Raw genomic sequence first — 55,373 nt, forward strand, 5'->3', positions numbered from 1 at the left:
TCCCCCCCCACCCCACAGAAGACCCCAACCCCCCCCCCCCCCCCCCCCCCCCCCCCCCCCCCCCCCCCCCCCCCCACGGCGTCGTCGTAGCCCGCCGGGCCGAGCGCGGCGCGCAACGCCGCGGACTGCGCGACGAGGTCCGCGTTGGACAGGTCGTCGCCGCCGGCCAGCCGGCGGGCCACGCCGAGCAGCGAGGCCGCGGCCACCGGCTCGCCGAGCGCGGCGGCGAGCGCCGCCGCGCCGACCGCGATCTGCGCCACGACCGGCATGTCCCGCACCGGCAGCGCGACCCGCAGCGCCACCGCGAGGCGGTCGCCGGCCGACGCCGGGTCGTCGTGCCGCAGGTCCAGCTGCGCCATGGCGACCATGATGATCGCCCGGTACTGCGGCGCGACCAGCGGCGAGCGGGCCTGCCCCCGCCACGCCTCCGCGTAGCAGCGCGACGCCTCCGTGAGGTCGCCGTCGTGGCGGGCCAGGTGGCCGAGCTCCAGCATCGCGTGCGACACGTCGCGGGGCAGCGCCGCCGGGTCCTCGGCGAAGCGGCGCAGCTCGGCGCGGGCGGCCGCGACGCCGTCCGTGTGCCGGCGCACCGAGGCGAGCCGGATCCGCTGGTACGCCTCGCTGGTGTGCACGCCGAGCTGGTGGTGCAGCTCGATCGACTCGTCGAACAGCGCGACGGCGGTGGCGAAGTCGCCGCGGCGGGCCCGCGCGTCGGCGATCGAGGCGAGCGTCATCGACAGCCCCCACCGCTCCCCCACCTCGCGGAACGCGACCGCGGCGGCCTCCTGCGCGGCGAGCGTGCCGGCCAGGTCGCCGTCGTTCTCCCGCAGGTAGCCGAGGATCGCCAGCAGCATCCCCCGCGACCAGGCGTCGAGGGGGCCGGCGAGGCGGCGCTCGATCGCGGGCGCGCCGTGGGCGCTGTCGTCGCGGAACATCATCACGACCGGCTCGACCAGCGCGACGAACGGGTGCGCGCCGGCCGCCGGGACCCGCCGGGCCAGGTCCAGGACCTCGTCGAGCAGGCCGTCGGCGAACTGGAAGTCCCCGGCGAAGCCGCAGTTGATGACGTACACCGCCATGACCACGGTGCGCAGCCCCAGCGGCACGTCGCCGGGGACGGCGAGGATCCGCCCGAGCAGCCCGGCGGCCTCCGCGTGGTTGTCCTCGAACGTCCAGAACCAGGCGCAGGCGGCGCCGAGCCGGAACGCGGTGACGGTGTCGCCGCTGTCGCAGGCGTGCGTGACGGCGGCGTGCAGGTTGGCCCGCTCCGGGCGCAGGCGGGCCAGCCAGTCGATCTGCGCGCCGGTGCGCAGGTGCGGCTCGGCCCGCTCGGCGAGGGCCAGGAAGTGCGCGGTGTGCGCGGACCTGACCCCCTCGGCCCGGCCGGCCCGGATGAGCTCCTCCAGGGCGAACTCGCGGATCGTCTCCAGCATCCGGTACCTGACCGTGTCACCGGCGACCGTCTGCAGCAGCGACCGGTCCACGAGCTGGTCAAGGAGCGGCTGCGCGTCCGGTACACCCGCGACCGCCGCGGCCGCGTCGGCGTCGAACGCGCCGGGGAACACCGCGATCGCGGCGCCGAAGTCGCGCTCCGGCTCCTCGAGCAGGTCCCAGCTCCAGGCGACCACCGCGTGCAGCGTCCGGTGGCGGGGCAGCGCGGTGCGGCTGCCGCCGGTCAGCAGCCGGAAGCGGTCGTCGAGGCGGGCCACGAGCTGCTCGGCGGTGAACGAGCGCAGCCGGGCCGCGGCCAGCTCGATCGCCAGGGGCAGCCCGTCGAGCCGGCGGCAGATCTCGGCCGCGGCGGGGGTCACCACGAAGCCGGGCCGGACCGCCTCGGCCCGGTCCGCCAGCAGCCGCACCGCGGGCTCCGGCGCGAGCGGGCCGACGGGGAAGAGCGTCTCGCCGAGGATGCCGAGCGGCTCCCGGCTGGTCGCCAGGACGCGCAGCTTCGGGCAGCGGCCCAGCAGGTCCTCGCTGAGCGCCGCGGCGGCCGCCACGACGTGCTCGCAGTTGTCGAGCACGAGCAGCGCGTCGGCGGGGGCGAGCAGCTCCGCGATCCGGCCGGTGACGTCGGTGCGGCGGGTCCGCGGCGGCGACTCCAGCTGCCCACCGGCGTCGAGGGCGCGCAGGACGGCGGCCGGCACGTCGGCGGCCTCGGTGACGGGCGCGAGCTCGACCAGCCAGGCGGCGTGCGGGTCGGTGGCGGCCACCGTCGTGGCGAGGCGGGTCTTGCCGGCGCCGCCGGGACCGACGAGGGTGACCAGGCGCCGGTCGAGGATCTGCGTGCCGAGCCGCTCGACGTCGTCGTCGCGGCCGACGAAGCTGGTCAGCGGGGTCCGCAGGTTACCGCCGGGACGGTCGGTGAGGGCCCGCAGGTGCGCCCGGCGCAGCTCCGGCGACGGGTCGACGCCGAGCTCCTCGGCGAGGCGGTGCCGGCACTCCTCGAACGCCGCGAGGGCCTCGGCGCGGCGGCCCTCGGCGTGCAGGGCCTCGATGAGGTGCGCGGCGAGCCGCTCCCGCAGCGGGTAGGCGGCGGTGAGCTCCAGCAGCCGCGCCACCAGGCCGGGTGCGCGCGGCCCGGCGGCCTCGACGTGGTCCTCGATCGCGGCCAGCCGCAGCTCCTGCCAGCGGGCGGCGAGCGCGCCGTCGACGGCCGGCGGGCCGCGCCACAGGTCCAGGGCCTCGGCGAGCAGGGTCGCGGCGCGGGCCCGGTCGCCGTCGCGCAGCGCCCCGCGCCCGGCGGTGGCGAGCCGCTCGAAGCGGTACGCGTCGACGTCGTCGGCCGGGATGTCGAGGCGGTAGCCACCGGCGCCGGACACCAGCGCCGGGTCCCCGTCGAGGGTCTTGCGCAGCCGCGACACCAGGGACTGCACGGCGTTCGCCGGGTCGGTCGGGGGCGCGTCCTGCCACAGCGTGGCGGCGATGCGCTCCACGGAGACGAGGCGGCCGGGCTCGCAGGCGAGCCGGACCAGCAGCGTCCTGAGCCGGGCGCCGCCGACGTCGACCGGCCGCCCGGCGACGTCGACCGTCAACGGCCCGAGAATGCCCACCCGCATGCGCACCACTGTGCCACCCCTCCGCTGTCGCCGAGGGGTGGCACAGATGCGGCTTGATCTAGTAGACGCTGACCCCGTAGACGCTGAGCGCCTCGGTGACCGGCTGGAAGTACGTGACGCCGCCGCTGCTGCAGTTGCCGCTGCCGCCGGAGGTCAGGCCCAGCGCGGTCGAGCCGGCGAAGAGCGAGCCGCCGCTGTCGCCGGGCTCGGCGCAGACGGTGGTGCGGATCAGGCCGGAGACCTGGCCCTGCGAGTACGTGACGGTCGCGCCGGTCTGGGTGACCGAGCCGCTGCGCACGCCGGTGGTGGAGCCGCTGCGGCGGACCGACTGGCCGACGGTCGCGTTGGCCGCGCCGGTGATGTCCTGGAACGTGCCGTTGTACAGCGACACGTTGCCGGGGTGCGCGACACCGGCGGCGTAACGCACGATGCCGTAGTCGTTACCGGGGAAGCTCGTGCCGGTCCGGGTGCCGAGCACCGAGCCGCTGCTGGTCGTCCAGGTGGAGCCGATGTTCGTGCAGTGCCCCGCGGTCAGGAAGTAGTACGTGCTGCCGCTGACCACGTTGAAACCGAGCGAGCACCGCGAGCCACCGGCGTAGATCGCCTGGCCGCCGGAGATCGTCGGCTGCAGCGCACCGGGGAGCCGCTCGATCGTCGCGCCGCTGCCGAACGCCGCGACGGTCGCCTCGATCGTCTTGACGAGCTCGGGCGTGACGGTCGGGTCGATCGAGACGACGACCTGGTTGAGGACCGGGTCGACGGCCCAGGCGGTGCCCGGGATGGAGACCTTGGTGGTGAGCGTCGAGGTGATGCGGGCCAGCTCGGCGCCGCTGTGCTTGACCTTACGGGCCACGGCACCGGTCGACTCGACGCTCTTGGCGGTGTTCGCGTCGGTGACGGTGACGACCATCTTGCCGAGCTGGGCGTCCCAGTAGGACCCCGCCGAGTTGAGTCCGAGCCGCTCGACGAGCGCGTCGGTGCTGCCGATCGGCGCGGCCTGGGCCGGCGACGGCGTGAGGAACGAACCTGCAACGAGAGCGGTGCCGGCGGCGATGACCACGGCGCGACGGAGTGTGGACCTTGTGAGCCTCACGTGAGCCTCCCCTATATCGGAGCCGATAAATATCGGCCGCGACCGATGCTGTCATCGGACGGGGAGGCTCACAAGGCTAGAGGTCCAAATTGCCCCATAGCACCCGTGTCATATCACTAAGCGGCTATCCCTTCGAGAAGGTATGCGCTGATCGGCCCGTACAGGTGCGGCTGGACGTTGTCGTCGATCGGCACCGTCACCGAGACCCGCCCCTCCGCCTCACCGACGAAGAGCGCCGGGTCGTTGCTGTCGGCGAACGACACCACGTCCAGACCCGCGGCGGCCGCGGCGCCGGCGAACCCGTGGTCGGCGAAGACCAGGTCAGGCATCGGCGCCCCGGCGGACTCGAGCTCGTCGAGCATCGCCCGCATCCCGTCCGGCGAGTGCGTGTGCCACATCGCGATGCCCCGCTCGGCGCCCATCGCGACCCCACCCAGGTAGCGCACGGCGAGCGGGAACTCACGCCCGTCGTAGCGGCCCGGCCTGGCGAACGGCACCCCGGCCGCCGGGGTCAGGATCTCGCACCCGGCCGCGCGCAGGGCGGCGACGACCGCGAAGTGGACCTCGACGACGCCCGCCGGGTGGCCGGACGCCACCAGCACCCGCTCCTTGCGACGCGCCGCGACCCGCAGCCGATCGCGCATCCGGTCCAGGGCCGCCACGGTCTTGTACGGGTCGATGACGTCCGTCCCCGCCGACCGCTCCGGGTCGGGGTCGATGCCGACCCGCTCCGCCATCACACCCAGCACCTGAGCGAGGGTCCAGGTCTTCAGCGGTGCCAGGCCGAACAGGTATCCCTCGTCACCGGCGGCGAACGCCGCGGCGTTGCCGTGGTTGGAGGCCCGGGTGGTCTCGACATCGCCGGCGAGGAGTGCTTCCCGAAGATAACTCACAAGCTCAGGCATGTGACCCATGGTATGCAAGCACCTCTGCGGCGCCGAGGAAAGCGGCTTAAGGTCACAGACATGGCCGACGTGTATCTCGAAGTGACGGACAAGAAGGTGTTCGCGGCGAGCCTGGACTGGCCGGGCTGGGGACGCTTCGCGAAGACCGAGGACGACGCCCTGCAGGCCCTGGCGGAGTACGGCGAGCGGTACGCGCCGATCGCCGGGGCCGCCGGCTACAGCTTCCCGGCCTCACCCACGCTCAAGGTCGTCGAGCGGGTGCCGGGCACCTCCGCCACCCAGTTCGGCGTCCCCGACGCGCACCCCGAGGTGGACGACCGGGCCGTGACGAAGGCCGTCGCCGACCGGCAGAAGAAGCTCCTCGTGGCCGCGTGGGAGGCGTTCGCCGCGTTCGCCGCGACCGCGCCGGCGTCGCTGCGCAAGGGACCCCGCGGCGGCGGCCGGGACCGCGACAAGATGATCGACCACGTCTACGGCGCCGAGGCCGGCTACGGCCGCAAGATCGGCTTCAAGCTGCCGCAGCCGGCGATCGACGACACCGCGGCGATCGCCGCCGTCCACGACGAGGTCCTGGCCATCCTCGGCCGGCCGCACGACGGCGGACCCCTGGTCGACAACGGCTGGACGTCCCGCTACGCCGCCCGCCGCTACGCCTGGCACGTCCTGGACCATCTGTGGGAGATGCAGGACAGAGCGGAATGAGCGGCCTGCTCCGGTCCGTCGTGGCCGGCCTCCGTTGCTCCCGTCAGCGGCCGGTCAGGCCCCGGGGGCCTGACCTCTCCCACCGCCGGTAGTGACCCAGCCGCGACCGTCCCGGCCGCGAACACCCGCGCCGCCGGCGACGGACCTGGATCAGCTGGAGACGAGGTCCGTGTGCTCCGCCATGAACGACTCGACGGCGCCGGCGCGGACCGAGTCCAGCAGGGCCAGGGTCGTGGGGTCGAGGGCCTCGGCGCCCGGGTTCTCCGACGACGAGTAGAACGTGCCGTTGTTGGTCTTGACGGTCAGCAGGTTGTCGCCGGTGATGCCCTTCATCGCGAAGATCCAGTCGTCGAGACCGATCCCGCCGGAGTCGATCGTCATCGACTGGCCGATGACGTCGAGGACCTTCCTGAGCTTGGCCGGGTCGGTCAGCACGTCCCGGCTCAGGATCTGCTTGAACAGGGCCTTGATGAACTGCTGCTGGTGGCGCTGCCGGTCGTAGTCGCTGTTGGGCAGCGTCTCGCGCTGGCGGACGTAGTCCAGCGCCTGCCACGGCTCCAGGTGCTGGTAGCCGACGTGGTAGGTCTGCGGGGTGACACCGGAGATCGGGATGAGGTCGGTGCCGCCGCGGCCGTTGTCGCGCTGGATGTAGGGGACCTTGGTGTTGCCCTTGGCGTCGTGGCCGATGTGGACGCTCCTGACCTCCTGGTCGACGTACATGTCGACGCCGCCGAGGACATTGACCACGTTCTGGAAGCCGGTGAAGTCGATGATCGCCGCGGCGTCGAACGTGATGCCCCAGTTCTCCTTGATCGTGTCGGCCAGCAGCGTCACGCCGAACTTGCGCTGCTCCTTGCCCGTGGTGCCGAGGCCGCCCACCGCGAACGCCCCGTTGATCTTGTCGTGCCCGCCCGCGTAGGACCGCTTGCCGTTGCTGAACCTGGGGATCTCCACCCAGGTGTCGCGCGGGATCGAGATCAGGTACGCCGAGTCGTGACCCTCCGGGATGTGCAGGATGATGATCGAGTCGGAGCGGATCGCCTCGGACTCGTCCTGGCCGGGGCGCGGGTCGATGCCCATGAGCAGGATGTTCTTCGCGCCGCTGATCGTGACGTGCCGGCCCTGCTGCTCGGCCGCCGGGACGATCAGGTCCTCCTGCTTGACGTTGCGCGTCGCATAGCCGATCACCGCGTCCTTCGCCACGAACGCACCCCCGGCGACCATCATCATGACCGCGCCCGCCACCACCAGCGAGCGCGCCCATCGGGGGTCCCTGCGGCTACGGCGCAGGGAGGACTTCGAGGACTTCGAGGGCGACGACGAAGGCCGGCCCGACGATGCGCCGGCCGGCCGGTCGTCGAGGCCCAGGTCCTCGGCGAGATGCTCGTGGCGTCGGAACACGTTCCGCAGCTCCTGTTCGAGCGAGGCGTCGGAGGTCATACCCCCAAGACGGTACGAAGGGTCCCGGTGATTGCACTCGGCGCTGCCGCTGATTCACCTGGGAGCTCAGCCGCCGACGACGAGAACGCCGGCGACGCTGAGCAGGACGATGACGGCGAGGAAGACGAGCATGCCCTGCTCGCTGTCGAGGTTGGTGAGCTTGCGGGTCGTGGACGGCGTCTGGGTGCTCATCGGGGGCCTCCTGGTGCGGTGTGGTGACTCAAACGGTAGGTACACCGCGACCCGGTTTGCTCCCGTCATCGTGCCAGCACCCTGAACAGCACCTTTGCAGGGTCTAACCGATGCGGGGTGCCTCCTGGTGACGGGTGTCCGCGAAGAGCTCTGGGAACACCTTGCCCACCTTCGCGACCAGATATTCCCCGTACGTCCCGGTGAAGGCCCGCAGGTCCTGCCCGTCCCAGCGCCGGGCGCCCTCGTGGTGCGTGGCCGGCAGCGGCGGGACCGGCCGGCTGAAGTCGGGGTCGAAGAAGAACGGGAACGACAGCCGTTCGTTGCCGCTGACGTTGCGGACCCGGTGGGGCGTGGACCGGTACCAGCCGCCGGTCATCCGGTCGAGCATGTCGCCGATGTTGCACACGAAGGTGCCGGGGACCGGCGGCGCGTCGAGCCAGCCGCCGGGCGTACGCACCTGCAGTCCGCCGTTGCCGTCCTGCAGCAGCAGGGTCAGCAGGCCGTAGTCGGTGTGCTCGCCGACGCCCCACTCGTCGCTGCCCGGCGCCGACGGCGGGTAGTGGAAGATCCGGAACAGCACGGTCGGGTCCGCCGTGTACGACTCCGCGAAGTACCCCGCGGGCAGCCCGAGGCTCAGGGCGACCCCGCGCAGGACGGTCTGCGCCACCGCGGTCATCCGCGACAGGTACTCCAGGACCACCGGACGCAGGTCGGGCACCTCGGCCGGGAAGAGGTTGGCGCCGTGCAGCGGCAGCCCGGCGCGCACGGCCGGGGCGTCGGGGCCCAGCTCGGTGCCGAAGTAGAGCCCCTCCTTGCGGTCCGGGACGCCTGAGGTCAGCTCGGCACCGACGGGGAAGAACCCGCGCCACGCCCGGCCGCCGCGGGCCATCGCGATCCGCGTCTTGACCGGCTCCGGGAGGTCGAAGAAGGTCCGGGCCGCGGCGTCGAGCCGGTCGGTGAGCGCGGCCGGGACGCCGTGCCCGGCGACGTAGAAGAAGCCGCTCTCGCGGCAGGCCGCCTCGATCCCCGGGGCGGCGGCTTCGGGGTCGGAGATGTCGATGACCGGCAGCGCGTCCATGCTCGGAGGGTAGTTGTCAACTTGGGTTGACATCTTGCGAAGGCGTCAACTACGGTTGACACATGACGGAAGCAGGCGATCTCGCGGACGCCGCGGCCAGCCCGGATCCCAGGATCGGACTACGGGCGGCGGTGGCCCTGCGCCGCCTCGCCGACGCGCTCGAGGTCCTCCAGGTCGACAACGCCCGCCGGCACGGCTGGTCGTGGCAGGAGATCGCGGACGCCCTCGACGTGACGCGCCAGGCGGTGCACAAGAAGCACGCCGGCAGGACCCCTTCAGAGACGGGAGAGCAGTGATGTTCGAGCGGTTCACCCAGCGCGCCCGCACCGCGGTGCAGAGCGCCCACGAGGAGGCCAACGCCCTCGGCCACCGCACGGTCGGCACCGAGCACCTGGTGCTCGCCATGTTCACCACCGGCGGGATCGCCGCCGACGTGCTGCACGCCTGCGCGGTCGAGCGCGAAGGCCTCGTCGCCGCCGTCACCGGCACCGACGACGCGGCCGCGCTGCGCTCCATCGGCATCGACCTCGACGCGGTGCGCTCCAGCGTCGAGCAGACGTTCGGCCCCGGCGCGCTGGACCGCGCGGAGCCCCCGAGACGCGGCGGCTTCCTCTTCCGGCGCACCAAGCTGCCCAACCGCTTCGGCAACGACGCCAAGAAGGCCCTGGAGCTGTCGCTGCGGATCGCCCTGTCGATGAAGCACAACTACATCGGCACCGAGCACCTCATCCTCGGCGTCCTGCGCGAGGAGCGCGGCAACGGCGGCCGGCTCCTGCGTGAGCAGGGCATGAGCTACGACCGCACCATGGAGCTGGTCAAGGCCGCGCTGCGCGACGTCGCCTGATCCCTGTCGCACCGCTGCGCTCGGCTGCGGATTCTTGTCGTACCGCTGTGCTTGAGTGTGCGCATGGAGCGGACACTGACGTGGCGGGACCTCAATCGCGCGCTGCTGGCCCGGCAGTCCCTCGACGCCCGGGTCCGGGCCGACCCCGCCACCGTCCTGGAGCGGATGGCCGGCATCCAGGCGCAGTATGCCCCTTCCATGTACATCGGTTTGTGGACCCGGATCGAGGGCTTCGAGCGCGAGTCGCTGACCAGGCTCCTCGAGGCCCGCGAGGTGATCCAGGCGACCACCCTGCGCGCCACCATCCACCTCGTCTCCCGGGCCGACTACTGGCCGACGCTCATCGCGATCCGCGACGCCCGCCGCGACTGGTATCACCGCGTCATCCGCAACAACGTCGGCCCCGCCGAGCTCACCGAGGCCGCCGCGAGCCTGCGCGAGCTGCTGCGGGAGCGGCCGGTCAAGCGGGCCGAGATCGACCAGCTCTATGGTGCGGAGGTCCGCGGCGGCGTCGGCATGTATCTCGACATGGTCCGCGTGCCCCCGTCCGGCACGTGGGCCCGCCGCCGCGCCGACCTGTTCGGCCTGGCGGAGGACTGGGTCGGCCCGCCCGAGGTCACCGTCGACGCCGGCCGGGAGCTGCTGGTGCGGCGCTATCTCGGCGGGTTCGGCCCGGCGCACCGCTCCGAGATCGCCGACTGGGCGGGGCTCACCGTCACCGACATCGCCAAGGTCCTCGCCGGCATGGAGCTGCGCCGCTTCCGCGACGAGCGCGGCAGGGAGCTCGTCGACCTGCCCGGCCAGCCACTGCCCGACCCGGAGACCCCCGCACCCGTGCGGTTCCTGCCCACCTACGACGCGACGCTCCTGGCCCACGCCCGCCGCACCCTCGTCCTCCCCGAGGAGCACCGCACGAAGGTGTTCCACGTCCGGATGCCCCAGTCGATCGGCACGTTCCTCGTCGACGGCCAGGTCGCCGGCACCTGGACGGTGAGCAAGGCGGGCGTGGTGTCGTGGGAGCCGTTCGCGAAGCTGCCCGCGTCCGTCCGCCGCCAGGTCGACACCGAAGCCACCGCACTCACGGAGTTCCACTCGGCCTCCCACACGAAGTCATAGCCGCACACCGCCACACCGCGCGAACTCCGCCCCTGGCCCCCACCAAACCGTCGCCGAAGCCACAGCGGTCACGGTGTCCTGCCCGGCGTCCCACGCGACGTCCTGGCCGCACACCGTGCCCACCGCGCGAACCCCCGCCCCACCCACCGACCAAACCGACTCCGACGCCGCGGCACCCACGGCATCCCGCCAGGCATCCCACGCGAGGTCACAGCCGCACACCCACACACCGCGGCGTTCCGTGGAGCCCGGCCGCTCTCAGGTCGATGCCGGGGCGGGGGTGGGGTTCCAGTCGACGTCGTAGTCGTACATCCACGCGGCGCCCTTTTCGGCGAACCGCTGGAAGAAGAAGGGCATCGTCACGTCGCGGAGGCGGGCGGCCAGGGGGCCGGCGACCTTCGCGTCCCGGTTCGCGCCGGCCACCTTGAGCATCCTGTCGGTCCGGGGGCGGCGCAGCGCCGCATAGCCGGTGAGTGCCGCGGGCACGGAAGCCGCGTCCCGCAGGCAGCGGGCGAGGACGACCGCGTCCTCGACGGCGAGGTTCGCGCCCTGGCCGGCGCCCATCGGGTGGGCCGCGTCGCCGAGCAGGACCATCCCGTCGCGGTGCCAGCGGGGCACGCCGCCCGGCAGCGCCTGCATCACGGTGCGGGGGTGCCACTGGTGGGTGTGCCTGACCAGTGCGGCGGAGGGGCCCCGGTCGCCGGCGAACAGTGCCGCGAGCGCCTCCGGGTCGACGGGGGCCGCGGGTGGCCGGTCCGCCGGGACCTGCGCCGCCCACAGGGTGCCGGCCGCGGTCGGTGCCGAGACCATGGTGGCCCGGGCGCCGAACATGATGCCGAACGCGTCCGGCTCGACGGGCTGGGCCGACAGGCCGCCGACGGTCCACAGCCCGGCGAACCGGGCGGCGGGTGCGGCGGGGTCGATGACGGCCCGCAGCCGGGAGTGGATGCCATCGGCGCCGACGATCAGGTCGGCGGTCGCGGTGCTGCCGTCGGCGAACACGGCCGTCCGCGCGTCCGCGTCCGTCAGCCGCCGGCCGGTGACGATCCGCGCGCCGGCGGCCAGGGCCAGGTCGCGCAGCGTCTCGACGAGGTGGCCGCGCATGAGCGTGACCCGGCCGCGGGCCGCCTCGCCGAGCAGTTTGCCCCGCCCGCTGCGCAGCCGCAGCAGCGGCAGCGTGGTCCCGCGGGCGGCGACCGCGTCCCGGCAGCCGATCGCGTCCAGGGCGCGCAGCCCGTTGTCGCCCAGGCTGACGAACGAGCCGACGTCGCCGGCCGGGTCCGTGTACGCCTCGTGGACCGTGACGTCCCACCCGATCCGGCGCAGGGCGATCGCGGTGACCGGTCCGGCGACCCCACCCCCGATGACCATGGCTTCCATGCCGTACCCCTTAACTGAATCTATATTCGGTGAATTACAATTCAGTTTTACGGGCTGCTACGGTCGGGCGTCAAGTGCCGCGGTGTGACGGGATTGTGATCGCGATGGGAACGCGCAAGGAGAAGGCGGCCCAGACGTCCGCGGCGCTCAAGGACGCGGCCCGCGGGCTCTTCGCCACCCGCGGCTACCTCAACACGAAGATCAGCGACATCACGGCCGAGGCGGGACGTGCGGTCGGGTCGTTCTACGACCACTTCGCCAGCAAGGAGGAGCTGCTCCAGGCGCTCCTGGCGGACATGCACGACACCGCCGGCGGGGCGTTGCCGGACCACGACCCCGACCACGACCTGTCCGACGAGGCGCAGCTGCGGGTCCATGTCGCCGCCGCCTGGCACACGTTCAAGACCCACCTGCCGGTGATGGTCGCGCTCTTCCAGTCCTCGATGCTGGAGGCCCCGTTCAGCGGCCTGGCCCGCACCCGGCTCGCCGAGGACACCGGCATGCTCCGGCAGCACCTGGAGCTTCTGGAGGCCCGCGGGCACCCGCTGCCGGGGCGGCCCGCGGTCGTCGCCGACGCGATGGGCGCGATGCTGGCCATGTTCGCCTACGCGCACCTCACCGCGCCCGAGCCGCGGCTGCCCGACGACGAGGCGATCGACACCCTGACCGCGCTCCTGCTGCGCGGCCTGCGGGGCTGACGCTGTAGAACTGTGGGATGGCACGGATCGTCGTCACCGGAGCACACGGCAAGACCGGACGGGCGGTCGTCGCCGACCTGCTCGCCCACGGCCACCACGTCGTCGCCACCGACGCCGTCGGCAAGGCCGGCCACCTCAGCGAGCTCGGCACGCCGATGATGGTCGCCGACCTCACCGACTACGGGCAGGCCGCCGAGGTCGTGCAGGACGCCGACGCCGTCGTGCACCTGGCCAACATCCCGGCGCCGGGCATGTATCCGCCGGCGGTCACGTTCAACCGCAACTCGGCGATGAACTTCAACGTGTTCCACGCCGCGCAGAACGCCGGCGTCGGCCGGGTCGTGTGGTCCTCCAGCGAGACGACGCTCGGCCTGCCCTTCGACACTCCCCCGCGCTACGCGCCGGTCGACGAGGAGCACTACCCCCACCCGACGACGACCTATGCGCTGTCGAAGGTCGTCGGCGAGACCCTCGCCCGGGAGATCTCCGCGTGGAGCGGCATCCCGTTCGTCGGGCTGCGCCTGTCCAACGTGCACACCCCCGAGGACTACGCCGCGGTCCCGGGCTACTGGGGCGACCCGCACCTGCGCAAGTGGAACCTGTGGGGGTACGTCGACGTGCGTGACGTCGCCGCCGCGTGCCGGCTCGCCCTCGACGCGCCGGTCGAGGGCGCCGCCTCGTACGTGATCGCCGCCGCCGACACGATCATGGACCGGCCGTCGGCGGACCTGATGCGCGAGGTGTTCCCGGACGTGCCGCTGACCCGCGAGCTCGGCGAGTTCGAGACGCTGCTCGGCATCGACCGGGCCCGCGAGGTCCTCGGCTACGACCCCCGGCACTCCTGGCGGACCGAGCTCACCTGAGCGGCGCGGTCCCGGACGACGCGGACCGAGCTCACCGGAGCGGCACGGTCCCGGACGACGCGGACCGGGCTCACCGGAGCAGCGCCGTCAGGTCCGGCAGCGCGGTCCCGGACGTGGCCAGGTCGTGCAGGTTGCACTCGGCCCCCGACTCCGACACCAGGACGCCGGGCGTGGCCGGGTGGACCCGGCGCCAGCCGCGGGAGGTGAGCGCCGCCTCCATCACCACCATCACCGACGGGGTGGCGTCGAGGTCCTCGGGCTCGGTCGGGGGTTCGGGCTGGGCCGGCCAGTTCGCCGCGACCAGCTCGTCGAGGCGGGTCAGCAGCACCTCGACGACCTCCGCCGGGCCGCTCGGCTCGCGGCCGAGCAGGGTGGCGACCTGGTCGTGCACGGCGCGGGCCTGCCGGACCACCCAGCCGGGCCAGGCCGTGGCGGGCACCGCGGCGAACGTCGTCCACTCCGCGGGTGAGCGGCGCAGGACGTGCCGGGCCAGGGCCCGCTCGTCGGCGGCCTGGAGGGGGTCGACCGGCACCAGGTCCGCTGACCGCAGCGCGAGGTGCGCGGCGGTCAGCGGGGCGATCGCGCCGGCGAGGTTCGGATGGCGGTTCATCAGCGTCGTACGGGTGTCGTCGTCGACGGACGCGATGACCGCCCCGGCCCGGACCGCGGCCCGCCAGCCGTCGTGGACGTCCTGGATCGCGGCGGAGGCGTGCTGCCAGACCTGCTCCTCCAGGTCGAAGGCCAGGTCGGCGAACTCGAACTCGGCCAGGTCGGCCTTGACCACCGCGCGGGCGGCGGTGTGCAGCCCGGACGCGCTGCTGGCGGCCTGGTCGGCCTTGCGCTCCAGGGCGGTGGCGAAGTCGCGGGTGGCGCGCAGCACGGCCGCCGCCCGCGGGGGCAGCTCGACGCGGGACGGGTCGGCCGCCTCCTCGTAGAGGTCGCGCAGGCGGGCGACGAGATGCGCCCGGCGGTGGTCGACGACCGCGAGCTCGTGCGCGACCAGGGCCCGGATCTCGTCGATGCTCAGGCAGTACAGCAGCGGCAGCCCGACGAACAGGACCCGCCGGCGGCGGCTGGCCCAGGCGCGGACCACGCCGTGACCGGTGAGCCGGACGGCGTCCGGGGCGGCCACCCCGACCCTCGCCGCGACCTCGGTGACCAGGGCGAGCAGCTGCCCGGTGGCGGCGACTCCCTCCGGTGGGGGTTCTGGGGGACGTCCGTAGCGCATCAGGACCCATCTGGCGCGCCACACACTGATCTTGCCGGGCAACGGATCTTCGACGACGGCAACCGACACAGCGAAGCATCCTCACGACGGCGGCGCGGCACGTCAACGAGCGCCATCCATCCGGTGGGGGTGATTCCCGAAAGTCACCCGGATCGGTGCCGATGATGCGGTTGAGGACTCGGGGGTGAGATGTACCAGACGTTCAGTCCGCTGCTGGACGCGCTGAAGGAACGCGGGGCGGATCCGCAGGCGGTCGACCGGGCGGCGGAAGAGGCCGAGCGCACCGGGCGGTCCATCCGCGCCGTGCTGATCAACGATCACATCGTCACCGAGGATCAGCTCACCGAGGCGTCCGCCGACGCGTACGGGATCCAGACGCTGGACCTGGTCGGTTACCCGATCGACCCGGCGGCGATCACGAAGATCCCGATGGCGCTCGTCCTGAAGCACCGGGTGCTCGGCATCGCCCTCAACGAGCACGAGATCACCGTCGGCATCACCGACCCGGGTGACGTCCTGGCGCTGGATGACGTGCGCGCCGCGACCGGTCTCACGGTGCGGCCGGTCGTGGTGGCCCGCTCCGAGCTGCGCAAGATCATCGACCGGTTGAAGCGTGAGGAGAACGACCTCGGTGAGGTCGCCGAGAGCCTGCGGGCGGAGGCGGCGCCGACCACCTCGGCGCTGACGACGCTCAACGAGGACGCGCCGATCGTCCGGTATGTCAACTCGCTCATCGAGCAGGCGATCGTGAACCGCGCCTCCGACCTGCACCTGGAGCCGGGCGAGCACAGCATGCGGGTGCGGTACCGCATCGACGGCGTCCTGCACGAGGTCGACACCGTGCCCAGGCACGTCCAGTCGGCGCTCATCTCCCGGCTGAAGATCATGTCGAACGTCGACATCACCGAGCGGCGCGTGCCGCAGAACGGCCGCATCACGGTGGAGATCAACCAGCGGGCGGTCGACCTGCGCACCGCGACGCTGCCGACGGTGTGGGGCGAGAAGATCGTGCTGCGGGTCCTGGACACCAGCGGGATGGACCTGAAGCTGGCCAAGCTCGGCTTCAGCAAGGCCAACGCGGAACGCTTCGCCGCGTCCTACAACAAGCCGCACGGCATGCTGCTGGTGACCGGCCCGACCGGCTCGGGCAAGTCCACGACGCTGTACGCGACCCTGGCGGAGATCAGCAAGCCGACGGTCAACATCATCACCGTCGAGGACCCGGTCGAGTACCGGCTGCCCGGCGTCAACCAGGTGCAGGTCGACCATAAGGCGGGCCTGACGTTCGCGGCGGTGCTGCCGGCGATCCTGCGCTCCGACCCCGACGTGGTGCTCATCGGCGAGATCCGGGACCGCACGACCGCGCAGCTGGCGGTCGAGGCGGCGCTCACCGGCCACCTGGTGCTGTCGACCCTGCACACCAACGACGCGCCGAGCGCGGTCACCCGGCTCGTGGAGATGGGCATCGAGCCGTTCCTGGTCGGCTCGTCGGTCGACTGCGTGCTCGCGCAGCGGCTCGCCCGCCGGCTGTGCGACTGGTGCCGCACCGAGTACGAGCCGAGCGAGGCGGAACTGGTCGGGGCGCGCTGGCCGTACGACATCCTCGGCACCCCGAAGCACCTGTGGCGCCCGGTCGGGTGCCGCTCGTGCGCCAACACCGGCTACCGGGGCCGGATCGCGCTGCACGAGGTCATGCCGGTCTCCGCCGAGATCGAGAAGCTGGCCATCGACCGGGCCTCCGCGCACGAGATCCAGGCCGTCGCCCGCACCGAGGGCCTCATCGACCTGCGCCTGGACGGCCTGGCGAAGGCCGCCGAGGGGCAGACCTCGATCCCCGAGGTCGTCCGGGTCGCCGTGTAATCCCTCAGGACGCCGGGAAGGCTGCCGATGGGCCGCGTGTGGAGACCATGATGGTGACCAGCGACGAGCGCGCCTCGCTCGACGCGATGCTGGTGTCGCTCGTCCGCGTCGGCGGCTCCGACCTGCACCTGACCGTCGGGGCGCCGCCGACGGTGCGGATCAACGGCGGGTTGCGCTATCTGCCGGGGTACGACGACCTCACGCCCGCCGACACGGAGATGCTGGTCCGCGCCGCGGTGCTCAACGAGGGCCAGTGGAAGCACTTCGAGCAGATCCAGGAGCTCGACTTCGCCTACGCGATCGAGGGCGTGTCGCGCTTCCGGGTCAACCTGTACGCCCAGCGCGGCTCCTTCGGCGCGGCGTTCCGGGCGATCCCGCACAACATCAAGCCCCTCGACCAGCTCGGCGTGCCGGAGCAGGTGGCCCGCTTCGCCCACCTGCACCGCGGTCTGGTCCTCGTCACCGGGCCGACCGGGTCGGGCAAGACGACGACCCTGGCGGCGATCCTGGACCTGGCGAACCGGACCCGGTCCTCGCACATCGTGACGATCGAGGACCCGATCGAGTTCCTGCACGAGCACAAGCGCTGCCTGGTGAACCAGCGCGAGGTCGGCGCCGACACCACGTCGTTCTCGATGGCGCTCAAGCACGCGCTGCGCCAGGACCCCGACATCATCCTCGTCGGTGAGCTGCGCGACCTGGAGACGACGTCGACGGCGCTGACCGCCGCCGAGACCGGCCACCTGGTCCTGGCGACCCTGCACACGCAGAGCGCCGCGCAGACCGTCGACCGGGTCATCGACATCTTCCCGCCGCACCAGCAGCAGCAGGTCCGGGCGCAGATGTCCAACGCGCTGCAGGGTGTCGTCACGCAGGCCCTGGCGCCGCGCGCCGACGGGCAGGGCCGCGCGATCGTCACGGAGATCATGTTCGCCACGCCGGCGATCCGGAACCTGATCCGTGAGGGCAAGAACCACCAGATCTCGTCGTTCATGCAGTCCAGCGGCAACGAGGGGATGCTCTCGTTCGACCAGCACCTGGCCGAGCGGGTCCGCCAGCAGCTGGTCACCTACGAGACGGCGCTGGAGATGTGTCACTCGGCGGAGGAGTTCCGCCGACTCGCCGGCCGGATGTGATGTGAGAGCACATGACTGCCACCAAGACGTACGAGTACCAGTCGATCGACCATGACGGCAAACGCGGCAAAGGCAAGATCGAGGCCTCCAACGAGCTCGCCGCCGCCCAGCTGCTGCGCCAGCAGGGCCTGACGCCGCTCGCCATCACCAGCGCCGACTCGCTCATGAAGCGGGACATCAGCATCCCCGGCTTCGGCGACCGGACCACGCTCAAGGACCTGTCGGTGTTCTCCCGGCAGTTCGCGACGATGACCCAGTCCGGCATGTCGCTGCTGCGTTCCCTGGCGGTACTGGAGGAGCAGGCGCAGAAGGCGTCGCTGAAGAAGGCGGTCGGTGACGTCCGGCTCGACATCGAGAGCGGCATGTCGCTGTCCGGGGCGCTCGGCAAGCACCCGAAGGTGTTCCCCGCGCTGATGGTGGCGATGATCCGGGCCGGCGAGACCGGCGGTTTCCTCGACAGCGCCCTGGACCGCATCGCGACGAACTTCGAGAAGGACGCGCAGCTGCGCGGGAAGATCAAGAGCGCGCTCACCTACCCGGTGATCGTGCTCGTCTTCACCGTCGTGATGATCAGCGCGGTCCTCATCTTCATCGTGCCGATCTTCGAGAAGATGTTCAAACAGCTCGGCGGCGAACTCCCGTTACCGACGCAGATCATCGTCACCGCCAGCCATACCCTGTACTGGCTGGGACCGCTCGTCGTCATCGTCGGCGTCACGATCACGGTCACGCTGCGCAAGGCGGCCGCCGCGAATCCCGCGGTGCGCCTGCGGATCGACAAGGTGAAGCTGAAACTGCCGGTCTTCGGGCCGCTGTTCACGAAGATCGCGCTGAGCCGCTTCTCGCGCAACCTCGGCACCCTGCTCGGCGTCGGCGTGCCCGTGCTCCAGGCGCTCGACGTCGTCGGCGCCACCACCGGCAACGCCGTCATCAGCACCGCCATGACCGACCTGCAGAACGCCGTGCGCGAGGGCCGTCCCATGTCCTCACAGCTCGGCTCGCACAAGATCTTCCCATCGATGGTCGTGCAAATGGTCGAGGTCGGAGAAGAGAGCGGCCAAATCAGTCAGATGCTCGAAAAGGTTGCCGATTTCTACGACCGAGAGGTTGATAGCGCGGCCGACGCACTCACCGCGTCCATCGAACCGATCATGGTGCTCGTCATGGGTGGCGTGGTCGGCGGAATGATCATCTGCCTCTATCTGCCGATGTTCTCGATCTACCAGAACATCCAGAGCAACTGAACATGACCGGCGTCAGGCAGCGGAGCCTCGCCGCCAACCACCACACCCGTGCAGGAGCAGGAGGCTCAACCATGTCCGAAACGCTGCGCAGGATGCAGAAGAAGCGTGCCGCCGGAGAGGGCGGATTCACGCTCGTCGAACTCCTCGTCGTTGTCGTGATCATCGGCGTGCTTGTCGCGATCGCCGTCCCCATGTACCTGAACTACCGTAAGGGCGCGGCGAACAAGTCCGCCGAGTCCGACGTCCGTGCCGCCGTCAGCGCGGTCGAGCAGTACTACACCGAGAACGGCAACAAGTACCCGGACGACATCACCACCGCTGGGACCGCGGGCGCCAGCGTCGTGTTCAAGATCGGCGCGCAGACCGAGGGGACGCAGACCGCGACCCTGTCGCCCGGCAACACCCTCGTCTACAAGCAGCTCACCACCGGCACGTACCGGATCTGCGGTACGAATGAGGACGGCAAGGTGGTCTACAAGTACGAGAGCGCCGTCGGTGGCTCGGTCAAGAAGGCCGACCAGAAGAACCTCCCCGACTGCCTCGGTGCCGCTGCGCCCTGATCCGTTCCAGTCGACGCTGTGGCGGCCCGTGGTCCAAGCGGGCCGCCACACCTGACTCCGACGCGAAGAAAGGAGCACGCTGATGCTGTTCGCGCTCGTCGGCGTGCTCGGCCTGGCGATCGGGTCGTTCCTCAACGTCGTCATCCACCGCGTCCCCCGCGGTGAGTCGCTCCTGCGGCCGGCCTCGCACTGTCCACAGTGCACGGTGCCGATCCGGCCGTGGCACAACGTCCCCGTCCTCGGCTGGCTGCTGCTGCGCGGCCGCTGCGCGGACTGCAAGGCGCCGATCAGCGTCCGCTACCCCCTGGTGGAGCTCGGCACGGCCGTCCTGTTCGTCGCCGTCGCCGCCCGGTTCGGCTGGTCGGCGACGCTGCCCGCCTGGCTGTACCTCGCCGCGATCGCGGTCGCCCTGGCCCTGATCGACCTCGACGTGCTGCGCCTGCCGAACGCGATCGTCCTGCCGTCCTACCTGGTGGTGCCGGCGCTGTTCCTGCCCGCCGTGATCCTGCAGCGGGACTGGTCCGCGGGCCTGCGCGGGCTGACCGGGATGGCCGTGCTGTTCGGCTTCTACCTGCTGCTGTCCCTGGTGTACCCGGGCGGCATGGGCTTCGGCGACGTCAAGCTCGCCGGCGTCCTGGGCCTGTACCTCGGCTGGCTCGGCTGGGCACCCCTCGCGGTCGGCACCCTGGCCGCGTTCCTGCTCGGCGGCATCGCCGGGGTCGTCCTGATGGCCGGCGGCAGGGCCGGCCGCAGGACCGCGCTGCCGTTCGGCCCGTCGATGCTCGCCGGGGCGCTCATCGCGCTCTTCGCGGCGGCACCGATCGCCGACTGGTACACCTCCATCCTCCTGCCCGCCTGAGCGTTTTTCGTCGAAGGAGCACGATGGCTGCCGTCAATCTGATCGGACTGGACATCGGCACGGTGTCCATCCGCGCGGCGGAGACCAGCAACAGCAAGGACGGGCCGGTCATCAGCAACTTCGGCCACATCCTGCTACCGCCCGGCGCCGTGCAGAACGGCGCCGTGCAGGACGAGCAGGTGGTCACCGGCGCGCTCAAGCAGCTGTGGTCGACCTTCAAGTTCCGCAGCCGCAAGGTCGCGCTCGGCGTCACCCACCAGCAGGTCGTCGTGCGGGAGACCACGGTCGCCAACCTGCCGGCGAAGGAGATGCGCCAGGCACTGCCCTTCCAGGTCCGCGACGCGCTGCCGCTCGCGCCGGAGAAGTCCCTCATCGACTTCTACCCCCTCGCCGAGCCCGAGGGCGACACGGTCCGCGGGCTGCTCATCGCCGCGCCCAAGGAGCCGGTCCTCGCCGCGATCAGGGCGATCGAGGCGGCGAAGCTGCACGTGGTCCGCGTCGACCTGGCGTCCTTCGCGCTGCTGCGCGCCGCGTCCCGCCTCGACGAGCACGTCGAGGCGCTCGTCGACATCGGCGCCCACGCGACCAGCGTCATCGTCCACCACGACGGCGAGCCCCTCATCGTGCGGACGATCCCCCGCGGCGGCAACGAGATCACCAAGACCGTCGCCGACCGGCTCGACCTGCCCGTCGAGCAGGCCGAGGAGCTCAAGTGCCGCGTCGGCCTGCGCACCGACACCGACGGGCAGACCGGCTCGGCGCTCAAGGACGCGGTCCGGCCGCTCATCAACGAGATCGGCAGCTCGTTCGCGTACCTCACCGCCGGCGGCCGGCAGGCCCGGGTCAGCCGGCTCGCCCTGTCCGGCGGCGGCTCGATGCTGCCCGGCCTCCTGGAGGCGCTGCACGCCCAGCTGCACGTGGAGGTGATCGCCGTCGATCCGGTGATGCGGGTGCGCGGCCTGCGCCGGGTCCGGCACGGCAGCCTCGAGCAGGTCCGCGCCTCGGCCGCCGTCTCCGTCGGCCTGACCCTGGCGGGTGCGTCGTGACCGGCCCGAACACCGGCACCTGGTGGGAGGACGAGCCGGAACGCAAACTCACCGGCATCGTCCTGCCCTCCTGGGGCGACGACCCCGACGACTCCCCCCGCGACGCCCGCGACGCCCGCGACCCCGGCGACCAGCTGGGCGGGCACCGGCCCGCGGTCTCCTCCGGCGACCCGCGCGGCGGCTATCTGCCCGCGACCTCGACCGGCGACCAGTGGGGCGACTCCCAGCCCGCTGTTTCGTCCGGCGACCAGCGCGGCGGCTACCGGCCCGTGGCTTCCTCCGGCGACCAGTGGGGCGGCTCCCAGCCCGCGACCACGTCCGGCGACCGGTGGGGCGGCTCCCAGCCCGCTGTTTCGTCCGGCGACCAGGGCGGCGGCTACCGGCCCGTGGCTTCCTCCGGCGACCAGTGGGGCGACTCCCAGCCCGCGGCCCCGGCCGGTGACCGGTGGGGCGGGCGGGCCGGCGATCCGCTGACCGACCCGCTCGACGCCGGCTGGACGCCGCCGGCCGCCGAGGAGCGCCTCGTGCCGGTCGTGCCGTCAGGCCCGCCGCCGTCGTGGCCCCCGGCCGACCTCACCGCGGAGACCCCGCGTGCCCGCGTCGAACTGCCGTCGCTCGACGCCGACGCCGACCCGGCGCCGCAGCCGCTCGTGTCGCAGGCGGCGAAGGCGGAGACGGCCGCGCCGAGGCGGGAGTTCCCCCGGTACATCGCCGGCGAGCTCGTCCTGCCCGGCACCTCCGAAACCGGGATCCGGCCCGACGCCCGGACGGAGCCGATCGACACCGGCGCGTCGCAGCCCGGCGGATGGACCCGGCCCGCCGACACCCCCGCGACCGGCGCGTGGACCCAGGACACCGACACCCAGGCCCCGCCCGCGGGCGGACGGACCCGGCCGGCCGAAGCCACGGCCCACCCGGCCGCGGCATGGACCCAGGACACCGACACCCAGGCCCCGCCCGCGGGCGGGTGGACGCGGCCCGCCGAAGCCACGGCCCACCCGGCCGCGGCATGGACCCAGGACACCGACACCCGGGCACCGTCCACCGGCGGATGGACCGGGCAGGCGACGCCGCCCGTGGACGCGCTCGGCGGCTCGACGTGGGCGCCGCAGCCGACCACGCAACCGCAGCCGACCACGCAACCGCGGCCGGTCTCGTCCCCGCCGGCCGCCGACCGCTTCGCGGCGTCCCCGCCGGTCCCGCACACGCCGCCGCCCCCACCGCTGCCGGACGAGCCGGACACCGCCGCGGCTCCCGTGTCGCTGCCCGGGGTCCAGTTCACCGCGCCCGCCAGGCCGCGACCGGTCCCGGCGGACCAGAACCCCGCCACGCAGAACCCCGCCACGCAGAACCCCGCCACGCAGAGCCCCGCCACGCAGGCACCCGCCGCGACCACCCGGACCATGCCGCCCGCCACGCTGCCGGCGGCGGCGCTGCCGGCCGGCACGGCGAAGCCGGCTCCCCCGCGGCCCACGACGCCCCCGCCCGGGGTGCCGGAGGCCAGCGTGCCACCGCCACCACGCCCGGCGCCGCCGTCGATCCCGCCGGCCGGCCACGGCATGCAGCCGGCCACCATGCCCACCACCGCGCTCCCGGCCGGACCGACCGGACCGACCGGCCACACGGGCCAGCCCGGCCACACAGTCCAGACAGGACAGACAGCCCCGACCGGCCACACAGGCCCGGCAGGACCGGCGGGCCAGGCAGGCCAGGCCGGTTCCGCCGGCATGCCCGCGGCGCTGCAGGCCGCCATGCAGCCGGCACCGGCCGGTGACGCGCCGGCCGACACCCGGACCGCCGTCCAGCCCGCCGTGCCCGCCGCCGTCCACGCGGCCCAGCAGGGCGCCCCGCAGGGGGCCGCCGGGCAGGACGGGCCGGCCCAGGCAGTACCGGCGAAGAAGGACCGGGAGGGTGCGCCGCATCCCGCGTTCCCGGACGCGACCGCCCGGACCATGCGGATCCTGCCGATCGCCGCCGACCTGCTGCCCCTGGAGATCATCGACCTGCGGCGGCTGCGGATGGTGCGGCGGCTCGTGATCGCCGGGGTGGCCGCGTTCGTGGCGCTGATGCTCGGCTGGTACGTCGTCGCCGCCGGCAACGTCGACCAGGCCCAGGACCGGCTGCAGAGCATCCGCGACGATAAGGCCGCCCTGGACAACGCGAAGAAGAAGTACGCGCCGCTGCAGGACACCCAGCGGCAGATCAAGAACATCGACGACCAGCTGCGGATCCTGCTCGCCGACGACCTGTCGTGGTCGACGCTGCTGGCCTCGCTGCAGAAGGCGGCGCCGAAGGGCGTCACGGTCAAGAGCGTGACGGGCGCGCTGAGCCAGAGCACGCAGGCGGACGCCGCCGGTGACCTGGTCGGTTCGGTCACGCTGACCGGCACGGCGCCGACGAAGAAGGACATCGCGACCTTCACCGACACCCTCGGCGCGGTCCCGGGCCTCGCCAACCCGTTCCCGACGGACGCCACCGAGTCCGAGGACGGGCTGAACTTCACCATCAAGGTCGACGTCACCAAGGCGTCGCTCGGCGGCCGGTTCACGTCGCCGACCGCGACCCCCGGCGCGGCCCAGAGTGCGTCGGGAGGCAACTGATGCGACCGGAACGGCTGTGGCTGCTGGGCGGTGTGGTCGCCGTGATCGTCCTGCTGGCGGCCGGCTTCTACCTCGGCGTGTACCCGAAGTACCAGGAGGAGAACGACCTCGCGGTGCAGGGCGACGACCTGGCGGCGCAGGTCGACCGCGAGCGCCGGGACATCGCGAAGCTGGAGGCGCAGAACCAGCGCATCGCGGAGTACCAGACGCAGCTCAAGACGCGGCTGGCCGCGCTGCCGGAGAGCGACTCGGTGGCGGAGCTGCTGCGCGAGGTGCAGAACGCGGGTGAGCTGACCGGGATCACGGTCAGCGGGATCAGCGTCGGCTCCGCGACCGAGGTCAAGGTCAGCGGCCCGCTGCCGGTGCACGCCGTGCCGGTGAGCCTGACGGCGTCCGGCCCGAGCGGGAAGGTCAACCCGTTCCTCGACCAGCTGCAGCGCTCGCAGCCGCGGGCCCTGCTCGTCGAGAACGTGAACGTGGCCGCCGCCACCGGCGACAAGGTGAACCTGACGCTGACCGTCCAGGCGTTCTTCGCGGACCAGAAGTAGCCGGCGCCATGCAGCGGACTCCCCCCGCCGACGCCGGGTTCAGCCTGGTCGAGACGCTCACGTCGATCGCGATCATCGGCGTGGTCATGACGGCGCTGACCACGTTCTTCGTCGGCACGACCACGACGCTCAACAAGCAGCGCGGCCTGCAGTCCGCGGTGCGGATCGCGCACGACGGCATCGACCTGGCCAAGTCGCTGCCGGGTTCGGCCGTCGTGTCCGGCCGCAGCATGAAGGACGCGACCGAGCAGCTGCGCAAGTTCAAGGGCGGGGAGATCCCCGGCCTCGTCGGCAGCGTCCTGACGGGCGTGCAGGGCCTGCTGACCACGATGCTGCCGGCCGCGGACTCGAAGCTCGGCCCGCTGGCCGACAGCCTCGCCAAGCCGGCGCTGCCGATCCTGCCGCAGGCCGTCCAGTTCAACAGCACGGACTTCGACCGGTACTACTTCGTCGGGTCGTGCCAGATGCCGCTCGGCGGGGACGTGTGCGGCCTGCTGTCGCTGCCCGGCACCCTGCTCAACTTCTACCGGGTGGTCGTCGCCGTCACCTGGCACAACGACCGGGCCTGCCCGAAGACCGGTGGGGTCTGCTCGTACCTGACGCAGACGCTGGTCAGCGCGGCGCCGCTGGACCCGGTCTTCAACCCGAGCGTCACCGTGATCCCGCCGCTGCCGGACAACCCCGGCAACCAGACCGACGAGGTCACCGTGCCGATGGCGGCGCCCCTGACGCTGACGGCGACGACCGCGTACCCGCCGCTGACCTGGTCCGCGGAGAACCTGCCGCCGGGCGTGACGATCACCCCCGCCGGCGTCGTCAGCGGCACGCCGACGACCGCCGGCACGTACGTGGTGCGGGTCGTCGTCAACGACGCCGTGTCGACCAACGACGCGTCGTTCAACTGGACGGTGGCCGCGCTGCCGGTCGCCGCGCCGGCCACGCAGACCTGGGACGCCGGTTCGGCCGTGAGCTACCAGGTGCCGCTGACCGGTGGCATCGCCCCGTACGCGTGGACGGCGACCGGCCTGCCGCCGGGGCTGTCGATCAACGCGACGACCGGGGTCGTCACCGGCACGACGACGGCGACCGGCGCGGCGTCGAAGGCGACGGTGACCGTGAAGGTGACCGACAAGAACCTCAAGACGCACTCGGCGACGTTCACCTGGAACACGAAGGTCGCGGTGCAGTACCCGAACGCGACGACGCCGATCGCCCTGACGAAGGGCAGCCCGTACAACGGCTCGGTCGCCGCGTACGGCGGCACCGGACCGTACACGTGGACGGCGACGAACATGCCGCCCGGCCTGACGCTGTCGAGCTCCGGCGTGGTGTCGGGCACGGTGAGCGGTGCGTCGCGCTACCTGGTGACGTTGAAGGTGACCGACAGCACCGGCGCGTCCAACACCACGCTGGTCCCGGTCAACGTGACCACGCCGGCCACCCCGGCCGGGCAGCTGCAGGTGACCACGCCGTCGTTCACCGGCACGGCGAAGCCGGACCTGACGAACGTCAAGGGCACGGCGATCACCCAGCTGAACATGGCCGCGTCGGGCGGCACCCTGCCGTACACGTGGACGGCGGACGGCCTGCCGCCCGGCCTGACGTTCAGCACCAACAAGGTCACCGGCACCCCGACGACGGCCGGCGTCTACCCCGTCACCCTGACCGTCACCGAGAAGAACGGCGGCACGGCGGTCTTCATGTTCATCTGGACGATCACATGAACGCGTTCCTGCGCCGCGACGACCGTGTCACCCGCGCTTCCCGGCGAGCCGTCGCCCGGCTGCGCCGCGACGACGGTGTCACTCTGGCCGAGATGGCGGTGACCACGGCGATCATGTCCGCGGTCATGGCCATCTTCACCACCGGTGTGGTGCAGCTCTTCCGGGCCGGCAACAGCAGCGAGCTGGTGGCGGTGACCGAGTCGCAGCTCAACACGGCGTTCCTGCGGCTGGACCGCAACCTGCGCTACGCGGCGGGGTTCTCGAAGCCCGGCGATCCCGACGCCAACGGCAACAAGCAGGTGGAGTACGTCAACACGGACACCGCGAGCGGCAACCCGGAGTGCGCGCAGCTGGAGCTGAACAGGAACCTGAAGGTGCTGCGCCGGCAGGTGTGGCCGCAGGGGACGAAACCGGCCGGCAAATGGGTCGTGCTCGCCAGCCAGGTGAACGCCGCGAAGAGCTCGTTCGCGCTGGCGGACCCGACGTCGGACACCGGCTACCAGCGGCTGCAGATCGTCCTGGTGGTGGCCACCAACCCCGGCACCGGCCAGACCGAGTCGAGGACCGACGTCACCTTCACCGCGCTGAACAGCACCAGGGGCACCCTGCCCGCCACGGTCTGCCCGGAGGCCCGCACATGAGGTTCTTCAGATGGCTGCGCGACGAGCGCGGGTCGCTGCCCCTGGCGATGATGCTGACCCTCGTCGGCACGTCGTTGTCGACGCTCATGGTGCCCGTGGTGATCAACCAGGTGCGGAACACCGCGTCGACGATCGAGCGGGCGAAGGCGCTGCACGCCGCCCAGGCCGGCATCGACATGGTGATCGGCGGGATCCGCGCGTCGGCGGGCAGCATCGCCAACCTGATCTGCATCCCGGTCGCCACGCCGCTGATCGGCGCGATCGGCGCCGGGCTGCCCGGCCGCTACCAGGTCTCCGTCGAGTACCAGGACTCCTCGCGCCAGCCGCTGCCGTGCGCGACGAAGGCGTCGCACCTGCTGTCGGTGCCGTCGTACGCGGTCATCACGTCGATGGGCACCGTCGAGGGCGCCGCCGGGCAGGCGATCAACCCGCGCGACGGGGGGACCCGGACGCTGACCGCCACCTACGTCTTCCGGTTCACCAACGCGAACATCGAGGGCGGCCTGGTCCGCTTCTACGGCGGCACGTACTGCCTGGACGCGGGCTCCGGCTCGCCGGGCGTCGGCACGATCGTCACCACCCAGCCGTGCAACCCGGGCAGCTCGCGGCAGACCTTCGCGTACACGAAGTATCTGACGCTGCAGCTGGTGTCGTCGAAGACCGCCGCGAACCCGCTGGGCATGTGCGTCGACTCCGGCGCCTCCCCGATCTCCGGCGCGCTGCTGCAGTTCCAGGTGTGCGGGACGAGCGTGACCGTGCCGTACTACCAGCGGTGGAGCCTCAACGACAGCTCCAACTTCCAGAGCACCACGGCCGCCGGCGGGCTCGGCACCTTCTGCATGCACGCGAAGGCCGGCAGCACCAAGGGCGCGTTCATGGAGCTCATCGGGTGCGGCGGCGCCGCCGACAACACCCGCACGTTCACGCCGGACGCGAGCGTCGGCGCCGGTGCCGCGTCCGCGCCGTGGAGCCTGGTCAACTTCAAGCAGTTCGGCCGGTGCGTCGACGTCACGAACTTCGACACCACCCTCGGGTTCCTCATCGTGTGGCCGTGCAAGCAGGCGCCGAACATGCTCAACGTCGCCTGGAACCAGCGCTTCTCGGTCCCCCTCGCCGTGAACGAGACCGGGACCGTCACCGGCCGGATCACCACGTACGACAACACCAAGACGAACAAGACCTACTGCCTGACGACGTACGACCCGAAGGGCGCCACCCATTTCGTGATCATGAAGGTGTGCCCGACCCTCGGCGACTCCCAGTCGGCCTTCGACGCCGTCGAGTGGAAGGTGTCGTATCAGGAGGGCACCTACGGGACGAGCTACGTCATCAAGGACACCTGGGACCGGTGCCTGAGCCCGACGAACCTCGACGACCCGAAGCTGCCCACGGGCGACATCTTCAAGGGCAGCAGCACGGCCAGCAAGCTCACCACCGCCGTGTGCGACGGCTCGAAGCTGCAGAAGTGGAACGCGCCGGCCAACATCGAGGACCCGACGCCCCTGAAGAACATCGGGGAGAAGTGACGACCCCGTAGGGGACCTCCTGACGCCCGGCGCCGCCGGAGATCAGGGTCCGGTCCGTGCTTGCACTGGATGGCGTCCGGCCTCGCGGTGACGAGGCTGGACGCCATGACCATCACCTGGGAGAAACCGGCGCTGCGGCCGGTCGGCCTCGGCCGGCAGGTCGGCATCGTGACGGCGGCGGTGGCCGCGTACTTCGGGGTCCGGGGCGCCACGGAGGCGGCGACGGACCGGGCCCTCGCGAACGCGGGGACCGTCGTGGACTTCGAACGCTCCGCCGGGCTGTTCCACGAGCACTGGCTGCAGTCGACGTTCGCCGGCACGCCCGCCGTGGCGACGTTCTTCAACTGGGTCTACATCTGGGGCCACTGGCCGGTCATCGTCGCGACCCTGATCTGGCTGGCCCGCACCAACCCGGCGATCTACTACCGCACCCGCAACGCGATGCTGCTGTCCGGCGGGATCGGCCTGGTGATCTTCATGCTCTTCCCGCTCGCCCCGCCGCGGCTGGCCGAGCTGGGCCTGGTCGACACCGTGACGCAGTCCTCCGACGCGTACCGGGTGCTGCAGCCGGCGATGTTCACCAACCAGTACGCCGCGATGCCGAGCCTGCACGTCGGCTGGGATCTGCTCATCGGCCTGGCGATCCTGGCCGCGGCCCGGGGTCCGCTGCTGCGCGCGTTCGGCGCGGCGATGCCGGTGCTGATGGTGGCCGCCGTGGTCCTGACCGCGAACCACTACATCGTCGACGCGATCGCCGGCGCGGCCCTCACCGCCACCTGCTGGTGGGTGCTGCGGGCGCGGGAGCTCCGGGAGCCGCGCGGCTATGCCGGATGGGACGGCCTGCGCCTGCGATAAGGCATACGCTTTGCCCATGGAACACCTGGACCTGGAACATCTCGGGTTCCCGGCGGACGTGATCCCGCTGCAGTATCAGGCGCTGCTGCTGTCCGACGAACGCCGGATGGAGGCGTTCGCCGATGCGATCGCCGAGGCCGTCCGGCCCGGGACCCGGGTCCTCGACCTCGGCTGCGGGACCGGCGTCCTGTCGTACTTCGCCGCCCGGCAGGGCGCCACGGTCACCGCGATCGAGCGGGAGCCGCGGGTCTTCGCCACGGCCTCGTCGGCGTTGCGGGCGGCGGTCGGCGACGCCGTCACCGTCCTGCACGCCGACGCCCGCGACTACCTGCCCGAAGAGCCGGTCGACGTGGTGCTCTGCGAGATGCTGCACGTCGGGCTGCTCCGCGAGCGGCAGATCGAGGTCATCAACAGCTTCAAGCGCCGCTACCTGCGGCACATCGGCGGCCCGCTGCCCCGCTTCGTGCCGGAGGCGTGCGTGCAGGCCATCCAGCCGGTCGAGCAGGACTTCACCTACTTCGGCTACACGGTGCCGGCGCCGGTGTTCCAGCTGCCGGAGAGCCTGCAGCCGCGCACCGTCGAGGCGGCCCCGCCGCAGGTGTTCCAGCAGTTCTTCTACACCGACCCGCTGCCGCACCACTGCACCGGCGACCTGCGCTTCGTCGCGGAGCGCCCGGCCCTGGTCAACGCCGTGCGGGTGGTCACCAAGAATCTCCTGTCGCTGCTGTACGAGCCGCCGGGCAGCATCGACTGGACGATGAACTACCTGGTGGTGCCGTTGCGCGAGCCGGTCGAGGTGCTCACCGGCGACGAGCTGCGGCTCCGCTTCGACTACTGCCCCGGCGACGAGATCACCGTCCTCGCCGACAGCCTCACCGCCAGCGTCCCGGCCCACGCGCGGTAGCTGGTGCGGAGCCGGCCGGTGGACCGGCCGACTCCACCGCGTCAGGACGCCTTGACGTGGAAGCGTTCGTCGACGACGAGGGCGGCGAGCCGGTCCTCGGTCAGCGGGAGCGCCGGCAGGGCCCCGGTGCCGTTGCCGGACCGGTCGTCGAGCTTCTCCTGGGCGATGAACACCACGGTGCCGTCGGGGTGCCTGTATGCGGCCCACTGGTCGAACTCGCCGTTGCGGCCGGACGCGATCCCGACGGTCACGGCGCCGGACGTCACGAGCTTGCAGCCCGCCGTCGCCGGGGTCCAGAAGGCGTTCGCGACCGCGCAGGCGTCGCCGGGCGCGTCCACCAGGCCCGGCTCGTAGACGGTGACGAGGAGCTGCCCGACGCCGCCGTCCTTGCCCAGCTGCGTGGCCGCCAGGTAGGACCAGGCGTCCTTGCCGGCGACCTTGCCCTCGTACTGGGCCTGCGACATCCGCGACGGCACGAGCTGGTCGGTGCCGGGGTTGTCCAGGGCGGTGTACCCGGCCGGTACCACGGCGAGCAGGTCGACCAGCAGCTGCTCGCCCTGGTCGAACTTGTGCCCGGCGCGGGCGGTGCGGTCCTGCTGCGGCTGCCCGTTGGGCTGGGTCGGCCACACCTCCTTGTCGGTGCCGCCGGGGGCGGGCGTGGTCGCCGCCGGTGTCCCCCCTGGCGCACCGACCTGCAGGGGTGCGCCGCCACCCGGCCCGGTCGCCGCGACCGCCACGGCGACCGCGGCGACGACCGCGACGACCCCGGTGGCGGCGCCGGCGGCGACCAGGTTGCGGCGGCGCACGGCCCGGCGCCCGGCGGTCACGGCCACCGCCGGCGACATCGGCGGCGGGGTGAGGCTGTCGAGGGCGTCGCGCAGCGACACCTTCACATCGTGTTCGTTCATGACTGCTTCCTCGATGCTCGCGCGTGACTGTCTTCAAGGTGGGTGCGAAGGGTCTGCAGCCCCCGCGCGGCCTGGCTCTTCACGGTGCCGGTGCTGCAACTGAGCAGGGCCGCCGTCGCTTCCACGGACAGGTCCTCCCAGTACCGCAGGATCAGCACGGCCCGCTGCCGGGCGGGCACGGCGGACAGGGCGGCGAGCATCGTGATCCGCTCGTCGGGCGCCTTGTCGTGGGTGGCGCCGTCCAGCGGCACGTCCGTGACCCGGACCCGGTGCCACCAGCCGAGCCGGCGCTCGTCCAGGAACGCCCGGAACAGGGTCTGCCGGACGTACCCGTCGAGGGCCTCGTGCCGGCTCACCCGGTCCCACACCACGTACAGCTTGGTGAACGCCACCTGGGTGAGGTCCTCCGCCCGGTGCCAGTCACCGCACAGCAGGAACGCCGTGCCGCGTATCGCGTCCGACCGCGCGGCGAAGTACTCGGCGAACGCCGTGTCCCGATCCGTCATGCGGTACTCACGGGGCCGGCAGTCGGATCGGTTGCACAGACTTCCGGAAAAGAGCCGTCCCTATACAGTCGGTAGGTGACCACGGACAACCCGTTCTTCGCCGCGAGTGACCTGCCGTATCAGCTGCCGCCCTTCGACCGCATCGAGACCGGGCACTACCTGCCCGCGTTCGAGCGCGGCATGGCCGAGCAGCGGGCCGAGGTCGAAGCCATCGCCACCCTTTCCGAGCCGCCGACGTTCGACAACACCCTCGTCGCCCTGGAGCGCTCGGGTCGAGTCCTGCAGCGGGTGTCGGCCGCCTTCTTCAACGTCACCAGCTCCGACACCAGCCCGGACCTGCAGGACATCGAGTCGCGGGTGGTGCCCCTGCTGTCCGCGCACGGCGACGCCATCATGCTCGACCGGCGGCTCTTCGCCCGCATCGAGCGGCTGTACGAGACCCGCGACGCCCTCGAGCTGGACGGCGAGTCGGCGTGGCTGCTCGAGCGGTACCACACCGAGTTCGTCCGGGCCGGCGCCCGGCTGTCCGAGGAGGAGCACGTCCGGCTGCGGGAGCTCAACGCCGAGCTCGCGGCGCTCGCGACCGACTTCGGCAACAAGGTCCGCGACGAGATGAAGGCCAGCGCCGTCGTCGTGCGGGACGCCGGGGACCTCGCCGGGCTGTCCGCCGACGCGGTCGCCGCCGCCGAGGTCGCCGCCCGCGACCGGGGCCTCACCGAGGGCTACGCGCTGAACCTGATCCTGCCCACGGCGCAGCCGGCGCTCGCGTCGCTGCAGAACCGGGCGGTCCGCGAGCGGCTGCACACCGCGTCCGTCGCGCGGGGATCCAGCGGCGGCGAGCACGACACCACCGCGTCGGTGCTGCGCATCGCGCGGCTGCGGGCGGAGCGGGCGCGGCTGCTCGGCTTCGAGCACCACGCGGCCTACAACATCGCCGACAACACCGCCCGCAGCGTCGGCGCCGTCCAGGAGATGCTGGCGAAGCTGGCGCCGGCCGCCGTCGCCAACGCCCGGATCGAGGCCGAGGACCTGCAGGAGGCGATCGGCGCCGCGTTCACCCTGCAGCCGTGGGACTGGGCGTTCTACACCGAGAAGGTCCGGCGGGAGCGGTACGCGATCGACGAGGCGGAGCTGCGGCCGTACTTCGAGCTGGAGCGGGTCCTGCACGACGGGGTCTTCTACGCCGCCGGCCAGCTGTACGGGATCCGCTTCCAGGAGCGGCCGGACCTTCCGGCGTACCACGGCGACGCCCGCGTCTTCGAGGTCTTCGACCGGGACGGCGGACCCCTCGGCCTGTTCATCGGCGACTTCTTCACCCGCCCGTCGAAGCGCGGCGGCGCCTGGGCCAACGCCCTCGTGCCGCAGTCGCGGCTGTTCGGCACCGCGCCGGTCGTCGTCAACAACCTCAACATCAACCGGGCGCCCGACGGGGAGCCGACGCTGCTGACGCTCGACGAGGTGCGCACCCTCTTCCACGAGTTCGGTCACGCGCTGCACACCCTCTTCTCCCAGGTGCACTTCCCGAAGTTCGCCGGCACCCGGGTCCCCCGCGACTTCGTCGAGTATCCGTCGCAGGTCAACGAGGTGTGGATGCTGTGGCCGGAGGTCCTGGCCAACTACGCCACCCACCATCGCACCGGCGAGCACCTGCCGCAGTCGGTGGTGGAGCGGCTGCAGGCGGCGGAGCAGTTCAACAAGGGCTTCGCGACCACGGAGTACCTGGCGGCGACGCTGCTCGACCTGGCCTGGCACACGCTGACCGTCGAGGAGGCCGCGGCGGTGACCGACGTGCTCGCCTTCGAGGCGGCGGCGCTGGAGCGGGACGGGGTGGCGGTGCCGTTCGTGCCGCCGCGCTACCGGACCGCGTACTTCGCGCACATCTTCAGCGGCGCGGCGTACAGCGCCGGGTACTACTCCTACATCTGGAGCGAGGTGCTCGACGCCGACACCGTCGACTGGCTCACCGAGCAGGGCGGGCTGCGCCGGGAACTCGGCGACACGTTCCGTGACGGCCTGCTCGCCAAGGGCGGCAGCGCCGACGCGATGGAGGTCTACCGCGCGTTCCGCGGTCGCGATCCGTTGATCGAGCCGCTACTCAAACGACGTGGATTGATCAGTGTTCCTTAGGTTTTGTTAAGACGACTTCCGGATGGGGCGCCGCGTTCCCTAAGCTGTCGCGGTGCGTGGCGCCACCCCCCGGCGTAGGCCCGCTGCCGCACGTCGCCTGCATTTCAGCAGGATGGCGATGCTTGCCGCGATCAGCCTCGTCGCCTCACTGATCAGCGTCGGTGTCTCTTGGGCGATCTTCCCCAACGAGCCGGCGGCGGTCTCCGACGACACCAAGTTCGACGCGGCCCAGTTCTACGAGACGAACGCGCGGGCGAACGCCGCCCGCGGGGTCGAGCTGGCGTCCGCGCCCGGCACGTCCCTGGTCCCGAAGCCCGTCGCCGGGCTCACCCAGGCGGCGACCAACAACGCGTTCATCGTCATCGAGGTCGGCCGGCAGATGGGCCTGCCCGAGCGCGCGTACGTCGTGGCGATCGCGACCGCGCTGCAGGAGACGTACCTGAAGAACATGGCGAACCCGAAGGTCCCGGCGTCGCTGAAGCTGCCCCACGAGGGCACCGGCACCAACTACGACTCGGTCGGCATCTTCCAGCAGCGGGTCAGCATCTGGGGCACCGTCGAGCAGCTCATGGACCCGGCGTTCGCGGCGGCGAAGTTCTACACGCGGCTGATGAAGGTCTCCGGCTGGCAGTCGATGAGCGTCACCGGCGCCGCCCAGGCGGTCCAGCGCAGCGCCTTCGCCAGCGCCTACGCCAAGCACGCGACCACCGCCCAGAAGATCGTGGACAGCCTGACCCAGTGATCCGCCGGTCACCGGCGGATCCCACCGCTCGCGACCACTGGTCCAACCAGTTGATGTGTGAGACAGTCGCGGCGTGACGTTGACGCCGGCTCCGCGCAGCTCCGTGTCCGACCACGTCTTCGCGCAGCTGCGGGACGCGGTGCTCAGCGGCGCCTACGCGCCCGGGGCCGCGCTGCCCAGCGAGCGGGAGCTCGCCGCGACGTTCGAGGTGAACCGGCACGCGGTGCGTGAGGCGCTGCGCCGGCTGCAGCAGCTCGGCCTGGTCAAGGTCAGCCAGGGCGGCGCGACCAGGGTCCTCGACTGGCGGGTGCACGCGGGGCTCGACCTCGCGATGTCCAGCGGCGACGTCCTGCCGGTCGGCACCCTCGTGCGCGACATGATGGAGATGCGCGCCTGCATCGGGGCCGACGCCGCCAGGCTGTGCGCGCTGCGCGGCACGCCCGCCGCCCGGCAGGACATCGTCGCCAGGGTCGACGCGCTCGCCGCCGCGGCGCCGGACCTGGACCGGATGGGCGAGGCGAACGTCGCGCTGTGGCGGGCCGTCGTCGCGGGCAGCGGCAACACCGCGTACCTCCTGGCCTTCAACAGCCTCGTGAGCGGCGCGCTCGCCGTCGGGCACGTCCCGCCGAGGCTGCGCACCGCCGAGCTCCTCGACGTCGCCGGGCACCGCCGGCTCGCCGCGCACATCGCCGCCGGCGCCGCCTCCGAGGCCTTCCACTCCGCCCAGGCCCTGCTCACCGCCCCTGTTCTCGCGCCCAAGGAGACCCGAGCATGATCCCCGCCGTGCTCTATGCCGTGCCCGCGTTCCTGCTGCTCATCGTGATGGAGGCGGTGTCCTACCGCTTCCTGCCCGACGACGACGAGCGCGGCTACGAGGTCCGCGACACCACCACCAGCCTGTCGATGGGCCTCGGCAGCCAGATCATCGGCGTGCCGTGGAAGATCCTGGTCGCGCTCGCGTTCGCCGGCCTCTACGTGCTCACCCCGCTGAAGCTCGACCCGGCCAGCCCGTGGACGTGGGCGCTGCTGTTCTTCGCCGACGACTTCGCGTACTACTGGTTCCACCGCCTGCACCACGAGGTCCGGGTCTTCTGGGCCGGCCACGTCGTGCACCACTCCAGCGTCTTCTTCAACCTGTCCACGGCGCTGCGGCAGAGCTGGACGCCGATGACCGCCACCCCGTTCTGGCTGTTCCTGCCGCTGCTGGGCATCCCGCCGTGGATGGTGTTCCTGCAGCAGTCGATCAGCCTGGCGTACCAGTTCTTCCTGCACAGCGAGCGGGTCGGCCGGCTGCCCCGGCCCGTCGAGTGGTTCTTCAACACCCCGTCGCACCACCGCGTCCACCACGGCGCCAACGCCGAGTACCTGGACCGCAACTACGGCGGCATCCTCATCATCTGGGACCGGATGTTCGGAACGTTCGAGCCCGAACGGGCGCGGGTGGTGTACGGCCTGACGAAGAACATCGGCACCTACAACCCGCTGCGGGTCGCCACCCACGAGTACCGGGACATCTGGCGCGACGTGCGCACGGCCACCGGCTGGCGCGACCGGACGCGCTTCGTCTTCGGCCGGCCCGGCTGGCGGCCCGCCGCATGAGACTCCCACTGGTGCTGTTCGGCTGCGCCGCCGTCGCAGAGCTCACGGGCGTCGCCATGTCCTGGGAGCCGCTGCAGTGGGTCGCGAAGCCGCTCCTCGCCCCGCTGCTGCTCTGGTACCTGATGCGCTTCTCGCTCATCGGGTGGGGCCTGGTCTTCGCGTTCGCGGGCGACGTGGCGCTCCTGGTGCCGGGCACCGTGCCCTTCCTGCTGGGCATGGCCTGCTTCCTCGGCACGCAGATCTGCTTCCTGCTGGCCTTCCTGCGCCGCGCTCCCCTGCACCGTGTCGCCGCGGCCGGCTACGGCGTCCTGTGGGTGGTGCTGAACGCGCTGCTCTGGCCGTCGCTGGGCACGCTGCGGGTGCCGATCCTGGTGTACAGCCTCGCGCTGAGCGCCATGGCGGCCGCGGCGTTCGCCGTCTCGCGGACGGTCGCCGCCGGTGGTTTCCTGTTCCTGCTGTCGGACCTGCTGATCGGGCTGGGCGCCGCCGACCTGGACTTCGCCGGCCGCGACCTGATCGTCATGACGACCTACATCGCCGCCCTGTTCCTCATCACGACCGGCTTCGCCGGGCAACCCTCGCCGGTGACGGCTACAGCATCCCGTGTTCGATGATCCAGGACAGCGACGCGGTCTCCTCGTAGGAGAACTCCAGGGAGACGATCACGGTGAAGCGGCGGTCGATCTGGTACGAGGTGTAGCGGTGGACGGCGCAGTCCATCCAGACCGGGATGCGCGACGCCGGGTTGGCCAGGACGGCATGCTTGCCACAGCGGTGCTCCATGGGCGGCAACGCTAGCCACGGTGCCGGGAATGCATCAGCCTGCTGCCTGATACTCCATATGGTGTACGAGACGGTGCCTCCTCGCGGACGACGACCCGGCGCGGGCGCGCTCCTAGCGTTCGGCAGCATGACGAAACCGAAGATGGTCGCCGCGTTCGCCGCGGTCACGTTCATCGCCGTGCTGAGCGGCTCCGGGGACCACCTCGCCGAGGGGTCGCTGCCGCTCGCCACGTCGCTGGCGGCCCTGTTGTGGGCGCAGGTGCGGTGGCCGCTCACCGGGCTGGTCACCGGCATCTGCGGGGTCGTCGCCATGCGCGTCGCAGAGCTGACCACCGGCGGCTGGCTGTGGCCGGTGACGCTGCTGTACGTGTCGGTGGTGCTCGGACCGCGGCCGCGGCTGCGGGTCGTCGTGGGGATCGCGGCGCTGCACACGGTCACGGCGTTCAACCTGGAGTGGACCGTCCTGCGGCACACCGCCGCCAGGACGTTCGCCGGGGTCGGGCCGGACCTGCTGTGGCTGACCGCGGCGCTCGCCGTGACCGTCGCGTTCGGCAACTGGCGGCGCTGGACGCGGACCGCGATCGAGGAGCAGCGCACCGCGGAACGGCTCCGGGTCGCGCGGGAGGTGCACGACACCGTCGCGCACACGCTCACCGTCGTCGGGGTGCACCTCAACGTCGCCGCGGACGCGCTGGAGACCGCGCCCGACGAGGCCCGGGCGGCGCTGCGCCTCGCGCAGGACGTCCGCCGCCGGGCGATGAGCGACCTGTCCTCGCTCGTCGGCGTGCTCCGCGACGACCGCCGGCCGCCCGCCGAGCCGCTCGACCTGGACGCGCTGGTCGCCCGGGTCCGAGAGGCGGGGCTGGACGCGCGGCTCGCCGTCACCGGCCCGGAGGCGCCGCTGCCGGTGCGCACCGCCGCCGGTCTGATCGTGCGGGAGGCGCTGACGAACGTCGTGCGGCACGCGAACGCGGGCACCGTGACCGTCACGGTCCACTACGGACCGGTGACGGAGGTGACGGTCACCGACGACGGCGCCGGATCGCGGGCGCCGGAAGGGCACGGGCTCACCGGGATGCGCGAACGTGTGGAGGCCCTCGGCGGCTCGCTCACCACGGACGGCGGCGGCGGCTTCACCGTACACGCGACAATTCCGTCATGACCGGACCGGAGCGCAGCGGAGGTGACGTCATGACCGGACCGGAGCGCAGCGGAGTGGACGGGCATCAGGGGCGCAGCATCAGGTCAGGGCGGCGCCGGAGCGCAGCGGAGGTGACGTCATGACCGTGAACGTTTTGCTGGCGGATGACCAGGCTCTCGTGCGCGCCGGGTTCGGCAGCCTGCTGCGGCGCACGAGGGACATCACGGTCGCCGGCGAGGCGTCCACCGGCGACGAGGCCGTCCGGCAGGCCCGCCGGCTGCGGCCCGACGTGGTGCTGATGGACATCCGGATGCCCGGCCTGGACGGGATCGCGGCGACCGGGCAGATCGTCGCGGACCCGGACCTCGCCGGCACCCGGGTCGTCATCCTCACCACGTTCGAGACGGACGAGAACGTGTTCGCGGCCCTGCGCGCCGGCGCGAGCGGCTTCCTCACCAAGGAGGTCGAGCCCGACGAGCTGCGCCGCGCCGTCCGGGTCGTCGCGGCCGGCGAGGCGCTGCTGTCGCCGAGCGTGACCGCCCGGGTCATCGGCCGGTTCGCGCACCGCCCGGCCGGGCCGTCGCCGACCACCGACCGGCTCGCCGTGCTGACCCCGCGGGAGCTCGAGGTGGTCCGGCTCGTCGCCGCCGGGCTGTCCAACGAGGAGATCGCCAGGGAGCTGTTCATCAGCCCGCTGACCGCGAAGACCCACGTGACGCGGGCGATCGCGAAGGCCGGCGTCCGGGACCGGGTGCAGCTGGTGATCCTCGCCCACTCCTGCGGCCTGGCCGGCTGAGCGTCGCGTCCGGGCCGGACGGGCAGTCGAAATATGCGGCGACCGCGCCGGGATCCGCGGGTACGGTGGACGCACCATGACGGCGATGAGCGAGGCGGGCACGCGACGACGACGGTGAACACACCGCCGCCGGTCCCGCTGTGCCCCGCCCGCCCCGTCACCCGTCTGGAGTCCCACGATGGTCGTGCCGTCGTTCGCCACGCTGCTCGCCGCCCGGATCTCGGCGGCCCTCCCGTCCCCGGTGTTCGACCCGCAGGTGCACCTGTCGTCGCACGCCGATCTGCAGGCCGACGGCCTGCTCGCCCTCGCCCGGACGCTGCGGCGCGACCCGCGGCAGCTCGCCGGGCAGGTCACCGACCGGCTGCGGCCGGACGGGCTCGTCGCGGACCTGCGGGTCGCCGGGCCCGGGTTCGTCAACGTCACGCTGACCGCCGAGGCGCTCCTCGGCCGGGTCGCGGAGCGGCTCACCGCCCCGCGGCTCGGCACCGGCCTGCCGCAGACCGGCGTGCGGACGGTCCTGGACTACTCGCACCCGAACGTGGCGAAGGAGATGCACGTCGGGCACCTGCGGTCCACGATCATCGGCGACGCCCTCGCCCGGGTCCTGACCCACCTCGGCGGCGACGTCGTGCGGCAGAACCACATCGGCGACTGGGGCACGCAGTACGGGATGCTCATCCAGTACCTTGCCGAGCACCCGGCCGACACGTCGGCGCTGACCGTGCGGTACAAGACGGCCTACGCCCTCTTCCAGAGCGACCCGGCGTTCGCGGACCGCAGCCGGCGGCGGGTCGTGGCGCTGCAGGGCGGCGACCCGGACAGCCTGACCGCCTGGCGGACGATGGTCCAGGAGTCGAAGCGGTACTTCACCGACGTGTACGAGCGGCTCGGCGTCCTGCTGACCGACGCCGACATCGCCGGCGAGAGCAGCTACAACCCGCTCCTGACCGGGGTCGCCGACGACCTCGAGGCGCTGGGCGTGGCCCGGCGCAGCGACGGCGCCCTGTGCGTGTTCTTCCCCGGTGCCGGCGCCCCGCTGATCGTCCGCAAGAGCGACGGCGGGTTCGGCTATCCGGCCACCGACCTGGCCGCGCTGCGGCACCGGGTCGGCACCCTGCGGGCCGACCGGATCGTGTACGTCGTCGACGCCCGGCAGGCGCCGCACTTCCAGCAGGTGTTCGACACCGCCCGGCGGGCCGGCTGGCTGCCCCCGTCCGTCGAGGCGGTGCACGCCGCGTTCGGGATGATGCTGGGCGCGGACGGGCGGCCGTTCAAGAGCCGGTCCGGTGCCACCGCCCCGCTCGCCGGCCTGCTCACCGAGGCCGTCGAGCGGGCGACGGCGGTCGTCGCGGCGAAGAACCCGTCGCTGGGCGCGGCCGAGCTCGCGGAACGCGGCCGGGACGTCGGCATCGGCGCCGTGAAGTACGCCGACCTGTCCACCAGCCGGACCCGGGACCACCTGTACGACCCGGACCGGATGATGGCCCTGACCGGCAACACCGGCGTGTACCTGCAGTACGCCCACGCCCGGCTCCGCTCCGTCCTGGCGAAGGCCGGCGCCGTCCCCCAGGTCACGACCGGCGCGCCGCTGGAGGACGTGGAGCGGGCCCTCGTCCTGCGGCTGGACGCCTTCGGCGACGTGCTCACCGCGGTCGCCGCCGGCTGCGAGCCGCACCGGCTGTGCACGTACCTGCACGACCTCGCCCAGACCGTGACGGCGTTGTACGAACGGTGCCCGATCCTCAAGGCCCCGGAACCCGTGCGGGGCAACCGGGTCGCGCTGTGCGCACTGACCGCGGACACCCTCGCGACGGGCCTGGACCTGCTCGGCATCGCCGCTCCCCGGCGGCTGTGAGCTCAGTCTTGATAGAGCGCCGCGCCGTTGAGGCGGTGCCGGACGGCGTCGACGCACTGGCTCGGGGTGGTGTTGAGCCAGCCGAGGATGCCGTACGCGAGCCTGCGGCGGCGCAGCTGATCGGGGAACTTCAGGGCCACGTACTGCTCCCGGCGCAGGAAGCGGCGCTGGGCGACGGTGAGGCGGTCGCGGTACTTGTGCCGGTAGCCGGCCAGCCCGGACGCGCGGCCCGGACCGCGCGACGGACCTGTCCGGTACTGCACGACGAGCCGCTCCCGCACCACCGCGTACGTGAGACCCAGGTCGAGCGCGCGGACGAACAGGTCGAGGTCGTTGTTCACCGGCAGCCCGGCGTCGAACCCGCCGAGCCTGTGGAACGCATCGGCGCGCATGACGAAGTTGCTGCCCGTGAGGCCCGGGTTGCGGTGCAGGCACGCGCCCGGCACGACGACCTCCGGCAGCGACCCGCCGGGCCGCCGGTGCCCCGAACGGCACCGCCACGTCCACGCCGCCGCGAAGTCCACCGCGGACCCGGGTTCTTCGAGCTCGGCGAGGCACCTGGCCAGGAACGCCGGATGCCAGGTGTCGTCATCGTCGAGGAACGCGAGCAACGGCGTCCCGGCCCGCGCGGCGCCGAGGTTGCGGGAGGCGCCGGCGGTGGAGGTGTGCGCCGGCACGTACCGCACCCGGTCCCCGAACCCGTCGACGACCCCCTTCGCGGACCCGACGTCGTCGACGACGATGACCTCCGCGGGCCGCACGGTCTGGGCGAACACCGACCGCAGGGCGCGTGCCAGCAGCTCCGGGCGGTCGTGGGTGGGCACGACGCAGGTGACCGCGAGCCCTGGCTGCCCCGCGTCAGTCACGGTCCGCCGCCACGAGGTCGGTGGTGGTCGCGGTTTCGGCACCCCCGGCGGCCGCGCCTTCCGGCTCCTTGCCGGGCGGCCCTGCTGCACTGACGGTCGATGCCGGCTCGCCGGGCGGCGATGCCGGAGCGGCGCCGGCATCCGCGACCGAGCCGGCGGCACGAGACTGGCTCGGCACAGCCGGCGAACCCGAGCGAGCGAGTTCACCCCCAGTCGAATTACCGGCAACCGAATTGCCGTCAATCCCCCCGCCGCCAACAGAATCAGCAACCGCACAGCCAGCAGCCGAATCGACGGTGGCCGGGCTGATGCCAACCGGATCAACGGCAGAAGGATTCGCCGCAGACGGATTGGCGGCAGACGAGCCAACCGGAGCGGGCTCGACAGAGACCGCACCACCCGAAGCCGGGTTGACCAAGGCCGAGTCAACCAAGGCCGAGTCAACCAAGGCCGAGTCAACCAAGGCCGAGTCAACCAAGGCCGAGTCAACCAAGGCCGAGTCAACCGAAGCCGGGTCAGCGGCGACGGGATTGACGGCAGCCGGACTAAGCGCAGCCACGTCGGCAACGGCCGGATGAGCCACATCGAGATGGGCGGCCGCCGGATTAGCTGCGGCCGAGCCAACAGCGGCCGAGCCAACAGCAGCCGAGCCAACAGCAGCCGAGTCGGCAGCGGTCGAGCCAACAGCAGCCGAGTCGGCAGCGGTCGAGCCAACAGCAGCCGAGTCGGCGGCAGCCGAGTCGGCTGCCGCCGAGTCGGCGGAAGCAGGATTACCGGCAACCGAGTTAGCTGCAATCGGGTTGCCGATAGCCGGATTCACGGCGGCCGAATGAGCCATACCCAGGCGAGCGGCAGCTGAGCCAGCGGCCGCATCGCCGGCGACTGCGGCGGATGCGGATGCGGATGCGGCTACGTCGGATGCGGATGCGTTGTCGGCGACTGCTTCATCGGTGACAGCGTCGGATGCGGCTGCGTCGTCGATGGCTGCGGTGCCAGCGGCTGCATCGACTGCTGTCGCTGCGTCGGCGACAACAGGTTTACCGGCAACTGGATTAGCTGCAATCGGGTTGCCGATAGCCGGGTTTGCGGCGGCCGGATGAACCGCACTCTGATGAACGCCAGTTGAGCCAGGGGCCGCGTCGCCACCGGATACGGCTGCGTCGGATGCGGCACCAGCGGCTGCGCCGGCCGCAGCAGCCGCGTCGGCAGCGTCGGGTGCTTTGGCTGCGTCGGTGACTGCGGCTGCCGCGGCGACGGTGGGATTGCCGGCGGTTGGATTACCTGCAATCGGGTTGCAGGTTGCCGGAGGGGGCGGGGGTGCGGTGGTGGCTGGGTCGGCGGCGGCCGCTTCGCCGCGCCAGGGGCGGCCGAGGCGTTCGTGGCGGTGGCGGTCGGCGACGCGGGCGGCGCGGTAGAGGCGGACGTACAGGGCCGGGGCCACGCGCATGAGCAGCACCGCCGAGGCGAGGACGGGCTGGCGGTGGCGCAGGGCGGTCCAGGCGTCGCGGGGGCGCAGGGCGCGGCGGGCGGTGCCGACGGCTTCCCAGGCGGCGACGGACAGTTCGCCGGTGGAGGAGCGGGCGGCGGCGCCGGCCACGGCGAGGGCTCCGGCGCGGAGGCGGAAGTGCTGGCGGGCGGCGGGTGAGCCGGCACCGGCGAGGACGAACAGGGCCTCGTCGACGGCCGCCGGGCGTTCCGTGGTGCGGGGGTTGAAGGCGGTGACAGGTCGGCGCAGGTGGAAGTACGCGGGACCGGCGACGAACGCGACGCTCCGTGCGCGTAGCAGCAGCCACGCCATGACGGCGACGTCCTCGTGGCGCGGGCCGAGTGGGAAGGTGAGGCCGTCGAGCAGGGCGCGGCGGATGAGTTTGTTGGTCACGCCGGAGCGGATGCGGCGGTACAGGAATTCTTCGACGGCCTGTTTGCCGGTCCACACGGTGGTGGTGTCGCGAGGTGGCTGCGGCGGGCCGGTGACGCCGTCCTCCGTCACGGGCACGGTGCCGGCGACCACGATGTCGGCGCCGGGGGCGGCCGAGGCGAGTGAGGCGAGCAGTTCGGGGTCGACCCAGTCGTCGCCGCCGACGAACCAGACGTAGTCGCCGGTGGCGGCGGCCAGGCCGGTGTTGCGGGCGGCGGACGGGCCGCGCCGCGCGTCGTGCCGCAGGACCCGCACCGGGAACGGTGTCCCGGCCGGCACAGGACCGGCGGCCACAGAACCTGCAGGCACAGGACCGGCCGGCACAGGACCGGCCGGCACAGAACCTGCAGGCACAGAACCTGCAGGCACAGGACCGGCAGGCACAGGACCGGCGAGCACAGGACCGCTCCCGGCGTCACCCGGAACAGCAGAAGTCGCGGCACCATCCGGAACAGATGCGACCGAAGCATCACCCGGAGCTGAAGGAACAGAAGCGGACGCGGCCGGGGCGCCGTCGAGGGTGGGCGGGACCGCGTCGGCGGTGGCGTCGTCGACGACGATCAGGTCGACGGTGACGCCGGCCGGGACCCGCAGGGCGAGCACCGACGGCAGGGCGCGGGCGGTCCTGCAGACGGGCATGATGACGCTGACGGTGACGCTCATCGGCTGGTCACCTCCTCCGGGTCAACGATCAGGTGCGGGTGGCAGATGCGGGGCTGACCGGCGATCGGGCCGAGGACCCCGGCGTACGCGTCGGCGAGCGCGGCGGCCTGCGCCTGCGGTGTGTGCCGGGCGGCGAACGTCTCCTGCAGCCGTGGCCGGGTCGGCCGCCCGGTGGCGAGCACGGTGGCGAGCTCGGCGGCGACCGCCTCGGCGGTGCCGAGCGACGGGTCGAGGCCGAGCGAGTCCAGCGCGGGGATGCTGCGCGCGACCAGTGGCAGCCCGGCGGCGGCGGCCTCGAGCAGCGGCAGCGGGCAGCTGTCCCAGGCGGCGGTGTGCAGGTACGCGTCGGCGGCGGCGAGGTGGGTGCGCACCTGCGCCGGTGACCGCCGGCCGGTGACCCTGACCCCGGCCGCGCGCAGCGCCGCCTCCAGGCGTGGGTCGCCGCCGCCGACCCAGGTCCAGGTGGCGCCGTCGCCGAGCAGTGCCTTGACCCGCAGGAGGAAGCCGGGGTCCTTCTGCGCACCCACCCGCCCGACGGTGACGACCGACCCGCCCGCGGGGGCGCCGGTGCGGTGGCGGGCGGTGCGGGCCCGGGTCGTGTTCGGCACGACGACCGCCGGCATGCCGAGCTCCTCGGCCAGGGCGGCCTCGCGGGAGCTGACGCAGACGGCGAGATCGGTGGAGGCGGCCACGGCCCGTTCGACGGCGCGAAGCGAGCGCAGCAGCGGACGCAACAAGAAGCGCGGCAAGGAGCGCGGCAAGGAGCGCGGCAGCGTGAACCCCGGAACAGGGACCTCGGTGCGTTCGAAGCCGAAGCAGTGCGGTGTGTAGAGGATCGCGGGCCCGGTCGCGGAGCGGGCGACCGCCGGGATGACGGTGCGCCCGACGAACCCGGCCCAGCCCCCGTGCAGGTGCACGATGCGCGGGGCGACGGCGGGCAGCGTCTCGCGCAGCGCCCGGCCGAGCCGGACCGGTCCGCCCCCGGCGTCCCGGCTGCCGGTGAACAGGTCCTCGAAGCGCACGGGCAGGTCGCCGAGGACGCGCCGGAACAGCAGGTGGTGCTCGTACTGCGGGGTCGAGCGGACGAACTCGACGACCGCGGCGGCGGTGCCCGCGCTCATCGACCCGGTGACGTGCAGGATCCGCGGGGTCTCTCGCCGCATGGCCCGTCCTCCCCTCCCGCAACACCTGCACGGAGAGTATCAGTCAAACCACGCTATGTAGGCACAAATCACGCACCGCGCAAGAGCAACTGGAGAGCGCTCTCCGTCGAAGCCTTAAGTTCCGCTGAGTTACATCCGAATTGTTCGGTTTCGCACCGGCGGGACGTCGCCACGTATTGACGGACCGGCCATGCGGGCGCAACATTTGGGAGAGCGCTCTCCAACGGCTCATCCCGCCACCCGGTTCCACCCCGGCACCGGTGGCATGTGTGACCGCCTCACGCATGCCGAGCGACACGGTCCGGCGGCGGCACCCGCCCACACCCTGGGAGCTCCATGAGTACAAGACGGCTCAGAAGAATCCTGGCCCCGATCGGGGTCACCACCGCGGTGGTCGCATCGATGGTCGTCGGCGCGATCCAGCTGACCGCCGCCGACGCCGCCGCCCCCACCCTGCTCTCGCTCAACAAGCCGGCCCTCGCGTCCTCGCAGGAGCTCGGCGAGTCGCCGCCGGCCGGCGCGTTCGACAACAACCCCGGCACCCGCTGGGGCAGCCAGTGGAGCGACCCGCAGTGGCTGCGCGTCGACCTCGGCGCCACCGCGACGATCACGCAGGTCGTCCTGCAGTGGGAGAACGCCTACGGCAAGGCGTTCCAGATCCAGACGTCGCCCGACGGCAACGCCTGGACGAGCATCTACAGCACCACCACCGGCACCGGCGGCACGCAGACGCTCAACGTCAACGGCACCGGCCGCTACGTGCGGATGTACGGCACGCAGCGCGGCACCGGCTACGGCTACTCGCTGTGGGAGTTCAAGGTCTACGGCGAGTCGACCGGCACCCCGCCGCCGACCAGCGGCCCGGGCTGGGTCATGGCCCCGAACCCGGTCACCGGCGTCACCCCGTCCACGGCGACCCCGCCGGCGACGAACCCGCCGACGACGCACCACGAGTTCCAGGCGAACTGCTCCGTGAGCCGCAGCAACCTCCCCGACGACCCGATCGTGTTCTTCGGGCTGCCGGGCGCCTCGCACTCGCACACGTTCATGGGCAACACCACCACCAACGCGAACACGACCCTGCCGTCGCTGCAGGCCGGTGGCACCGCCTGCATCACGCCGGGCGACAAGTCCGCGTACTGGATGCCGACCCTGCTCAACAACGGCGTCGCCGTGCAGCCCGTCGGCCGCCAGGTCATCTACTACAAGAGCGGTGTCCTCGACTGGCGCAGCGTCCGGCCGATGCCGGCGGGTCTGCGGTACGTCGTGGGCAGCCCGTCCTCCACGCTCGACCAGTTCAAGAACCACCCGGGCGCGGTCGAGGGCTTCGAGTGCGGTGACCTGACCCGGCAGTGGGACATCCCCGCCAACTGCACGCCGGGCAGCCAGCTCAACGTCCGGTTCCAGGCCCCCAGCTGCTGGGACGGCCTGCACCTGGACTCCCCCGACCACAAGGCGCACATGGCCTACCCGGTCGTCGGGGTCTGCCCGTCGTCGCACCCGGTCGCCGTCAACATGATCGAGTTCAAGATGGCGTGGCCGGTCAGCGGCAACATGGCCAACGTCGCGTTCTCCAGCGGCCGCGGCTACTCGTTCCACTACGACGTGTACAACGCGTGGGACGCGCCGACCCTGGCGGCACTCACCACCCACTGCATCGTCGGTGGTCTGCAGTGCGACCCGCGCGGGTTCGACCAGTACAAGCCGAACCGCGGCGCGGCGCTCAACGAGAACTACATGCTGCCGTAACGACGAACACCTGATCGGCGTCCCGCGCACCTGCGGCGGGGCGCCGATCGGCGTCTATGGAACCGGCCGGGAAAGAGCGTAAAGTCCCGCCCGTGGGGCAGCATGTCGACAGGGTGGTGGCACCGGCCGCCCTCGGCCGCGCGGTGCTGCTCGGCCGGGCCGCCGCAACGCTCACCGCCGGCGCCGCCGGGCTGCGCCTCGCCGCCGACCCCCGCCCGCTGCTCGCCGCGCTCGCCGTCGTCGCCGCGACGACCGCCGCCGGGCTCGCCGTGCTCTCCCGGCACCCGCACGCCGCCGGCCGGCCGGTGCCCGTCATCGGGCTCGACGCCGCGGCCGTGCTCGGCGTCCTCGCCCTCGACGGCGGCGGCGTCACCTTCTACTGCAGCGCCGTCGGCGCGTCCGCCCTCGCCGGGGTCCTCGCCGGGATGTGGGCGCTGCCGCTCGCCGCCGGATACACCGCGCTCGGCTACACGGTCGCCGCCGTGGTCCTGCCCGCCGGCGCCGACCCGGGGCTCGCCGCCTTCATGCTGACCTTCCCGATCGCCTGCGTGCCCGCCACCGCCGGCGCGGCCGTCGCCACCGCCGCCCTGCGCCGCTACGTGGAGCTGTCGGTGCGGGTGGTGGCGTCGGCGCAACGTACCGCCGCCGCGTCGGAACGCGCCCGGCTGGCCAGGGAGCTGCACGACTCCGTCACCAAGACGCTGCGCGGGGTGTCCTTCGCCGCCCTGGCCCTGCCGCAGTCGCTGCGCCGGCACCCGGACCTCGCCGCGCAACTGGCCGGCACCGTCTCCCGCGGCGCGGAGGCCGCCGCCCAGGAGGCCCGGGAGCTCGTCGACGGCCTGCGCCTCGACGCCCCCGACGGCGACTTCGCCGACACCGTCGAGGAGATCTGCAGGCGGTGGTCGCGGGTGTACGGGATCCCGGTCCGGCTCGCCACGGCGCCCGTCGACCCTCCGGTCGCGGTGCGGTACGAGCTGAGCCGCATCCTGCAGGAGGCCCTGCACAACGTCGCCCGGCACGCCTCGGCCGGCGGCACCACCGTCAGCCTGCACCAGGGGCGCGCGCACCTGCGACTGCGCATCCACGACGACGGCTGCGGCTTCGGGCTGCCCGCCGACCTCTCCGAGCTGCGCGCCGCGCACCATTTCGGGCTCATCGGCATGTACGAGCGGGCGCACACCATCGACGGGAGCCTGCACGTCGCGTCCTCCCCCGGCCGTGGCACCACCGTGGAAGTGACGGTCCCGACGTGATCGGCGTGCTGGTGGTGGACGACAACCCGATCGTGCGGGCGGCGCTGCGCGGCTACCTCGACGGCGTCGACGGCGTGCGCGTCGTCGCCGAGGCCGCCGACGGGCGCGAGGCCGTCACGCAGGCGCGGGCCCACCGCCCGGACGTGACGCTGCTGGACCACCGGATGCCGGTCGCCGACGGGCTGTCCGCGCTCGGCGAGCTGAGCCGGCTCGGCGGCGTCCTGGTCATCACCAGCGACGCCGACCCGGTGCTCATCGGCCGGATGCTGCGCGGCGGCGCCCGCGGCTACCTCGTGCACGGCGCGTTCACCCCCGAGGAGCTGGGCCGGGCGGTCCTCGCCGTCGCCGCCGGGCACGGCTGGCTGTCCCCGGTCGCGGCGGCCGTCGCGACGCAGAGCGTCCGGGCGCAGGCGGCGCGGCAGGACCTCGCCGAGCGGCAGGAGGAGACGCTCAGCCGGTACCGGCTGACCCGCCGCGAGAAGGACGTCCTCGACCTGCTCGCGGAGGGGCTGTCCAACGCGGCGATCGCGCACCGGCTGCTGCTGACGGAGAAGACGGTGAAGAACCACCTGCATCACGTCTTCACCAAGCTCGGCGTCAGCGGGCGCGTGGCGGCCGTCCTGCTGTGGACCGGCCGGCGATGAGGGCATGGCCGCGGCGGCTCGGCTGGACCGCCCTCGCCGCCGGGGTCGGCGCCACGGCCCTGATCGTGCCGCCGCTCGTCATGCCGGACGGTCGCGGCCACCCGCCGGCCGCGACCGCCACGACACCCCCTCCGGGGCCGGCCTCGGCGGGCCCCGCCCCGGTCCCGGCGACGCCTTCCCCGGCGCTGCCACGCACCTCGGCGCCGCCGTCCCCCACCGCCGTCTCATCCACCGCCGCCGCGCCCTCCGGCGCCGCGCGGACGCCGGCGGCCACGGCGTTCACCGTGATCAGCCTGCACGCCGCCGACCCGGCCAACCTGCGCAACGGCGCCCGGGTCATCGAGTGCCCAAGCTGCGTCGGCGGCAGCCGGGTGGGGTACATCGGCGGCCCCAACACCCTGGCCGTCCGCGTCGCCGGTGTGACCGTCGCCGGCGAGCGGACGCTGACCGTCACCTACGAGACGGCCGAGACCCGGACCCTGCGGGTCGCCGTCAACGACGGGCCCGCGCAGTCGCTGACGCTCAGCGGCGCCGGCGACTGGCTGATCCCCGCGACGGTCACGCTGCGGGTGCACCTGCCGGCGGGCACGAGCTGGATCCGGTTCTTCAACACCGAGGGACCGGCCCCCGACGTCAACCAGATCCAGCTCCGCTGAGCCGCTAGAACGTCCCGGCGGTGTTGCACTTCGCCTTCTGGACGATGCAGTTCTTCACCCGCTTGCCCTGCGCGGTGTTGTCCCAGGCGAGGAAGGAGTCGCCGTGGAACGACGACGCCATCCCCGACGACAGCGTGAAGCCGTCGACCGAGCCGGGCGTCGGGTAGGCGATGACGAAGGACACCGACGGGATCGCGATCGGGAACGCGCCGGAGCACTTGCCGTCGTAGGTGTAGGCGACGTGGCCCTTGTGCGTCGGGCTGTCCAGATGCTGGCCGTCCCAGCAGTCCTGGAAGACCAGCTGGAACAGCAGCGACGCGCCCGGCGCGCAGCGCGGCCAGTTGCCGTCGGCGCTGCGGCCGATCTCGCCGCCGGGGCCCGCGCAGTAGAACTGGTTGACGGTCCCGGCCGGGGTCGGCGCCTGCAGCTTCGCGTCGCCGGCGATCATCCGGAAGCCCTGCGGGAACGGCACGGTCTTCGACGAGTCGGTCAGGCGCGAGCCGTAGTAGACGACGACGCCCTTCGGCTCGACGGCGACGCCGCGCTCGTACAGCGTCGGCACCCAGTAGGCGGACAGGTCCGGCGCCGGTGCGCAGCTGGTGCCGGCGTTGGCGAGCAGCGTGTCGGCGGTGCTGTTGGCGTCGGTGCTGCGGTTGCCGATGAAGCTGTGCATGTGCGAGGCGCCGGGCAGGCCCGGGAAGACGATCGGGTCGTCCTTGCGGGAGTGGCTGTACGTGCAGGTCGCGTTGAACTCCGGGACCCGCACGGCGTTCGCGGGTGCCGGGTCCATCGGCAGCGCGTTGAACGCGGCGAGCTGCGCGTTCCACTTGGCCCGGTCGATGTCGACCCAGCCCGGCTCCGTGCTCGGCGGCGTGGATCCGCCGGCGGTGAAGGAGAACCAGTTGATGTTGACGAAGTCGCCGCCGCCGGAGCTCTTCAGCACGGCGAACACCGCCTGCGCGCCGGCGGTGGCGTGGGTCCCGGTCGCGGACAGCGTCGTCCACGCCTGCCAGCCGCCGGTCGCCGCGATCGGGAAGCTGGCCAGCAGCGGCCCGGTCTGCGAGCCGGTGCGCAGCTCGACGGTGCCGCCGCCGACCGCGGACGCGACCCGGGCGGCGGCCGTGACCGGGCCGGCGGGGCCGAGGTCGACGCCGTCGAAGCGCATCCAGTCGCCGTTGGCGAGATAAGCGACGTTCTGCCCGCCGCCGGTGTCGACGGTGGTCTCCACCTGGACACCCGACTGGGCGGCGAACGACTCGGCCTGGACGGTGACGGTGGTGGCGGCGTCGGCCATGTGGACCGCGGTGGCGGTGACGCCGGCGAGCACGACGGCGAGGACGCCTGCCGCGCGCCTGGATCTGGACATGATGATGCTCCTCCTGGCGGGGAAGGGGGATGGACCACCTGCAACGCTAGGAGCCGTGCGGTGCCCGCGCCTGAACCGGAAGGCCCAGGCGCGGGGCCCAATGTTCAGGCCCGGCACCACCCCGAAATCAGACATATCAGGTGCAGAGTCACGACTGTGTATCATCGGCGGGTGAAGGTATGCGTCGTGGGAACCGGTTATGTCGGCCTCACCACCGGCATCTGCCTGGCCTATCTCGGGCACGAGGTCACGTGTGTCGACCTCAACCGGGAGAAGGTCGACCTGCTCCGCGGGGGGCGGTCGCCGATCTATGAGCCGTTCCTGGACGAGCTCATGCACGAGGCCGCGCACAACCTGACCTTCACCACCGACTACGCCGAGGGCGTCCCCGGCGCCGAGGTCGTGTTCGTCGCCGTGCAGACGCCGTCGCTGCCGGACGGGCAGCCCGACCTGCGGTATCTGCGGATGGCCGCGGAGCGCATCGGCGAGACGATCGACGGCGAGTTCACCGTGGTGGTCAACAAGTCGACGGTGCCCATCGGCAGCGGCAACTGGGTCGAGTCGATCCTGCGGGAGTCGTTCGAGCAGTTCCACTCGCGGCGGGCGGCGGGCGAGTTCGCGGTGGCGTCCAACCCGGAGTTCCTGCGGGAGGGCTCGGCGATCCACGACACGCTGTATCCGGACAGGATCGTCATCGGCTCGGACAACCCGCGCAGCCTCGACGTGCTCAACCGGCTCTACCGGGCGGTGCTCAACCAGTCGTTCACGGCGCCGACGTTCCTGCCGCGGCCCGAGGAGGTCGGCGCCGTGCCGCTGGTCTCCACGGACCTCGCGTCGGCCGAGCTGATCAAGTACGCGGCCAACGCGTTCCTGGCGCTGAAGATCAGCTACATCAACGAGATCGGCAAGCTGGCCAACAAGGTCGGCGCCGACATCAACCAGGTCGCGCGGGGCACCGGGCTCGACGCGCGGATCGGGTCGCGGTTCCTGCAGCCGGGCGTCGGCTGGGGCGGGTCGTGCTTCGGCAAGGACACCGCGGCGCTGATCGCGACCGCCGCCGAGTACAGCTACGACATGCCGATCGTGTCCGCCGCCCGCGAGGTCAACCAGCGTCAGCGCGAGGAGGCGGTCAACAAGCTCCTCGACGAGCTGCGCATCCTCAAGGGCCGCAAGATCGGCCTGCTGGGCCTCGCGTTCAAGCCCAACACCGACGACCTGCGCGACTCCCCCGCGATCGACATCGCCCGGCTGATGACCGCCCGCGGCGCCCGGGTGAAGCTGCACGACCCGATCGCCGCCGAGCGCTTCCGCACCGAGGAGCCGGACCTCGCCGCCAGCCTGTGCGAGACCGTCGACGAGGTGTTCGACGACAGCGACGCCGTCGTGCTGGTCACCGAGTGGCCGCAGTATCTGGAGCTCGACTGGGGCAAGTATGTCGGTCTCATGCGCACCCCGGTCGTCCTGGACGGCCGCAACGTGCTGGACCCGCAGCGGCTGAGCCGGCTCGGCTACACGTATCTCACCATCGCCGGGCGGCCCGTCGGGCTCTGAGGCAGGATCGACGGATGGCACATCCCGAGATCGTCTCGACCGAGGAGTGGCAGGCGGCCCGCGAAGACCTCCTGCGCGCGGAGAAGGAAGCCACCCGGGCCCAGGACGCCCTCGCCGCCCGCCGGCGGCGGCTGCCGATGGTGCGCTTCGACGGGTCGTACACCTTCCGGGCACCGGACGGCGAGCGCACCCTCCCCGACCTGTTCCAGGGGCGCTCCCAGCTGGTCACCTACCAGTTCATGGACAACGGCCCGGACCACCGCTGCCCCGGCTGCACGTATTTCACCGACAACGTGCCCGCGGGCGCGCCCGCGATCCTCGCCGAGCGCGGGGTCACCTGGGTGACGGTGTCGGACATGCCGTTGCCGCAGATCGAGGCGTACAAGGCGGAGCGCGGCTGGACGGTGCCGTTCGTGTCGTCGCGGGGCACCACGTTCGCCGCGGACTGCGGCGCCGGCGGCGGCTTCGTGCTCACCGCCTTCCTGCGCGACGGCGACACGGTCTACAAGACCTACTCGACGACGTCCCGCGGCGTCGACCGGCTGCTGTTCACCACCAACATCCGCGACCTCACCGTCTACGGGCGGCAGGAGGCCTGGGAGGACTCCCCGGACGGCTGGCCCACGGTGTGACGCCGGTCAGGGGCGGGACGCGGACCGGTACTTGACGCCGAGGTGCGGGCGGGCGACGGCGGCCACCGCCGCCTCGCCGCCGGCGTGCCAGCCGAGCCAGGCCTCGCGGCGGCCCTGCAGGCCGAGCCGGGGCGGGCGCGGCATCGGCACGGTGGTGCGCAGGTGGAAGAGGTGGCCGCCGGCGGCCGGGACGGCGCGCAGCTCCTCGACGTCGATCCAGCCGACCGTCGCCGAGTGCGGGCCGGAGCGCAGCACGATGCCGTGGTCGGTGACCTCGGTCGTGCCGGTCAGCCAGCTCAGCTCCAGGGCGACCAGCGTCAGGGCGAGCGCGGCGAAGAGCACGGCGAGGACCGTCCAGCCCCAGCGCAGCCCGAACCCGAGCGTGTCGAGCACCTCGGGCACGTCGTAGTCGCCGCTGTAGATGGCCACCTGCACGACGCTGTACGCCACCATGAGCAGCAGGAACGTGAGCGCCAGCAGGGCGGCGCGGTGGCTGCGGTGCAGCGCCCGGGCCCGCCGCAGCACGACCGGCGGCACGGTCAGAACCCGCCCTGGCGGCGGAGCCGGTCGAGGGTCTCCATCGCCTCGTCCGCCGACATCTGGAAGCGCTGCTCGGCCTCCGCGACGAGCTTGCTCGGGTCGCCGGTGCCGTCGACCGCGGCCATCACGTCGTCGCCGAGGATGTCGCGCATCGCCTCCATCGTCTGCCGCCGCAGGTCCTCCAGGGCGCCCTGGGCGGCCCGCAGGGTCGCGTCGCCGAGGTCCTGCGCCGGGGACCGCATCGCCCGCGGGTCGATGGTGATCCGCGACAGGCCGGCGTCGCCGCGCGCCTCGGCGGTGACGAGACCGTCGAGGGCCTCGCCGCGGCCGACCATCGCCGCCGACCGCCGCTGGAAGTCCTCGACCTGCCGCATCTGCCGCAGCGCGTCCTCGACCAGCCGGTCGGGGTCCATGTTCGGGTCCACTGCCGTCCTACCTCACTTCGCCGAGCCGGCACCGCGTGCCGGCCGCCCACTCATACCCGACCTGGGCACCGCTCACGTCGCCGGGCCGATCATTTCGCCGGGCCGATCATTTCGCCGGGCCCGGCAGCTCGCGCCGGGGGGCGACGTAGTCGCTGCCGTTCAACGGCGAGTAGTCGATCGTGATCACCTTGAAGTCGGCGCCCTTGACGCCGCCCGGCTGCGACTGGAACGCCTTCGACAGCGCGACACCCGCCAGAAGGATCGCGGTGGCGCCGCCGGCGATCGCCGTGATGGTCTTCGCCGCCGCGCCTGCGGTCATCGCGACCGCCGACACCGCCGCCTCGGCCGCCGCCCGCACCGCGGGGAACGCCGGCGTGGCCATCGCGAGGCCGACCGCGACGGCGCAGGCGAACGCGAACGTCCCCGCCACGATCGCCATCACCGCGAAGGCGTAGTAGGCCGCGGCGACCGTCTGCAGGCCGGTCCCGACGTTCTCCAGATACTTCTTGAGGTCGTCGACCTCCTGGTTGTAGACGGAGACGGCGTTGAGGTAGGCGTCCTTGTCCTCGGCGATCCACTGGGGGTTGACCTTCGTGTTCGCGTTGGTGATCCGGGTCTTGACGACCTCGAGCATGGCAGCGGTCTGCTTCCACTCCTCGCCGGTCTGCCAGATCGACCCCGGGTTGGAGACCCCCAGGCCGACGGCGATGCCCAGCCGCACGGCGCTCGACACGAACGGCGCCGCCCCGAACGACGAGCCCAGGGCGAACCGCAGCATGATGACACCAGAGCTGAACGGGTTCATGACGTCTCCTAGCGGTACATGACCTGGTTGGTCGACTCGGCCTGCTCCCACTGGGTCGCGATGCCGTCGAGCTTGTCACGGAACGTGGTCAGCTGGTCCTGGCCCGCTTTCACGTAGTCGGCGAGGTACTGCTGCGCCGAGTCGTACGCACCCTGCAGCGCGAACCCGAGCAGCCCGAACCCCGGTGGCTCGATCATCGCCTCCGCCACCCGCCGGGCGACCGGGTCGAACGCGGGCGCCGCGTCCTCCACCAGGTCCTTGCCGAGCTGCCGGATCGCGTTGGACGTGACGTGGATGTCCTGTGCCATCGACCCTCCCCGAATTCGCCGAAGATCCGACTGTAGCGGAAAACGCGCGTCAGGCGACCACGAGGAGCAGGTCGTGGGCGCGGCAGAACTCGAGGTGTCCGAGCAGCTCCGTGATCGTCTCCGGGTCGCCGTCGTAGTCGCCGCGGTCGATGTCGTCGAGCAGGCCCCGCAGCTGCCCGACGACCGGCTCGATCGGCGTGCGGAACCATCCGTCGACCGGTGACCCGGGCGCCGCCACCCTGCCCGGGCCGGCGTCGGTGCTGTTGGGCACGAACAGGT

General features: G+C 72.4%; 52 protein-coding genes and 1 pseudogene (1 of these 53 only partly in view). 33 read left to right on the forward strand and 20 right to left on the reverse strand.

Features of this window, described 5'->3' with window-relative positions; all coding sequences use genetic code 11:
• The 3 genes and pseudogenes from ACZ6TV_RS22625 to ACZ6TV_RS22635 form a co-directional block, all read right to left on the reverse strand.
• Positions 1-3,056, reverse strand: a pseudogene (locus tag ACZ6TV_RS22625) (AfsR/SARP family transcriptional regulator); the annotation flags it as partial.
• Between the two features lie 58 nt (positions 3,057-3,114).
• Positions 3,115-4,149: a S1 family peptidase gene (locus ACZ6TV_RS22630; protein WP_465299190.1), complete on the reverse strand. Its 1,035-nt coding sequence runs from the start codon at positions 4,147-4,149 to the stop codon at positions 3,115-3,117.
• A gap of 116 nt (positions 4,150-4,265) precedes the next feature.
• Positions 4,266-5,054, reverse strand: coding sequence for a phosphatase (locus ACZ6TV_RS22635; protein ID WP_465299191.1), 789 nt, complete (start codon positions 5,052-5,054; stop codon positions 4,266-4,268).
• Positions 5,055-5,114: 60 nt separating this feature from the next.
• On the opposite strand from ACZ6TV_RS22635, the gene ACZ6TV_RS22640 reads away from it, so the two are divergent.
• A complete protein-coding gene (locus tag ACZ6TV_RS22640; RefSeq protein WP_465299192.1) occupies positions 5,115-5,756 on the forward strand; it encodes a hypothetical protein in 642 nt (213 codons plus the stop codon).
• Positions 5,757-5,906: 150 nt separating this feature from the next.
• Here the strand turns inward: ACZ6TV_RS22640 and ACZ6TV_RS22645 are convergent, their stop codons facing one another.
• The 3 genes from ACZ6TV_RS22645 to ACZ6TV_RS22655 form a co-directional block, all read right to left on the reverse strand.
• Positions 5,907-7,196 (reverse strand): LCP family protein, encoded by a 1,290-nt coding sequence (locus tag ACZ6TV_RS22645; RefSeq protein WP_465299193.1) that lies wholly within the window; start codon positions 7,194-7,196, stop codon positions 5,907-5,909.
• 66 nt (positions 7,197-7,262) lie between these two features.
• Complete coding sequence (locus ACZ6TV_RS22650; RefSeq protein WP_465299194.1) at positions 7,263-7,388, reverse strand: hypothetical protein; 126 nt, start codon at positions 7,386-7,388, stop codon at positions 7,263-7,265.
• 103 nt (positions 7,389-7,491) lie between these two features.
• Positions 7,492-8,466, reverse strand: a complete 975-nt coding sequence (locus ACZ6TV_RS22655) for an isopenicillin N synthase family dioxygenase (RefSeq protein ID WP_465299195.1) — start codon at positions 8,464-8,466, stop codon at positions 7,492-7,494.
• A gap of 62 nt (positions 8,467-8,528) precedes the next feature.
• On the opposite strand from ACZ6TV_RS22655, the gene ACZ6TV_RS22660 reads away from it, so the two are divergent.
• The 3 genes from ACZ6TV_RS22660 to ACZ6TV_RS22670 all read left to right on the forward strand — a co-directional run bounded on the left by ACZ6TV_RS22660 (position 8,529) and on the right by ACZ6TV_RS22670 (position 10,426).
• Complete coding sequence (locus tag ACZ6TV_RS22660; protein ID WP_354782675.1) at positions 8,529-8,762, forward strand: helix-turn-helix domain-containing protein; 234 nt, start codon at positions 8,529-8,531, stop codon at positions 8,760-8,762.
• A complete protein-coding gene (locus ACZ6TV_RS22665; protein ID WP_465299196.1) occupies positions 8,762-9,310 on the forward strand; it encodes a Clp protease N-terminal domain-containing protein in 549 nt (182 codons plus the stop codon). The genes ACZ6TV_RS22660 and ACZ6TV_RS22665 overlap by 1 nt, the downstream gene beginning before the upstream one ends.
• Before the next feature lie 63 nt (positions 9,311-9,373).
• Positions 9,374-10,426, forward strand: a complete 1,053-nt coding sequence (locus ACZ6TV_RS22670; protein ID WP_465299197.1) for a winged helix DNA-binding domain-containing protein — start codon at positions 9,374-9,376, stop codon at positions 10,424-10,426.
• A gap of 258 nt (positions 10,427-10,684) precedes the next feature.
• Here the strand turns inward: ACZ6TV_RS22670 and ACZ6TV_RS22675 are convergent, their stop codons facing one another.
• A complete protein-coding gene (locus ACZ6TV_RS22675) occupies positions 10,685-11,806 on the reverse strand; it encodes an FAD-dependent oxidoreductase (RefSeq protein WP_465299198.1) in 1,122 nt (373 codons plus the stop codon).
• Positions 11,807-11,910: 104 nt separating this feature from the next.
• Here ACZ6TV_RS22675 and ACZ6TV_RS22680 point away from each other — a divergent pair, with 104 nt between their 5' ends.
• Both ACZ6TV_RS22680 and ACZ6TV_RS22685 read left to right on the forward strand, forming a co-directional pair.
• Positions 11,911-12,504 carry a TetR/AcrR family transcriptional regulator gene (locus ACZ6TV_RS22680; RefSeq protein ID WP_465299199.1) on the forward strand — a complete coding sequence of 198 codons (594 nt, stop codon included), beginning with the start codon at positions 11,911-11,913 and terminating at the stop codon, positions 12,502-12,504.
• Between the two features lie 17 nt (positions 12,505-12,521).
• Entirely contained in the window at positions 12,522-13,367 is an 846-nt protein-coding gene (locus tag ACZ6TV_RS22685; protein WP_465299200.1) for an NAD-dependent epimerase/dehydratase family protein, read from the forward strand.
• A 70-nt stretch (positions 13,368-13,437) separates the two neighbouring features.
• On the opposite strand, the gene ACZ6TV_RS22690 is transcribed toward ACZ6TV_RS22685, so the two are convergent.
• Positions 13,438-14,595 carry a hypothetical protein gene (locus tag ACZ6TV_RS22690; RefSeq protein WP_465299201.1) on the reverse strand — a complete coding sequence of 386 codons (1,158 nt, stop codon included), beginning with the start codon at positions 14,593-14,595 and terminating at the stop codon, positions 13,438-13,440.
• Between the two features lie 189 nt (positions 14,596-14,784).
• On the opposite strand from ACZ6TV_RS22690, the gene ACZ6TV_RS22695 reads away from it, so the two are divergent.
• The 13 genes from ACZ6TV_RS22695 to ACZ6TV_RS22755 all read left to right on the forward strand — a co-directional run bounded on the left by ACZ6TV_RS22695 (position 14,785) and on the right by ACZ6TV_RS22755 (position 30,098).
• Positions 14,785-16,455: a GspE/PulE family protein gene (locus ACZ6TV_RS22695; protein WP_465299202.1), complete on the forward strand. Its 1,671-nt coding sequence runs from the start codon at positions 14,785-14,787 to the stop codon at positions 16,453-16,455.
• 47 nt (positions 16,456-16,502) lie between these two features.
• On the forward strand, positions 16,503-17,591 hold the full coding sequence (locus ACZ6TV_RS22700) for a type IV pilus twitching motility protein PilT (protein ID WP_465299284.1): 1,089 nt from the start codon (positions 16,503-16,505) through the stop codon (positions 17,589-17,591).
• A gap of 11 nt (positions 17,592-17,602) precedes the next feature.
• Positions 17,603-18,835 carry a type II secretion system F family protein gene (locus tag ACZ6TV_RS22705; RefSeq protein ID WP_465299203.1) on the forward strand — a complete coding sequence of 411 codons (1,233 nt, stop codon included), beginning with the start codon at positions 17,603-17,605 and terminating at the stop codon, positions 18,833-18,835.
• 71 nt (positions 18,836-18,906) lie between these two features.
• A complete protein-coding gene (locus ACZ6TV_RS22710) occupies positions 18,907-19,395 on the forward strand; it encodes a prepilin-type N-terminal cleavage/methylation domain-containing protein (RefSeq protein ID WP_465299204.1) in 489 nt (162 codons plus the stop codon).
• An 82-nt stretch (positions 19,396-19,477) separates the two neighbouring features.
• Entirely contained in the window at positions 19,478-20,254 is a 777-nt protein-coding gene (locus tag ACZ6TV_RS22715) for a prepilin peptidase (RefSeq protein WP_465299205.1), read from the forward strand.
• 23 nt (positions 20,255-20,277) lie between these two features.
• Positions 20,278-21,300 (forward strand): type IV pilus assembly protein PilM, encoded by a 1,023-nt coding sequence (gene pilM / locus ACZ6TV_RS22720; protein WP_465299206.1) that lies wholly within the window; start codon positions 20,278-20,280, stop codon positions 21,298-21,300.
• Positions 21,297-23,900, forward strand: a complete 2,604-nt coding sequence (locus ACZ6TV_RS22725; protein ID WP_465299207.1) for a PilN domain-containing protein — start codon at positions 21,297-21,299, stop codon at positions 23,898-23,900. Before pilM ends, ACZ6TV_RS22725 begins: the two co-directional genes overlap by 4 nt.
• Positions 23,900-24,448 carry a type 4a pilus biogenesis protein PilO gene (pilO, locus tag ACZ6TV_RS22730; RefSeq protein WP_465299208.1) on the forward strand — a complete coding sequence of 183 codons (549 nt, stop codon included), beginning with the start codon at positions 23,900-23,902 and terminating at the stop codon, positions 24,446-24,448. Before ACZ6TV_RS22725 ends, pilO begins: the two co-directional genes overlap by 1 nt.
• Before the next feature lie 8 nt (positions 24,449-24,456).
• The gene (locus tag ACZ6TV_RS22735; RefSeq protein WP_465299209.1) at positions 24,457-26,172 is read left to right on the forward strand and encodes a putative Ig domain-containing protein; all 1,716 of its coding nucleotides are present in this window, start codon (positions 24,457-24,459) and stop codon (positions 26,170-26,172) included.
• The gene (locus tag ACZ6TV_RS22740; RefSeq protein WP_465299210.1) at positions 26,169-26,813 is read left to right on the forward strand and encodes a hypothetical protein; all 645 of its coding nucleotides are present in this window, start codon (positions 26,169-26,171) and stop codon (positions 26,811-26,813) included. Before ACZ6TV_RS22735 ends, ACZ6TV_RS22740 begins: the two co-directional genes overlap by 4 nt.
• A complete protein-coding gene (locus ACZ6TV_RS22745; RefSeq protein ID WP_465299211.1) occupies positions 26,810-28,339 on the forward strand; it encodes a hypothetical protein in 1,530 nt (509 codons plus the stop codon). Before ACZ6TV_RS22740 ends, ACZ6TV_RS22745 begins: the two co-directional genes overlap by 4 nt.
• A gap of 105 nt (positions 28,340-28,444) precedes the next feature.
• Positions 28,445-29,194 (forward strand): phosphatase PAP2 family protein, encoded by a 750-nt coding sequence (locus ACZ6TV_RS22750; RefSeq protein ID WP_465299212.1) that lies wholly within the window; start codon positions 28,445-28,447, stop codon positions 29,192-29,194.
• A 16-nt stretch (positions 29,195-29,210) separates the two neighbouring features.
• Positions 29,211-30,098 carry a methyltransferase domain-containing protein gene (locus ACZ6TV_RS22755; RefSeq protein ID WP_465299213.1) on the forward strand — a complete coding sequence of 296 codons (888 nt, stop codon included), beginning with the start codon at positions 29,211-29,213 and terminating at the stop codon, positions 30,096-30,098.
• A 41-nt stretch (positions 30,099-30,139) separates the two neighbouring features.
• Here the strand turns inward: ACZ6TV_RS22755 and ACZ6TV_RS22760 are convergent, their stop codons facing one another.
• Positions 30,140-31,006 (reverse strand): hypothetical protein, encoded by an 867-nt coding sequence (locus ACZ6TV_RS22760; protein ID WP_465299214.1) that lies wholly within the window; start codon positions 31,004-31,006, stop codon positions 30,140-30,142.
• Positions 31,003-31,512: a SigE family RNA polymerase sigma factor gene (locus ACZ6TV_RS22765; protein ID WP_465299215.1), complete on the reverse strand. Its 510-nt coding sequence runs from the start codon at positions 31,510-31,512 to the stop codon at positions 31,003-31,005. The genes ACZ6TV_RS22760 and ACZ6TV_RS22765 overlap by 4 nt, the downstream gene beginning before the upstream one ends.
• Before the next feature lie 75 nt (positions 31,513-31,587).
• On the opposite strand from ACZ6TV_RS22765, the gene ACZ6TV_RS22770 reads away from it, so the two are divergent.
• The 5 genes from ACZ6TV_RS22770 (at position 31,588) to ACZ6TV_RS22790 (ending at position 36,594) form a co-directional block, all read left to right on the forward strand.
• Positions 31,588-33,639: a M3 family metallopeptidase gene (locus ACZ6TV_RS22770; protein WP_465299216.1), complete on the forward strand. Its 2,052-nt coding sequence runs from the start codon at positions 31,588-31,590 to the stop codon at positions 33,637-33,639.
• Between the two features lie 112 nt (positions 33,640-33,751).
• Positions 33,752-34,381 carry a hypothetical protein gene (locus ACZ6TV_RS22775; protein ID WP_465299217.1) on the forward strand — a complete coding sequence of 210 codons (630 nt, stop codon included), beginning with the start codon at positions 33,752-33,754 and terminating at the stop codon, positions 34,379-34,381.
• 73 nt (positions 34,382-34,454) lie between these two features.
• Positions 34,455-35,156, forward strand: coding sequence for a FadR/GntR family transcriptional regulator (locus ACZ6TV_RS22780; RefSeq protein WP_465299218.1), 702 nt, complete (start codon positions 34,455-34,457; stop codon positions 35,154-35,156).
• Positions 35,153-35,980: a sterol desaturase family protein gene (locus ACZ6TV_RS22785; protein WP_465299219.1), complete on the forward strand. Its 828-nt coding sequence runs from the start codon at positions 35,153-35,155 to the stop codon at positions 35,978-35,980. Before ACZ6TV_RS22780 ends, ACZ6TV_RS22785 begins: the two co-directional genes overlap by 4 nt.
• Positions 35,977-36,594, forward strand: a complete 618-nt coding sequence (locus tag ACZ6TV_RS22790; protein ID WP_465299220.1) for a lysoplasmalogenase — start codon at positions 35,977-35,979, stop codon at positions 36,592-36,594. The genes ACZ6TV_RS22785 and ACZ6TV_RS22790 overlap by 4 nt, the downstream gene beginning before the upstream one ends.
• Here the strand turns inward: ACZ6TV_RS22790 and ACZ6TV_RS22795 are convergent.
• Positions 36,572-36,763, reverse strand: a complete 192-nt coding sequence (locus ACZ6TV_RS22795; protein ID WP_465299221.1) for a hypothetical protein — start codon at positions 36,761-36,763, stop codon at positions 36,572-36,574. The two genes, ACZ6TV_RS22790 and ACZ6TV_RS22795, sit on opposite strands and share 23 nt — an antisense overlap.
• A 127-nt stretch (positions 36,764-36,890) precedes the next feature.
• Between ACZ6TV_RS22795 and ACZ6TV_RS22800 the strand changes: the two genes are divergently transcribed.
• From ACZ6TV_RS22800 to argS, 3 genes are all read left to right on the forward strand, one after another.
• A complete protein-coding gene (locus tag ACZ6TV_RS22800) occupies positions 36,891-37,925 on the forward strand; it encodes a sensor histidine kinase (protein WP_465299222.1) in 1,035 nt (344 codons plus the stop codon).
• 118 nt (positions 37,926-38,043) lie between these two features.
• On the forward strand, positions 38,044-38,700 hold the full coding sequence (locus tag ACZ6TV_RS22805; protein ID WP_465299223.1) for a response regulator: 657 nt from the start codon (positions 38,044-38,046) through the stop codon (positions 38,698-38,700).
• A 178-nt stretch (positions 38,701-38,878) separates the two neighbouring features.
• Entirely contained in the window at positions 38,879-40,555 is a 1,677-nt protein-coding gene (gene argS, locus ACZ6TV_RS22810; RefSeq protein ID WP_465299224.1) for an arginine--tRNA ligase, read from the forward strand.
• A 2-nt stretch (positions 40,556-40,557) separates the two neighbouring features.
• On the opposite strand, the gene ACZ6TV_RS22815 is transcribed toward argS, so the two are convergent.
• From ACZ6TV_RS22815 to ACZ6TV_RS22825, 3 genes are read right to left on the reverse strand one after another with little or no spacing between them, the layout of a single operon-like run.
• Entirely contained in the window at positions 40,558-41,421 is an 864-nt protein-coding gene (locus ACZ6TV_RS22815) for a glycosyltransferase family 2 protein (protein WP_465299225.1), read from the reverse strand.
• Positions 41,414-44,002 carry a glycosyltransferase family 2 protein gene (locus tag ACZ6TV_RS22820; protein ID WP_465299226.1) on the reverse strand — a complete coding sequence of 863 codons (2,589 nt, stop codon included), beginning with the start codon at positions 44,000-44,002 and terminating at the stop codon, positions 41,414-41,416. Before ACZ6TV_RS22820 ends, ACZ6TV_RS22815 begins: the two co-directional genes overlap by 8 nt.
• Positions 43,999-45,165, reverse strand: a complete 1,167-nt coding sequence (locus ACZ6TV_RS22825; protein WP_465299227.1) for a glycosyltransferase family 4 protein — start codon at positions 45,163-45,165, stop codon at positions 43,999-44,001. Before ACZ6TV_RS22825 ends, ACZ6TV_RS22820 begins: the two co-directional genes overlap by 4 nt.
• Positions 45,166-45,501: 336 nt before the next feature.
• On the opposite strand from ACZ6TV_RS22825, the gene ACZ6TV_RS22830 reads away from it, so the two are divergent.
• From ACZ6TV_RS22830 to ACZ6TV_RS22845, 4 genes are all read left to right on the forward strand, one after another.
• Complete coding sequence (locus ACZ6TV_RS22830; protein WP_465299228.1) at positions 45,502-46,914, forward strand: DUF1996 domain-containing protein; 1,413 nt, start codon at positions 45,502-45,504, stop codon at positions 46,912-46,914.
• A gap of 92 nt (positions 46,915-47,006) precedes the next feature.
• On the forward strand, positions 47,007-48,167 hold the full coding sequence (locus tag ACZ6TV_RS22835) for a sensor histidine kinase (protein WP_465299229.1): 1,161 nt from the start codon (positions 47,007-47,009) through the stop codon (positions 48,165-48,167).
• Positions 48,164-48,811: a response regulator gene (locus ACZ6TV_RS22840; protein WP_465299230.1), complete on the forward strand. Its 648-nt coding sequence runs from the start codon at positions 48,164-48,166 to the stop codon at positions 48,809-48,811. The genes ACZ6TV_RS22835 and ACZ6TV_RS22840 overlap by 4 nt, the downstream gene beginning before the upstream one ends.
• Positions 48,808-49,467, forward strand: coding sequence for a hypothetical protein (locus ACZ6TV_RS22845; RefSeq protein WP_465299231.1), 660 nt, complete (start codon positions 48,808-48,810; stop codon positions 49,465-49,467). Before ACZ6TV_RS22840 ends, ACZ6TV_RS22845 begins: the two co-directional genes overlap by 4 nt.
• 4 nt (positions 49,468-49,471) lie before the next feature.
• Here the strand turns inward: ACZ6TV_RS22845 and ACZ6TV_RS22850 are convergent, their stop codons facing one another.
• The gene (locus tag ACZ6TV_RS22850) at positions 49,472-50,833 is read right to left on the reverse strand and encodes a DUF1996 domain-containing protein (RefSeq protein ID WP_465299232.1); all 1,362 of its coding nucleotides are present in this window, start codon (positions 50,831-50,833) and stop codon (positions 49,472-49,474) included.
• Positions 50,834-51,004: 171 nt separating this feature from the next.
• Between ACZ6TV_RS22850 and ACZ6TV_RS22855 the strand changes: the two genes are divergently transcribed.
• Both ACZ6TV_RS22855 and ACZ6TV_RS22860 read left to right on the forward strand, forming a co-directional pair.
• Positions 51,005-52,384: a UDP-glucose dehydrogenase family protein gene (locus tag ACZ6TV_RS22855; protein ID WP_465299233.1), complete on the forward strand. Its 1,380-nt coding sequence runs from the start codon at positions 51,005-51,007 to the stop codon at positions 52,382-52,384.
• Between the two features lie 14 nt (positions 52,385-52,398).
• A complete protein-coding gene (locus tag ACZ6TV_RS22860) occupies positions 52,399-53,016 on the forward strand; it encodes a DUF899 domain-containing protein (RefSeq protein ID WP_465299234.1) in 618 nt (205 codons plus the stop codon).
• Positions 53,017-53,022: 6 nt separating this feature from the next.
• On the opposite strand, the gene ACZ6TV_RS22865 is transcribed toward ACZ6TV_RS22860, so the two are convergent.
• The 5 genes from ACZ6TV_RS22865 to ACZ6TV_RS22885 form a co-directional block, all read right to left on the reverse strand.
• On the reverse strand, positions 53,023-53,553 hold the full coding sequence (locus tag ACZ6TV_RS22865; RefSeq protein ID WP_465299235.1) for a hypothetical protein: 531 nt from the start codon (positions 53,551-53,553) through the stop codon (positions 53,023-53,025).
• A 2-nt stretch (positions 53,554-53,555) separates the two neighbouring features.
• Positions 53,556-53,969, reverse strand: a complete 414-nt coding sequence (locus tag ACZ6TV_RS22870) for a YbaB/EbfC family nucleoid-associated protein (protein ID WP_465299236.1) — start codon at positions 53,967-53,969, stop codon at positions 53,556-53,558.
• A 118-nt stretch (positions 53,970-54,087) separates the two neighbouring features.
• Positions 54,088-54,786, reverse strand: coding sequence for a hypothetical protein (locus ACZ6TV_RS22875; RefSeq protein WP_465299237.1), 699 nt, complete (start codon positions 54,784-54,786; stop codon positions 54,088-54,090).
• An 8-nt stretch (positions 54,787-54,794) separates the two neighbouring features.
• The gene (locus tag ACZ6TV_RS22880) at positions 54,795-55,094 is read right to left on the reverse strand and encodes a hypothetical protein (protein ID WP_465299238.1); all 300 of its coding nucleotides are present in this window, start codon (positions 55,092-55,094) and stop codon (positions 54,795-54,797) included.
• A 49-nt stretch (positions 55,095-55,143) separates the two neighbouring features.
• A protein-coding gene (locus ACZ6TV_RS22885) for a hypothetical protein (RefSeq protein ID WP_465299239.1) crosses the window boundary here: on the reverse strand, positions 55,144-55,373 show its end. It continues 274 nt past the right edge of the window; only the last 230 of its 504 coding nucleotides appear in the window; its start codon lies off the right edge, out of view — the gene reads right to left on this strand; it ends in the stop codon at positions 55,144-55,146.

This window comes from Dactylosporangium sp. NPDC051087 (assembly GCF_055586325.1).

What these genes read in the sequence shown, in the direction of transcription:
- ACZ6TV_RS22860 (WP_465299234.1), top strand. Translation starts at nt 52,399, where the DNA reads ATGGCACATCCCGAGATCGTCTCGACCGAGGAGTGGCAGGCGGCCCGC.
- ACZ6TV_RS22790 (WP_465299220.1), top strand. Translation starts at nt 35,977, where the DNA reads ATGAGACTCCCACTGGTGCTGTTCGGCTGCGCCGCCGTCGCAGAGCTC.
- ACZ6TV_RS22870 (WP_465299236.1), bottom strand. Translation starts at nt 53,969, where the DNA reads ATGGACCCCGACCGGCTGGTCGAGGACGCGCTGCGGCAGATGCGGCAG.
- ACZ6TV_RS22845 (WP_465299231.1), top strand. Translation starts at nt 48,808, where the DNA reads ATGAGGGCATGGCCGCGGCGGCTCGGCTGGACCGCCCTCGCCGCCGGG.
- pilO (WP_465299208.1), top strand. Translation starts at nt 23,900, where the DNA reads ATGCGACCGGAACGGCTGTGGCTGCTGGGCGGTGTGGTCGCCGTGATC.
- ACZ6TV_RS22635 (WP_465299191.1), bottom strand. Translation starts at nt 5,054, where the DNA reads ATGCCTGAGCTTGTGAGTTATCTTCGGGAAGCACTCCTCGCCGGCGAT.
- ACZ6TV_RS22735 (WP_465299209.1), top strand. Translation starts at nt 24,457, where the DNA reads ATGCAGCGGACTCCCCCCGCCGACGCCGGGTTCAGCCTGGTCGAGACG.
- ACZ6TV_RS22800 (WP_465299222.1), top strand. Translation starts at nt 36,891, where the DNA reads ATGACGAAACCGAAGATGGTCGCCGCGTTCGCCGCGGTCACGTTCATC.
- ACZ6TV_RS22685 (WP_465299200.1), top strand. Translation starts at nt 12,522, where the DNA reads ATGGCACGGATCGTCGTCACCGGAGCACACGGCAAGACCGGACGGGCG.
- ACZ6TV_RS22650 (WP_465299194.1), bottom strand. Translation starts at nt 7,388, where the DNA reads ATGAGCACCCAGACGCCGTCCACGACCCGCAAGCTCACCAACCTCGAC.
- ACZ6TV_RS22700 (WP_465299284.1), top strand. Translation starts at nt 16,503, where the DNA reads ATGATGGTGACCAGCGACGAGCGCGCCTCGCTCGACGCGATGCTGGTG.
- ACZ6TV_RS22690 (WP_465299201.1), bottom strand. Translation starts at nt 14,595, where the DNA reads ATGCGCTACGGACGTCCCCCAGAACCCCCACCGGAGGGAGTCGCCGCC.
- ACZ6TV_RS22675 (WP_465299198.1), bottom strand. Translation starts at nt 11,806, where the DNA reads ATGGAAGCCATGGTCATCGGGGGTGGGGTCGCCGGACCGGTCACCGCG.
- ACZ6TV_RS22640 (WP_465299192.1), top strand. Translation starts at nt 5,115, where the DNA reads ATGGCCGACGTGTATCTCGAAGTGACGGACAAGAAGGTGTTCGCGGCG.
- ACZ6TV_RS22875 (WP_465299237.1), bottom strand. Translation starts at nt 54,786, where the DNA reads ATGAACCCGTTCAGCTCTGGTGTCATCATGCTGCGGTTCGCCCTGGGC.
- argS (WP_465299224.1), top strand. Translation starts at nt 38,879, where the DNA reads ATGGTCGTGCCGTCGTTCGCCACGCTGCTCGCCGCCCGGATCTCGGCG.
- ACZ6TV_RS22805 (WP_465299223.1), top strand. Translation starts at nt 38,044, where the DNA reads ATGACCGTGAACGTTTTGCTGGCGGATGACCAGGCTCTCGTGCGCGCC.
- ACZ6TV_RS22680 (WP_465299199.1), top strand. Translation starts at nt 11,911, where the DNA reads ATGGGAACGCGCAAGGAGAAGGCGGCCCAGACGTCCGCGGCGCTCAAG.
- ACZ6TV_RS22715 (WP_465299205.1), top strand. Translation starts at nt 19,478, where the DNA reads ATGCTGTTCGCGCTCGTCGGCGTGCTCGGCCTGGCGATCGGGTCGTTC.
- ACZ6TV_RS22740 (WP_465299210.1), top strand. Translation starts at nt 26,169, where the DNA reads ATGAACGCGTTCCTGCGCCGCGACGACCGTGTCACCCGCGCTTCCCGG.
- ACZ6TV_RS22660 (WP_354782675.1), top strand. Translation starts at nt 8,529, where the DNA reads ATGACGGAAGCAGGCGATCTCGCGGACGCCGCGGCCAGCCCGGATCCC.
- ACZ6TV_RS22670 (WP_465299197.1), top strand. Translation starts at nt 9,374, where the DNA reads ATGGAGCGGACACTGACGTGGCGGGACCTCAATCGCGCGCTGCTGGCC.
- ACZ6TV_RS22645 (WP_465299193.1), bottom strand. Translation starts at nt 7,196, where the DNA reads ATGACCTCCGACGCCTCGCTCGAACAGGAGCTGCGGAACGTGTTCCGA.
- ACZ6TV_RS22665 (WP_465299196.1), top strand. Translation starts at nt 8,762, where the DNA reads ATGTTCGAGCGGTTCACCCAGCGCGCCCGCACCGCGGTGCAGAGCGCC.
- ACZ6TV_RS22830 (WP_465299228.1), top strand. Translation starts at nt 45,502, where the DNA reads ATGAGTACAAGACGGCTCAGAAGAATCCTGGCCCCGATCGGGGTCACC.
- ACZ6TV_RS22695 (WP_465299202.1), top strand. Translation starts at nt 14,785, where the DNA reads ATGTACCAGACGTTCAGTCCGCTGCTGGACGCGCTGAAGGAACGCGGG.
- ACZ6TV_RS22825 (WP_465299227.1), bottom strand. Translation starts at nt 45,165, where the DNA reads ATGCGGCGAGAGACCCCGCGGATCCTGCACGTCACCGGGTCGATGAGC.
- ACZ6TV_RS22705 (WP_465299203.1), top strand. Translation starts at nt 17,603, where the DNA reads ATGACTGCCACCAAGACGTACGAGTACCAGTCGATCGACCATGACGGC.
- ACZ6TV_RS22710 (WP_465299204.1), top strand. Translation starts at nt 18,907, where the DNA reads ATGTCCGAAACGCTGCGCAGGATGCAGAAGAAGCGTGCCGCCGGAGAG.
- ACZ6TV_RS22850 (WP_465299232.1), bottom strand. Translation starts at nt 50,833, where the DNA reads ATGTCCAGATCCAGGCGCGCGGCAGGCGTCCTCGCCGTCGTGCTCGCC.
- ACZ6TV_RS22785 (WP_465299219.1), top strand. Translation starts at nt 35,153, where the DNA reads ATGATCCCCGCCGTGCTCTATGCCGTGCCCGCGTTCCTGCTGCTCATC.
- ACZ6TV_RS22820 (WP_465299226.1), bottom strand. Translation starts at nt 44,002, where the DNA reads ATGAGCGTCACCGTCAGCGTCATCATGCCCGTCTGCAGGACCGCCCGC.
- ACZ6TV_RS22760 (WP_465299214.1), bottom strand. Translation starts at nt 31,006, where the DNA reads ATGAACGAACACGATGTGAAGGTGTCGCTGCGCGACGCCCTCGACAGC.
- ACZ6TV_RS22775 (WP_465299217.1), top strand. Translation starts at nt 33,752, where the DNA reads ATGGCGATGCTTGCCGCGATCAGCCTCGTCGCCTCACTGATCAGCGTC.
- ACZ6TV_RS22795 (WP_465299221.1), bottom strand. Translation starts at nt 36,763, where the DNA reads ATGGAGCACCGCTGTGGCAAGCATGCCGTCCTGGCCAACCCGGCGTCG.
- ACZ6TV_RS22755 (WP_465299213.1), top strand. Translation starts at nt 29,211, where the DNA reads ATGGAACACCTGGACCTGGAACATCTCGGGTTCCCGGCGGACGTGATC.
- ACZ6TV_RS22765 (WP_465299215.1), bottom strand. Translation starts at nt 31,512, where the DNA reads ATGACGGATCGGGACACGGCGTTCGCCGAGTACTTCGCCGCGCGGTCG.
- ACZ6TV_RS22745 (WP_465299211.1), top strand. Translation starts at nt 26,810, where the DNA reads ATGAGGTTCTTCAGATGGCTGCGCGACGAGCGCGGGTCGCTGCCCCTG.
- pilM (WP_465299206.1), top strand. Translation starts at nt 20,278, where the DNA reads ATGGCTGCCGTCAATCTGATCGGACTGGACATCGGCACGGTGTCCATC.
- ACZ6TV_RS22750 (WP_465299212.1), top strand. Translation starts at nt 28,445, where the DNA reads ATGACCATCACCTGGGAGAAACCGGCGCTGCGGCCGGTCGGCCTCGGC.
- ACZ6TV_RS22655 (WP_465299195.1), bottom strand. Translation starts at nt 8,466, where the DNA reads ATGGACGCGCTGCCGGTCATCGACATCTCCGACCCCGAAGCCGCCGCC.
- ACZ6TV_RS22880 (WP_465299238.1), bottom strand. Translation starts at nt 55,094, where the DNA reads ATGGCACAGGACATCCACGTCACGTCCAACGCGATCCGGCAGCTCGGC.